The sequence below is a fragment of the Achromobacter sp. GQ309 genome (assembly GCF_059759315.1).
In genome coordinates this window covers 170,321-227,991 of sequence record NZ_JCAXDP010000004.1, presented here as the reverse complement: position 1 = coordinate 227,991, position 57,671 = coordinate 170,321, and the positions used below count along the sequence as shown (strand labels likewise).

The window sequence follows — 57,671 nt, the reverse complement described above, 5'->3', positions numbered from 1 at the left end:
CGGCGGCGGATGGTGGCTGATCTATCGCTATGGCCGTCCCCTGGTCAGCGTCAAGAAGGCGGTGTCAGACCCCACGCAAGCCATGCCCCCGGCGACAACGATGGCGCACGCCATCCTGCAGATCATCACGGTGGGCCTGGGCTCGCCGCTGGGACGCGAGGTGGCGCCGCGCGAAGTCGGCGCGCTGGCGGGCGGCCGGCTGGCCGCGCTGCTGCGGCTTGCCCCCGCGCAGCACCGGATCGTCATCGCCTGTGGCGCTGGCGCGGGGTTGGCCGCCGTCTACAACGTGCCGCTCGGCGCAGCGCTCTTCGTGCTGGAAGTCCTGCTGGGCTCGTTCGCCTGGCCCGCTGTCGTCGCGGCGCTCATTGCCTGCTGCATTGGCGCGGTGGTGGCCTGGGCGGGATTGGGCAACGACATCCAGTACGCCGTACCCGCCATGCAGATCAACGCCAGCCTCGTGGTTTGGGCGATCGCCGCCGGGCCGCTGTTCGGATGCGCGGCCCACGGCTGGCAGCGGCTGACCGCCGCGGCGCGCGCCCAGGCCGCCCGGGGCTGGCGATTGCCCGTGGCCTGCCTGGTCAACTTCACGATGATCGGCCTGCTTGCCATCTATCTTCCCGCGCTGCTGGGCAACGGCAAGGGGCCGGCGCAACTGAGTTTCGACAATGAACTGACCATCGCCCTGGCCGCCACGCTGGCCGTGATGAAGGTGGTTGTGGTCGCCTGCACGCTGCGCGCGGGCGCGGAGGGCGGCCTGCTCACCCCCGCCATCGCCGTCGGCGCATCAATGGCCGTCGTGCTGGGCGGCCTATGGAGCCTGGCCTGGCCCGATTCGCCGCCCGGCGCATTTGCCGTCGTGGGCGCCGCCGCCTTTCTGGCCTCGTCGATGCGCATGCCGCTCACCGCGGTGGTGCTGATCCTGGAATTCACCCGGGTCGACCAGGCCTTTCTTGTCCCCATCATCGTGGCCGTGGCCGGCTCGGTCCTGACCAGCCGCTACCTCGCCGCCCGAGGCGCGCGGCTTGCCGACGCCCCCGCCGCCGCGCGCACCGCTTCCTGAAATCCGGAGATCCGCATGTCCCAAGGCAAACCCACTGGCATCCACCGCTACGACGCCCCGGCGGGCGGCTGGGGCGCGTTGAAGGCGACCGCGCAGGCGGTGGCCAACCAGATGCGCATTGCCGAAGCGCCCGTGCTGCTCTTGCGCACCAACAAGCCCGACGGGTTCGACTGCCCCGGCTGCGCCTGGCCCGACAAGGCGCATACGTCCACGTTCCAGTTCTGCGAAAACGGCGCAAAGGCCGTCACATGGGAAGCCACCCGCAAGCGTGTGACGCCCGAGTTCTTTGCCGCGCACACGGTGACCGAACTGCTGACCTGGACCGATCACGACCTGGAGAACGCAGGCCGCCTGACTCATCCGCTGGCCTACGACGCCGCCAGCGACACTTACCAGCCCATCCAATGGGACGCCGCCTTTGCACGCATCGGCCAGACGCTGGCCAGCCTGCCGGACCCGGACATGGCCGAGTTCTATACGTCAGGCCGCGCATCCAACGAGGCCGCGTTTCTCTTCAGCCTGTACGCCCGCGAATTCGGCACCAACAATTTCCCCGACTGCTCCAACATGTGCCACGAGGCCACCAGCGTCGGGCTGCCCAAGGCCATCGGCATCGGCAAGGGCACGGTGTCGCTGGACGACTTCGACAAGTGCGACCTCATCATCTCGATGGGGCACAACCCCGGCACCAACCATCCGCGCATGATGGGCACCCTGCATGAATGCGCGCGCCGCGGCGTGCCCATCATCGTGTTCAACCCGCTGCGCGAGCGTTCGCTGGAGCGCTTTGCCGATCCGCAGGACCCGATCGAGATGGGCACCTTCGGCTCCACGGCCATCGCCTCCACGTACTACCAGGTCAAGGTCGGCGGCGACGCCGCCGCGCTCAAGGGCATCATGAAGGCGCTGATGGACGCGGACCGCGACGGGCGCAACACGCTCGACCACGAATTCATTTCGAGGCACACGAACGGCTACGAGGCCTTCGCGCAGGACCTGGACGCCACGAGCTGGACCGACATCGAACAGGCCAGCGGACTGCGCCGGCGCGACCTGGAGCTGGTGGCCGAGGCCTATGCGCGTTCCAACGCCACCATCGTCACGTACGGCATGGGCATCACGCAGCACGAAAAAGGCACGAGCAACGTGCAGCAGATCGCCGCGCTGCTCTTGATGCGCGGCAACTTCGGCAAGCCGGGCGCAGGCATCTGTCCCCTGCGCGGGCACTCCAACGTGCAGGGCAACCGCACGGTGGGCATCACCGAGAAGATCGACAACACCATGTTCGACCACGTCGAGCAGACCTTCGGCTTCCGGCCTCCCAACCGCACCGGCCATGATGCGGTCGAAGCCATGAAGGCGATGGCCGCGGGCCGCGCCAAGGCGCTGATCTGCCTGGGCGGCAACTTTGCGATTGCGCTGCCCGATACCGAGGCCTGCGAGCGCGGCATGCGGCAACTGGATCTGGCGGTGCATCTGAACACCAAGCTGAACCGCTCGCACCTGTTGATCGGCAAGGCGTCGATCATCCTGCCGGTGCTGGGCCGCACGGAGAGCGACGTGCAGGCCGGCGGCGCGCAATCGGTCACGGTCGAGGATTCGATGTCGATGGTGCATGCCTCGCGCGGCAAGCTGGTTCCCGCCTCGCCGCACCTGCGTTCGGAACCGGCCATCATCGCCGGCATGGCGCAGGCGACGCTGCCGAACAGCCGCGTCAACTGGGCGCACCTGATCGAGGACTACGACCGCATCCGCGACCTGATCGAGAAGATCTATCCGGATTTCCGCGACTACAACGCACGAATCCGAATTCCCGGCGGCTTCCGGCTGCCGCTGCCGCCCACCGAGCGCATCTGGAAGACGGCGTCGGGCAAGGCGGAATTCATTCCGTTCGCGGGCTTGCGCGAAGATCCGGATATCGTCGAAGGCAACATCCTGCGGCTCACCACGCTGCGCAGCCACGACCAGTACAACACGACGATCTACGGCATGGACGACCGCTATCGCGGTGTGTTCGGCCGGCGCGACGTGCTGTTCATGAATGCCGCCGACCTGGCGCGCTACGGCATTGCGCACGGCGACGAGGTCGAGATCGTTACCAGCCTGCCCGGCCAGACGCACCGGCGGCTGCGGCTGACGGCCATCCAGCATGACATCGCGGCGGGCTCGGTCGGCGCGTACTACCCGGAAGCCAATAACCTGTGCCCGCTGGATTACCAGGACGCGGCAAGCGGCACGCCCAGCTACAAGTCGATTCCGGTGCGGGTCCAGAAAGCGGCCTGAACGCCGCCGCATGCCCCCGGCCGCCGCCCCTCATCCCTCTGGATGAGCGCAAGCGGGGCCGGATGATGCGTAAGCACCATTGCAAATTCAAGGATTAATACTTTCGGCTACTAGCAAGGCGGATGAGGTCCGCATATATATCCCTGCAATGGGCGCCGCATCATCGTCGTCATGTCGTCTTGCCAAGAACACCCGCGCCCGTTCCCAGGAGACCATCGATGGCACGATGTCCTTTTGCGACGTGGCGGCCCATATCGGGTTCGTGCGGGCCTCATCTTGGCGGCCCCTTCAAGATCGTCCATCACACCACCGAGGGCAGCACCGCGCAGGGTGCGATGGACGCGTTCCAACGCAACCGCTCCGACCCCCACTTCACGGTCGACGCCACCACCATCTTCCAGCATGTCGACACCGCCGAAGGCGCCCGAGCGCTGCGCAACGATGCGGGCGGCGTGCAGACCAACCGCGATTCGGCGGTGCAGATCGAACTGGTGGGATTCGCGCATCTGCCCAAGGACAGCCGCGCGCTGACCAATGTGGCGCGCCTGTGCCGCTGGATCGAGGAACAGCACGGCATCCCGCGCAAGTGGCCGTCTGGCCGCCCGCTGCCAGCCAAGAACGGCAAGGATCCCGGCGGCCACAACCGCGACCCCGCCATCTGGGATTCGGCCAGCGGGCATTTCGGCCACTGCCACGTCCCCGAGAACTCGCACTGGGACCCCGCTTATTCCGCGGCGGAAGCGGACTTCATCCTGGCCGCCACGTTTTCCGAGGACGGCGCGCTGGTGTCGCCCGCCCCGCCGCCGCGTCCGGCCGCGCGCCGTGCATCCAAAAGCGCCGCGCCCACCTCAACCATGCCGGACCACGGCGTCAACGCGGTTGGTATCCACGGCTACCTGAACGATCTGGCGGTGCAGACGCTGGAGCCGCCCGGCATGCCCGTCGCGCGGCGGCGCGCGCCCGCCAAGCGTTCTGGCGCCGTCCTGCGTGCCGGCGCCGCGGGCAAGACCGCACGGCAGGCGCCGCAGGCCAGCATCAACGCCGGCAGCGTGCTGTCGTTTGCGGCGGGTCTGCAGGAGCAGGAACGCGGCGACGTGTTGTATTCGCTGCAGCTGGCGCAACGCGCGGCCAGCGCCGCGCATGACAGATTCACCCAGTCGCAGGCCTGGTATCAGACCTACGTGGAAGTGCTGGAGAACCTGGGGTGGACCAGCGGACAGATGAGTTTCACCCATCACGAGGAAGACGAGCGCGAGTTCCGCATGGACCAGGTGGCCGTCGACCTGCTGCTGGCCGTCGCGCGGCGCGATCAGCTGGCGGTGCTGGACCAGGCCGTGACCGCGTTGGGCCAGCTGGCCGAAGACGACGACACCGTGAAGCTCTTCGACTTTCACGCGTCGTCGCAGTCGGGCGGCAACTTCCAGCTGGGCGCGGTGCAGCGCGATCGCGGCGGCGGGCTGTCGATGGCGCTGGGCGCCTACTACTTTCGCGCCGTGGACAGCCGCAAGCGTTTCCTGTTTGCGCAGTGGGACGCGCGCCAGGTGAACTTCTGGGCCTGCGCGCAGCGCCTGACGCTGAACGCCGCCCTGTATGAACAGCTGCGCGACGACGTAGAGGCCAAGCTGGCCGCCGACGCGCCGCGCTACATCGCCAGCTTGAAGCTGGCGTCCTAGCCGGCCGCCGGCATTGGGAGAACGACATGGCGACCCGAAAGGCGGCAGCGCGCACGGCGGCCAAGCCCGCGGCAAAGAAAAAGCCCAAACGCGTGACGCAAGCGTCCGCCCCGGCGCCGGAAGATCCGCCCGCGAAGGCCCGCAAGCGCCGCAAACAGGATGACGCCCCGGCCGCGCGGCTATTTGAGCGGTCCGCCAAGCCCGATGCCTTCGACGCGCGCGACATCCTGTTCCGGCCCAACATTTCTGTCACGCCCAAGGCAGAGATGATTCCCGTGATGGGACTGACGGTGAAGCACCAGGGCGAAACGTCGGCCTGCACCGGCTTTGCGCTGTCCACGGTGGTCGAATACTTGCTGCGCAAGTCCGAGCGCGACTCGCGCCCCGCCATTTCGCCCTACATGCTGTATTCCATGGCCCGGCGCTATGACGAGTTTCCGGGATCGGTCGACGACAGCGGCTCCAGCCTGCGCGGCGCGTTGAAGGGCTGGTTCCGGCATGGCGCCTGCGCGCAGGGCTTGTTCCCCACCATCGACATGCCGCCTGCGGCCAAGCGCCCCGAAGACGACTGGTGGCTGGACGCGGTCAAGCGGCCGCTGGGCGCTTACTACCGGATCGACACGCGCAGCATCGTGGAAATGCACGCCGCGCTGAACGAGGTCGGCATCCTGTACGCCAGCGCGGGCTGCCACGACGGCTGGGACGACGGCCACGGCGTCACGCCGCACGACGACGAGCCCACGCCCGTCACGCGGCCGTTCTGGGTCATTCCGGCCACCGGGCAGGACATGGCGATGCAGGGCCACGCCTTCGTCATCGTCGGCTACACGCAGGACGGCTTTCTGATCCAGAACTCGTGGGGCGAGGAATGGGGCACGCACGGCATGGCCGTGCTGACCTATGACGACTGGCTGCGCAACGCAATGGACTGCTGGGTCGTGCAGCTGGGCGTGGTCACACACGAGCACGAGCGGATCGCCAACAGCATCAGCCTGCGCACGGAAGGTCAGAAGGTGACGCTGGCGGCGGGCAAGGTGCTGCGCGACCGCGAGCTCACGCCCTTCATCGTCAATGTCGGCAACAACGGCAAGCTCAGCAATAGCGGGGCCTTTCGCACCACACAGGACGACCTGCGCGCCATCGTGGATGTGCACATGGCCGCCGCGCGCGAACGCTGGAATCTGAAGGACAAGCCGATGGATGTCTGCGTCTACGCGCACGGCGGCCTGGTCGGCGAGAACGACGCGGCCGAGGCCGCCGCCGAATGGATTCCGCTGCTGTATGACAACCAGATCTTCCCCGTCTTCCTGATGTGGGAAACGGACTTCATCAGCACCGTGAAGAACATCATCCGCGACGCGGCGAGCAATGTGCCGCGCACCACAGGCGGCATCGGCGAGCGGCTGGAACGCTGGTGGAACCAGCGGCTTGAGCGTTGGCTGGCGCGCCCCGGCACGGTGATCTGGGGCGAAATGAAGCAGAACGCCGAAGCCATGAGCGAGCCGGCCATCAACGGCGGCGAAGAGGCCGCGATGATCCTGCTGTACAAGCATTTCAAGACGCACGTCGCGCGAGGCCGCGTGCGGCTGCATATCGTGGGCCATTCGGCGGGCGCCATCGTCGCCAGCCACTTCGTCAAGCGCCTGACCGCGGACGGCGGGGAACTGGAATCGCTGAGCCTGATGGCGCCCGCCGTCACGATGAAGACCTTCCAGGACCTGGTCGTGCCGCACCTGGGCAGCCGCGTGAAGCGCTATCAGCAATTCCATCTGTCGGATCGCGCCGAAGAGGATGACCCGACCTGCGGGCCGTACCGGCGCTCGCTGCTGTACCTGGTCAGCGAATCGTTCGAAGGCGGCACCACCACGCCGCTGCTGGGCATGGAACGCTACTTTCGCGAGGCCGCCATTCCGTGCGATGCGGTCCACGTCTCGCCGGCCGGCAGCCCGTCCGCCACCGCCCGCGTGGCGCCGGTGGCGTCCAGCACGCACGGCGGATTCGACAACGACAAGGGCACGCAACAGCAGGTCATCGCGTTCATCAAGCGGTGACGGCGGGTGAAGAGGTCTTGTCATGACAGAGATGGAACCCTATCGCGACGCCCCGGCGCTTCCCCGGGACGCGGCGCTGCGCGAGTTTTCCCTGTTTGGCGAGCCCGCGGAGGTTGCGCGCGTGCTGTCCCAGGTCGGCGTGCCTTGCCTCGTGCTGGCCGCCACCGGCGAGATCGTGGCGGCCAGCAGCGTCCTGCCGCTGGCGCGCGATGCGCTCGTCGGCCGCCACGTCAGCCAGGTCTACGGCCTTGCCAAACCGCTGCGCATGGGCGACGGCGCCGTCGACGTCGTGTATCGGCGCCCCGGCGGCGCGCGCGTGCCCGCGCAGCTCATCCCCCTGTGCACGCTGGACAGCGGCGAACTCATCGTGCTGGTCAATGACGGCTCGCCGTTCCGCGACGCCGAAGCCCACCGGTTCGAGCGCACGCCCTACGCGGTGTTCCGGCTGGACATTCAGGGCGTGATCCGCTTTGCCAACCCCGAGGCGGCGCGCACGCTGGCCCTGCCGCGCGACGCGCTGTGCGGCACCCGGCTGGCGGCGCATTTCCGGCCGTCCGACGGCGGACCGGTGCAGCGCGCCATCCTGCGCTGCATCGAGGACACGGAAGGCGATGCCATGGTCGCCGTGACCATCGCCATTCCCGTCCCGGACGACGCCGACCGGCAGTTCGAGCTGGTCATGACGCCCGATCCCGCGCCGAACGGCCAGCTGCTGGGTGTGATCGCCGTGATCCAGTCGCGCACGCTGGAATCCGCCCGCGACGAGATCCGGCGCATCGCCCTGGACCCGGCGATTGGCGGCTGGCGCGTCAAGCTGGACCGCATCCTGGAGCAGATTCGGCGTCTTATCCCGTTCGAACACGCGGTGTTCGGCATCTATGGCAACGACGTGTCGCTGTTTCGCGCGATTGCCGTGCGCCCGGAAGGCGTGGAGCTGTGGCCCGCGCGCTGGATGGACCTGCCGCCCACGATACGTGCGTTCCTGGATTCCGGCCGAACGTGGGTCGACGAGATCGGCGTGTTCGTCCGGGAGAACATGCCCGAGCCCGGCAACGAGGTCGTGCGCTGCTACCAGGACCTGGGCATCGAGGCCTCGGTCACACTGCCCGTGACCCGCGCGGACGGCTACAGCTCGGCGCTCAGCCTGTGCTCGCGGCAGCCGGGCGCGTATGGCGAGCGGCATCTGGAAATGCTGCGCACCCTGGACCTTGAACCCGTGCTGATGCGCTTTGAAAAGGAACGTGACGACGAGCGCGCCGAGTTCGCGGATTCCCTGCGGCGCAAGGTGATGGCCGCCGCCTCGCTGCGCCAGGCGGCCGACGAGATCATCGTCCAGCTCGCACAGCATTTCTCGTGGGACCACGTGGCGCTGTACCGCGTCAACCGCCAGGAGAACCGGTTCGAAGTCGTCACGCAGCACAGCCTGGCGCCCGCTTATGCGCTGCCGCCCGGTTATCAGCAACCCACCGACAAGGGCATGCTGGGCGCGACGCTGGCGCAGGGGTGCCTGCTGGCGGTGGACGACATCGGCAACCCCAACTACGCGCAGCACGGCTATGGCGGCCCGAAGCGGCCGCTGCGCTCGGCCATGACCGTGCCCATCCATCTGAACGGCCGGATACGGTGGCTGCTGGACGTGGAGTCTTCGGTGTCGCATGCGTTCAAGGGCCCGGATATCGACGACCTGATGCAGATCATCGCGTCGCTGGAAGAAGGCCTGGCCCAGCATCTGCTCAGCCAGACCAAGCAAAGCCTCATGGCGGAAACCGAGCAGGCGGTGGTGTTTGTGGGACGCGAGGGCGCCGTCATCGAGATGAACCGCGTGGCGACCGACATGCTGGGCGCGGAACCGCGGCGCGGACGCAGCCAGACCGAATCGCCGTCGATCACCGATTACGCCATCGCGGGCGACGAAGCGACGCTGGGCGTATTGACCTCCACCTTTACCGTCAAGCGCGAGCGTATCGAGCTGCTGGACAGCACCGGCCAGCCGCGTTCCGTGCTGGCCACGCGGACCGACCTGGATCCCAGTCTGGACATGTCGATCTGGTTCTTCACCGACATTGCGGATCTGGGCTGGGCGCGCGACCTGCGTTATCTGCGCGAGACCGTGGCCGAAGTGGCCCGGCAGACACGCACCTCGTTGTCGCTGGCGTGCAGCCTGACCTCGCAGACCGTGCTGCTGCACGACGACGCCCGCCAGGGCACGCCGGCGGACGTCGTTGCAGCGCAGGCGCAGGATCTGAGCCAACGCATCGTGGCCGAGATCGGCAAGGCCGACATTACGTTCGAGCGGCTCGCCGGCGCCAGCGAATCGCGGCGGCGCACGCGCGCCATGCATGGCGACGTGGAACTGGGCGCGCGCCTGCAGGAGGTGGTGACCGCCTTGCCCGCGCGCGATCAGCGCCGGATCGCGCTTACGAACCACTCGCCCTCGCGCGACGGTCCGACCGTGTCGGGCGATGCGCAGGCGCTGTCCGCGGCCTTCCGGTCGATGATCGATTACCTGCTGCGCTGCCGCAACGCGGACGACGCCCGCGTCACGATCGACCTGGACACCGGGCCGGACGGCTGCGAGATCCGCTTTGGCTTGAGCGAGGAGCAGGTGTGGGAGTCCGACCCGCCGGTGCACGCCGTGCCCGACGACGCGCTGCTCAACGCCGAACGCGCGGCGCACGACGGGGCCAGCATCGCCATCACCCAGATCCAGGAAACGGTGATCGACCACGGCGGCGCGCTTGTCACCGACCCGCCGCTATCGGATGCGCCGCCGCAGGCCTATGAATCCGTCACGCCGCCGTGGCGCGCGTTCACGCTGATCCTGCCGCTGCGCGCCGGCTAGGCCATCGGGATCATGGAATCGCCATCATGGAACAAGACGCCGCCGGACCGAATTTCATTCTGCTGGCCAGCATGAACGACGAGCACGAGGACGACTGGGCCAACAACCTTGCCCAGTTGCATCGCCTTGTGCAGCAGTACCCCGCGATTGCGCCGTTCGTCGGCGCGGAGCTGCGCCGCCGCACGTCGCTGGAAAGCGCCAAGACGCAGCTCGAATCATGGGACATGTCCACGCCCCGCATCGAACCCCGGCTCGTCATCATCGACGCCCGGCTCGGCTCCACGGCCAGCAAACGCGGCAAGCCCGGCGCGGCAGCCGTGGAACTGCTGGAATGGATCGCCGCGCGCTCGTCGGTCCCGCTGCTGGTGCTGGCGATCGATCCGCCCGAACTGGTGCAGCGCTATGTGCTGGAACGTCCCCAGGTCTTCATGTGGACCAACGATGCGAAGGCCAACGTCAACAGCGGCGCGGAAGTCGCCACCGTGCTCACCTGCCTGACGCCGCTTGCGCCCAAGCGCCGGCGGCGGCTGATCATTCGCGTGGGCGAGCATTCGATCACCTACCGCATCCAGATGGGACGCCACGAGTATTCGTCGCAGGACATGCCGTATAAGGAGCGCGACCGCATCTCCGCGCTGGTGGGCCGTATCGAGACCTTCAGTCCCTATCTGGGCGAGACCAAGGCGCCGCAATGGCTGAAAGACCTGAGCGGCGTGGGCGAGGATGTCTTCAGCGCCATGGTGACCCACAGCCTGGGCGCGCCGGTCGCCAAGCTGATTCAGCGGGCGCGCGACGAGGAAGTGTCGCCGGGCGCGGGGGCCTTCGCGGGTCTGGACCTGCGCTTTGAATTCAACCTGGCCAGCCAGGAGGTGTCGCGCCTGTTCAACCTGCCCTTCGAGATGGGCCGCGAGTTCGGCGCCGACAGCGGGCGTTACCTGTGTTTGGAACTGCCGATGGCGCGGCGCCTGCATCTGGACGGCACGGCGCCCGCGCCGCGCTGGGAGCCGGACGCGCGCACGCCCGGCCAGCCGGTGCGGATGCTGTTCATGGACGCCAGTTCGGTGTTTGGCACCGTCACCTTCCGGCGCGAGGACGGCGGGCCCGCGCTGCCGGCGATGGAGTTCGGGCCGCTGCAATCCGTGGCCAAGGAGCGCGAGCACCTTGCGGAACTGGCCGCGCGCGCGCCGGGGCACCTGATCATCGACCACGTGCGTGCCGCCGATGAAGCGGGGCTCGTGGGTGCGGACCTGCAGCGCCGCATCGAAGAGCGTCTGCGGACGGGCAACTACGACATCTTCCACTTTGCCGGCCATTCGGTATCCGAAGGCGAAAGCACGATGCTGGTGCTGCCCGGCGAGGACGGCGAGGCCTGGCAATTGTCGATCCGGCTGATCGGGCAGTGGATGGAGGCGGGCAAGTGCAAGCTGCTGGTGCTGTCTTCGTGCAGCGGCGCGTCGGTGCGCACCGCGCTGGAGGTCATGCGCGCGGGCGCGGCCGGCGTGCTGGCCTTTCGCTGGCAGGTCGAGGAAGAATCCTGCGCCCGCTACATCCAGCGCTTTTACGACGTGTACCTGGATGCGACGCAGCCCAAGGACCTGGCGGAGGCCTACCGCTATGCGTGCAAGGCCGCGCAGGGCGACGCGGGCGACCTGCCGACGTGGGCATCGGCAATGGCCATCGTGCGCGACTGAGCGGGCGGCGGTCCCCCGGCACAAGGAGCTGACATGGACGGAATATTCGGCATGCTGCGCGGCATCGGCGGCAAGGCGGCTGGCGGCGACGGGGCGGGCGCGCTGCTGCCGACCGTGCCTGCGGGACGCAACTTCTACGCGGAGATCGAGCCCCCCGGCGGCACGCCCGCGCTGACCGCGGGCATGGACGGCGCCGCCTTCGTGCCCGGCCAGTGCTACTTCAGCGTCCGGCTGGTCGAAATGCGCCTGTGCGACGCGGGCAACTATCTCAGCCAGTTCCTGCCGCTGTGCACGTTCTTCTTGCGCTACGGCGCGGACGGCACGCGGCGCGAGATTCCCTACATCGTCGGCTACGACCTCATCCAGCAGGCGCTGGGCGCGGCGGCGCCCGATGCCGGGGCGCGCCGTGTCGCCTTTCGGGATGTCTATGTTGCGCGCAACGTCCCGTACGCCAGCGATGGACTGGAGATGTACGCGGCGCTGTGCCGTTTCGCCGACAGCAGCCTGTCGCGCGGCATCCTGGATTTCGTGTCCACCGCGGTCACGATGCTGGGCGGCCCGGTCGGCGGGGCGATCGTCAAGACAGGCGAAAGCCTGCTCACGCCGCTCGCCAAACTGTTCGGCACCGACGGCGTCAGCGTGCGTTTTGGCGTCTACGATGGCGACGCGTTGCGGCGCAGCGGCTACCGCGTCCTGGCGGGCGCGGATTCGCAGGACAAGCTGTCGGGGCTGCAACTCGTCGATGGCGTGCTGCACCGCCAGAGCGGCGCAGGCAAACCGGAGCCAGTCAACGACGTCGACTACCTGGTCCTGGCCTTTGAGCAGCGCGCGACGCTGGGCGCGGACATGTTCGCCGCGGCCACCACGCTGCCGTTCCATCATCTGTGGAAGGACGTCTCCAAGGCGCTGATCGGCAACGACGCCACGGCCGCCAGCGCCGCGTACCAGTCCCTGTTGATCGCGGTGGCGGAATCGCCGCTGCTCATCGACGCGGACCGCTTCGCGCTGCTGACGGCCTATGCCGCGCAGCGCGGCGCGTGGGAAGCCGCCAGCGAGCGATCCGGCCTGCGTACCCGCAGCGGCGGCAAAAGCCTGGCCACCGCGATGACGGACCGCGTCAACGCGCGGGGCAAGGCCGATCCGGTGGCGGAGCTGCTGAAGGCGGCCAAAAAGCACATCACGCCGCCGCCCGTCCCAACAGAAGAAACCGGACCCAAGGTGCTGGACGACGACGCTGTCGCGCAGACGGTGTCGAACCTGACGAAAACACTCGGCGAAAAAAGTGGCGCGCAGACGCCCGGCGCCCTGTCGCGCGCCACCCGGGAGCTGCTGTCCATCATGCTGAGCGATCCGGCCTAGCGCAACGCCAGAATCAGCGCAGTTCCAGCGTCGCCCCGATCACGCGCATCGTCGGCATGAGCTGGCGCCAGGCATCCTTGGGCATCGTGGCTGGCCGCGTGAGCTGCGCGGCCGCCGGGTTGTCCAGCAGGTTGCCCTTGCAGGCGAACACGATGCTGTTGGTCATGTCGTCGTCGACCACTTCGAACATCGACGAGCCGAACGCGTCGCGCACGCGATCCAGGTATTCGTGATGCATGGGGTGGTTGACGTGGAAGTTGATCACCAGGATGCCGTCGTCGCGCAGGGCGCGATGGCAGTCGGCGTAGAAGGCGGCGGAACACAGGGCATCCGGAATGCCGCCGGCCACGAATCCGTCCAGCAGGATTACATCGGCGGCGTCCGTCAGCCCGGCAAGATGCTGCGCCGCATCGGCCTGGATGACCTGAAAGCGCGCGCTGTCCGGCGGCACCATGAAGGCGTCGCGCAGCGCGATGACGGCGGGATCGATTTCCACTACCGTGACGCGCGCCCCCGTCAGATAACGGTGGCAGAACTTGGGCAGCGATCCGCCGCCCAGGCCCACCATCAGGATGTCCGCCGGCTCCGGCTTGAACAGCACGAAGCCCATCATCATCCGCGTGTATTCGATTTCGAGCGCATCGGGATTCAGCAGCGACATGCTGCTCTGGATCTCCTGCTGCGTGAAATGCAGGGTGCGCCGGGTGCCGGCATTCTGGATGAAGGGCCGGTGGGGTGCAGCCGGCCCGTCGGAAACGGTCGAATCGGCGGGAACGGGTACGTCGGACATGGGCGCAGGGTGCAAAGCGAAAGATTCGCAGAAGATACCACTGCCACGCCCCCGCGGCCCGCGCCGCGGGATCGGCGTGTCAAACAGGCCGGCGCTCCGAGACGTGCCGCCGCCTCAGACCAGCACCACCGGACAGGGCGAGTGCGCCAGGATCCGCCCGCTGACCGAGCCGCGGATGGCGTTGATCAGCGGGCTGTGATGATGCGATCCGATCACGATCGCCCCGGCATCGATCTGCTTTGCATACTCGACAATCTTCTCCGGCGTGAAGCCGACAAGCTCGTGGCATTCGTGGCCGACGTTGGCGGCGGTCAGGATGCCGACCACCGATTGCATCGCCTTGCCGCTTTCCTCGTGGTGCCAGGCGTCGATGTCCGCCTTGCCGATGAAGGACTTCACGTCACCGGCCACATCGGGCTCGCAGTGCACCACGTGCACGACGAAATCGCGGTTCAGCAAGGGACTTTCCACCAGAAATCGGGCCGCCGCATCGCTGTGCAGCGAGCCGTCGGTGGCAAGAATGATCGTGTTCATGGCAGACCTCCGGTTCATGACTTCCTGGCTTCGTTGCGCGCGGGCTTGCGCGCGCCCCTTCCGGGCATCACCCAGCTTGCGCCCACCGACGCCAGCAGGATCACGCCCACTGCCCCAAGCGACCAGTGCACCGGCACGTGGACCCATTGTTCGGCAAGCATCTTGCCGCCAATGATGACCAGCACCGACGCAAGGCCATACTTGAGATAGTGAAACCGCGCCACCATGTCCGCCAGCAGGAAATACAGCGCCCGCAGGCCCATGATGGCAAAAATGTTGGATGTGAAGACGATGAACGGATCGGTCGTCACGGCAAAGATGGCGGGGATGCTGTCCACGGCAAACACCACGTCGGTCGCTTCGATGACGATCAGCACGACGAACATCGGCGTCGCATACCGCAATCCGTCGATGCGCACGAAGAACGACTGCCCGTGATAGTCCTTGGTGATGCGCATGGTGGACCGCAGAAAGCGCACCAGCGGATTGCGGGCGATGTCCGGCTGTCGGCCGGCGGTGAACAGCATCTTCAAGCCCGTGAAGATCAGAAAGGCGCCCAGCACATAGAACAGCCACACGAACTGGGACAGCAGCCACACGCCGGCCAGGATCATGCTGACGCGCATGATGATGGCGCCCAGCACGCCGTACAGCAGCACGCGCCGCTGCAGTTCCAGCGGCACGGCGAAGTACGTGAAGATCAGCGAGAACACGAACATGTTGTCCACGGACAGGGACAGTTCGATGAGGTAGCCGGTGTAGAACTCCAGCGCCTTCTGATGCGCGACCGCCCGGCCCAGGGTGGCGTCCAGATACCACCACATCAGGCCCCCGAACAGCGTGGCAAGCGTCATCCACGCGCCCACCCAGCAGAGCGCCTCGCGCGAGGATACGCGGTGGGCACGGCGCCCGCCGAACGCATAGAGGTCCAGCGCAAGCACGATCAGCACGAATCCCACGAACCCCGCCCACATCGGCAGCGTGGCAAAGGTTTCGACCCGGTTCATGAGAGGCGCCTCCTTCCATCGCGCCGCGTGCGCCACGCAATGGGAAAACAGGTACTGCAATCGCACGAGGCCAGTCTAGTGCGGGGCGATTCCTCCAACAATCCGCATTATGATGACCCGATAGTCAGATTTTTTGGATTGATCAGCCATGGTCACTCTCAACTACAAGCATCTGCGCTATTTCTGGACGGTCGCGAAGGCGGGCAGCATCGCCCGCGCGGCACAGCAGCTTCAGCGCACGCCGCAATCGATCAGCGGTCAGATCCAGGAGCTGGAATCCACACTCGGCACGGAACTGTTCCGGCGCGCGGGGCGCGGTCTGGAACTGACCGATGTCGGCCGCCATGCGCTGCTGTATGCGGATCGCATTTTCACGATGGGCGACGAACTGCTGGACGACCTGCGCGAGCGTCCGGCGCGGCGTGCGCTGGAATTCAAGGTGGGGGTGGCCGAGGGCATGCCGAAGGCGATGGTGTACCGGATGATCGAGCCGGCATTGCATCTGGACCAGGACGTGCGGCTGATCTGCCGTGAGGGGCGGTTGCCGTTTCTACTGGCGGATCTGGCGGTGCATCGCTTCGATATGGTGATCGCGGATCGGCCGATGCCGAACAATCTGAATGTGCGGGGGTTCAGCCATCTGCTGGGGGAATGCGGGCTGACGTTCTTTGGATCGCCGCCATTGCTGGACAGTCTGACGGGGACGTTTCCGGCGCTGCTGGACCAGGCGCCGTTCCTCTTGCCGGGCGAAGACGCCGCGATCCGGCCGCGGCTGTTGCAATGGTTCGATGAGCATGACATCCGGCCGCGCATCGTGGGTGAATTCGACGATAGTGCGCTGATGAATTCTTTCGGGCAGACGGGAACGGGGCTGTTTGTGGCGCCGACGGCGACGGCGGCCTATCTATGCAAGCAGTATCGGGTGCGTGTGATCGGGCACGCGGCGGACGTGAAGGAGCAGTTCTACGCGATCACGACCGACCAGCGGTTGGAGCATCCGGCGGTGGTGGCGTTGAGCCGTGCGGCGCGGGAGGATATTTTTGGGGCGGTGACGTAACGGCGGCGCGCGAAGGCTGGCGCACCGCTGTGTGCGCCTGATTACAGGAACGACTTCGCGTGTTTGAGGACCTGATCGCAGGCCTTGCGGGTGAGTTCCTCTTTCAGTCCGCCGCCGCTCAGGTCGACTGATTTGCCGTCGCTGCCGTTTAGGAGGCCTTGCAGGCCGGCAAGGTATCCGGAATCCGATTTGGCTTTCTGCGTTGAGCCGCCGCCGATCTTGCCCATCAGTTTGTCTTTCAGGGCTTGCGCGTCGCCGCCGGCGAGGTAGTTGTTCTTCATGCAGAACTCGAGCACGCCGGCTGCGTTGCCGGCTGAGGCGGGGGTGAGCGAAGAGAGCGGCAGGCTGTTGCCTAGGCCTTGCAGGATGCCGCCTTGGGTTGACCCGCCCTGAGTTGAGCTGCCTTGGCTCTCCATCTGTCCCTTTACGGCATCGAGCCACTGGGCGCTGGCGGCGCCTGCGTAGCACTGCGCCGCGATGAGGGCTGCGGCGACGGCTAGGTGGCGGAAAGGGATCTTCATGACTTGCTCCTGGTGCGGTGGTGAGTGCGGCCATCGTAGCGGCGCGCTGGCGCGGATCGGCGTGCGGGCGGCGGGTGTAATGCGACAAATGTTGTGCTTGCGCCCACCGTACGCCGTGAGGCCGTAGCAATTGCATTCTTAACGTCACGGCTTTGATACCGGTGTGATGGGTGAGGATGTTGAAGGTCGGGTGCGCGACGGGCGTGTGGGGGCTTCGCGGTTGGTGATCTTGCTGCCACGTGGATCTTCGTAGGTCGCCCGACGCCGCGGTCACCGGGGAGGCGATCGCCCACGATTGCGGTCCGGAGCCTTCGCTCCGGACTCCCCCGTCGTCATCTTCGTCCGCCTTCGGCTCCCTTCAGATTCCCTCGGGCGCATCGACGGCGCTCGCCTCCCCGGTGACCACGACGCCGTGCTACGAGGGTCTTTGGTTTGCGCGCTACAAGACCTGTGGTCGGGGTAGGAGATCTGCGGGGCCGCCGGGTTGCTGCCGCCCGGGCGGCGGCAACCCGGCATCGGGTTCGTGGGGCGTCGTGGCAGTGTGCGCTGCGCGCTGGCGGGGTGGTGCGCTTTCGAGTGTTGTGCTTCGGTGTGCTGTTGGCCGTCGGCGCGGATGTCTTCAGTCCGCTGATGAGGTTCAGTGCAGGCTGCGATGAAGCGGTGGCCTGCGCCTACGCTACTATTTCGCACTGTCCCCGGGAGGCGGCTGGCGTAGCGCCGCCGCATTCTTGACGTGTCCCGTGCCATCTACTTCGTGAGAATCCTTGATGTCTTCCGTCGAACCCCAAGATGTCTTCGTCCCCGCCGCCGGCGGCCAGCTTTTCGTGCGGCGCTGGACGCCCGCTGCGTCCGGTACGTCTGCCGACAACGGCGTGCCGATCGTGCTGATGCACGATTCGCTCGGATGCGTGGAGTTGTGGCGCGACTTTCCTGAGCGGTTGGCGGGCGCAACGGGCCGCGAGGTCATTGCCTACGACCGGCTGGGGTTCGGCCGGTCCGATCCGTACAAGGGCACACTGGGCGTGGACTTTGTGGCGCACGAGGCTATCGAGGGATTCCGCGCCGTGCGCGAGGCGCTTGAACTGGAAGAGTTCGCGGCGTTCGGGCACAGCGTGGGCGGGGGGATGGCGATTGCCAGCGCTGCGGCTTATCCGCAGTCTTGCCGCGCGCTGATTACCGAGTCGGCGCAGGTTTATGCCGAGGAACGCACATTGGAAGGGATCCGCCAGGCGCGGGAGTCTTTCGCGCAGCCGGGACAGCTGGACCGCCTGAAGAAGTATCACGGCGAGAAGGCGGCCTGGGTGCTGAGCGCGTGGATCGACACGTGGCTGTCGCCGGACTTCGCGGACTGGACGCTGGATCCGCAGTTGGCGCAGGTGAAGTGTCCGGCGCTGGCGCTGCATGGCGACAACGATGAATACGGGTCCACGGTGCACGCCGAGCGCATTGCGCAATTGGCGGGCGCGCGGCCGGTTATCTTCGAGAACTGCGGCCATGTGCCGCACCGGGAGATGCCCGAGCAGGTGCTTGCGACGGTGTCGGACTGGCTGCCGCGCGCCGGCTGAGCGGCGCGTGGTGTCGCGGTGTGATGCGGTGTGACGCGTTTCTGCGCTAGAGGCACGTGACGCGGAGCACGGCGTCGGCAAACGCCTTGGGCGCCTCTTGCGGCAGGTTGTGGCCGATGCCGGTGCCGACGTCGATGTGCTGGTATTTGCCGATGAACTGGCCGGCGTAGGCAGCGGGTGGCGGATGCGGGGCGCCGTTGGCGTCGCCTTCCATGGTGATGGACGGAATGCCGATCTTGGGCAGTTGCGCGAGGCGCGTCTCGAGCGCGTCGTACTGCGCTTCGCCCTGCGCCAGCCCCAGCCGCCAGCGGTAGTTGTGCACGACGATCTCGACGTGGTCGGGGTTGTTGAAGGCGCGTGCGGATCGCGCAAACGTTGCGTCGTCAAAGCGCCATTGGGGCGAGGCCAGTTGCCAGATCAGCTTGTTGAAGCTGTCGACGTTGGCGGCGTAGCCGGCGGCGCCGCGTTCGGTGGCGAAGTAGAACTGGTACCACCATTGCAGCTCGGCCTGCGGCGGCAGCGGCTTGCGGTTGCCTTCCTGGCTGCCGATGAGGTAGCCGCTGACTGACACCAGCGCTTCGCAGCGCTCGGGCCACAGCGCGGCCATGATGCAGGCGGTGCGCGCGCCCCAGTCGAAGCCGGCGACGACGGCTTTGCGGATCTTCAGGGCGTCCATCAGCGCAATCATGTCGACGGCGACGACGGCCTGTTCGCCGTTGCGCGGGGTGTCGGGCGACACGATCCGGGTGGTGCCGTAGCCGCGCAGATGGGGCACGATGACGCGGTAACCGGCGGCGGTCAGGCGCGGCACGACGTCGATGAAGCTGTGGATGTCATAGGGCCAGCCGTGCAGCAGGATGGCGACGGGGCCGTCGGCGGGGCCGGCGTCCACGTAGCCCACGTCGAGCGTGCCGGCGCGGATCTGGCGGATGTTGTTGAACGTGGGGATGAGGCCTTGCGGGGCCTGCGCCACGGACTTGGCGATCGCGTTGCCGCCGAGCGCGAGGCCCAGCAGGCTGGCGCCCGCCAGCGAAGAAGTGGTACCCAGCAGGCGGCGCCGCTGGACGTTTACCGGTTCCGACATGGTGATGCTCCAGAAAGTCGTGTTGAAGGGGACATGACTGCTGGACGTCACTGTGGCGCAGGCCGCCGGACGTTGGGTGTCGGCATGTACGCGCCGCGCGGGCGGATACACAAGGACATAAAAAGCTGAAGGACGGGCCCTGGAAGGGCTGGAGGCGGCCGGGCGGCACCTTTACTATCACTGCTAGCCGGCACACCCGCCTGCCGGGGATGAATCCGCATGAGCACTCGATCCGCCGCAACGATGTCCTCCCCCCGCTCGCGCCGCGTGCTGCCGTGGACGGTGGTGATCCTGGTGGCGCTGGGCCTGGCGCTCTATGGGCCGATTCCGCAGCTCGAGCACTATCACGACTTTGCGGACAAGCGCTCGTGGCTGGGCATTCCCAACGCGGGCGATGTGCTGTCCAACCTGGGCTTTGCGGTGGTCGGGTGGTATGGCCTGGCGCTGGTGCTGCACTCGCGCCGGCACCCTGCGCTGGATGCGATCCGGCCTGGCTACACGGTGTTTTTCCTTGCGCTCTTGCTGACCGCGTTCGGGTCCGGCTGGTATCACCTGGTGCCGGACAACGCGCGCCTGATCTGGGACCGCCTGCCCATTGCGCTGCTGTGCGCCGGCATCCTGTCCGCCGTGTGGCGCGAAACCGTGGGCGACGGCCGCTGGGTCGATGTGCTGTGGACCACGCTGGCGGTGGGCAGCGTGGCGTGGTGGTGGTACACCGATCACACGTCGACGGGCGATCTGCGTCCTTACCTCTTTGTGCAGTTCATGCCGCTGGTGCTGGTGCCGCTGCTGCAATGGCGCAACGGCACACCCATGCGGGAACGGCTGTATTTTGGCGCGGCGATCGGGTTCTACGTGCTGGCCAAGGCTGCCGAGCTGCTCGATCATCAGATTTTTGATGTCTTCGCGTTCCTCAGCGGCCACACCCTCAAGCATTTGTTTTCGATGGTGGCGGGGCTGATGGTGACGCTGAACTTCGCGCATCGCAAGCGCGAGGCGGATGGAACCGTCCGCCCATACCCGCCGGCCTGAACCGTTAGCGCTTGCGCGGCGGCACCACCATGAAGCCTGCCTCGAACTGCCTGACCGCTTTCTGATCGCCCTGGATCGTCCACATGGAAGGGGTCATGCCGGTGTTGTCGGCCAGCACCGCGCGGGGCTGCTGCACTTGCGGCGTGATCGAAACCGCCGGCTGATACGCCGCCATAATCCGGCTGACGTAGTTGCGGGTCTCTTCAAAATTCGGAATCCGGTTGCCGGCGCGCTGCACGGCGCCTTCGCCTGCGTTGTAGGCGGCCAGCGCCAGTTCCAGATTGCCGTCGTAGCGGTCGAGCAGGGCGCGCAGATAGCGGCTGCCGGCATCGACGTTCAGGTCCAGCTTGCGCAGGTTGGCCTGCAGCGCTTCGTCCGTGCCGGGCACGCCATATTGGCTGCCGGTCGCGGGCATCAGCTGCATCAGGCCGACGGCGCCTTTGGGCGACACCGCAAGCGTATTGAAGCCCGACTCCGTCTGCGCCACGGCATGCAGCAGGGCGTAATCCAGCCCGTGCCGCTGCGCGGCCTGTTCCAGCGCCTTGCGGACTTCCGGACTGGGTTCGGCCGCGCGGCGTGCGCCGCGGCTGCCCGCGGACATGTCGCGGAACAGCAGCCGGTAGCTGTCGTCCAGCGCGGTGGGCGCGAAGTGCGCCATGCCTTGCGCGTCAAACGACACGTAGACATCGGCGGCAAGACTTGCGGTGGCGGACAGCGACAACAAGGCCGCGCCCAAACAGCGGCGGCTTCGCAACAGAAATGCGGTCATGGCAGCAGGCATCAGCCACGGCGCGCTTCAGCCGCCAGGGCATCGGATCAACAGAACGAAGCGAATTCTACAAGAATAACAATCATTCTTATTTACAATAAGATTAAATCTTGTTAACTTTTAGCCCGTTGCTGTTGCGATATGAATCGTGATCCCATAAGCGCCTGGCTCGAAGGCGCAAGCCTCACGGCTTACCGGGATGAATTTCTGATGCGTGCGGCATGAGAAGTTCGGCGACAAACGCTGGCGGAATGAAGGCACACGCGAGCGAGGAAATTCATGCGGATACTGTTAATCGAGGACGACAGCAAAGTGAGCTATTGGCTGGCCAGCAAGTTCCAGGCTAGCGGCCACCAATGCGTGCCCGTCGACTCGGGCGAACAGGCGCTGATCGCCCTGGACCGCCAGGTGTTCGACATTGCCGTCCTGGACCGCATGCTGCCGGGCATCGACGGCATCGAAGTGCTGCGCCGCCTGCAAGGCCGTCCGCACCCGCCCGTCATCATCCTGTCAGCCGTCGACCAGGCCTCGGATCGCGTCGAGGGGCTGCGCGCCGGCGCGCAGGACCACATCGGCAAGCCCTTCGACTTTCTTGAACTGATGGTGCGCATGGAGCTGCTGGTGCAGCGGCACGACGCCACGCCGCCCAACACCGCGCGTCTGTGCGTGCAGGATCTGCAGATCGACCTGCTGCGCCGCAAGGTCACGCGGTCCGGCCGCGACATCAGCCTGACGGACAAGGAATTCCTGCTGCTGCGCACGCTGGCCGAACACGCCGGGCAGACCGTGCCGCGCGGCATGCTGCTGGAGAAGGTGTGGGGTCTGCAGTTCGATCCGCAGACCAACCTGATCGACGTGCACGTGTCCAAGCTGCGCTCGAAGATCGACAAGGATTTCGCGCAGCCGTTGCTCAAGACCGTGCGGGCCATGGGATACGTGCTGAGCTGATCCGATGAATACCGTGCCGTTCGATTTTCCTGAGACCTTGCGGGCGCTCAGGCAGGGACCGCTGTCCCGCCTGTTCGGTTCGTGGCGATCGTTCTGGCGCGACGGCCGCGTGCCCGAGAGCGCGTCGGAGCCGCCGCCCACGCGCACCACCAGCCATTTCCGCTACACGGCGTGCTTCGCGTTCATCTTCCTGCTGGTCACGCTGGGTTCCATCGCCTGGGGCCAGAACCTGCTTGAGCACGTCATGGTGCGGCATGTGAAGGACATGGTCGCCGCCGAAATCCGCGCGCACCAGACGCTCAGCAGCCGCGACAGCGCGGTGGACCTGGCGCGCGCGCTTCGCCAGCGCGAAGCCGCCGTGCCGCGCCGCGAGCGCGCGATCTCGGTTCAGGCGGCCGATGGCAGCCTGCTCTACGGCGCCGGCGAACTGCTGTCGCCGCTGATGTGCCGCGGCGGGCAGCAACCCTGCCGCGGCTGGCTGCGGGCGTCGCTGACGACGGGCGAAGGCTCCAGCGAATGGCTGGGCCATGCGTCGCTGCTGCCCGACGGCGGCCGCTACGTCATCGCGTACGACATCCTGCCGATGCTCAACCGCATCTATCCCGTGCCGCTGGTCGTTGGGCTGAGCGTCTTCACCGCGCTGCTGCTCAGCCTGGGCGCGGGCCTGCTATTCAGCATCGGCGCCGCCAACCGCGTCACGCGCATCCGGCAGACCATGGCGCGGTTTGCACGCGGCGACCAGAACGCGCGCGTGTCGCTGCAAGGCAGCCAGGACGAATTCGACGAACTGGGACACGACGTGAACCAGGCGCTGGAACGTATCGACTTCCTGATGGAAGAGGTTCGCAATGCCACCAATCACATCGCGCACGAGCTGCGCACGCCGCTCACGCGCCTGCAACAGCGGCTGAGCAACGCCGCCGAGTCGATGCGCAACAACCCCGCCGCGGAAGCGGAGATGGCGTTGGCCGAAGAAGAGGTGCGGCGCATCCTGTACCTGTTCCGCACCGTCATGCGCATCAGCGAGGTCGAGACGGGACGCTGCCGCCACGAACCCGCCGAGCTGGACATCCATGCCCTGCTGGCCGATCTGCACGACTATTACGACGTGCTGGCCGAGCAACGCGGTCTGGTCCTGCGGACCCGCATCGAGGACGATCTGCCGCTGCTGGGCGACCGCGCGCTGCTGTTCCAGGCGCTGGTGAACCTGGCCGACAACGCCATCAAGTACGCGCCGTCCGGCACCGTCGTCACGCTACTGGCGCGGCGGCGCGGCGCCTGGATCGAACTGGGCGCCGCCGACGAAGGCCCCGGCATCGACGCCGACCAGCGCGGCCAGGCCGTGCAGCGTTTCCGCCGGCTGACGCGCGACCGGACGATCTCCGGACATGGCCTGGGCCTCGCGCTAGTGCACGCGGTGGCCGCGCTGCACGGGGGATCACTGGTGCTTGCCGACAACGATCTGGATGCGCGCGATGGGGACGCACGCGTCACCGCGCGCGGCCTGCTTGCCGTGCTGCGCCTGCCCTGTAAAAGCGCGGCTGGCAGGAGTTCCTGAACGAGTCTTAATGATTCGCAGGTTGATCGCTAGCTGCAAATGAATCCTAATATCGTCTGCGCAATGACGGCTGTCAAAGCCTTCGTTTTTTTCCTTCACGACGATTCTTTTTTGGACTTTTCCGTGACCTCCCGCATCCAACAATTCCTTCGTGACGAAAGCGGTGTGACCGCAATTGAATACGGCATCCTCGCCGCTGCCATGGCCGCCGCCGTGGGCGTGATCTTCGGCTCCGACGGCGCGTTCATCAGCGCGCTGCGCGACAAGTTCGGCGCCATCGCCAGCGACATCACCGAAGCCGGCACCGACGCCCGCTCGGGCGGCTGATCGCCGGACGTTTCGTGGCGTACTCCCTGCCCAGCATCATCCTCCTGCCCGCTCTGGCGTGGGTGGTGGTGTCCGACCTGCTCTATCGCCGCATCAGCAACCGCCTGGTGCTGGCGTTGCTGCTGGCATGGGTCGCGTATGCCGGATGGACGCTGGCGCAGGGCAACCCCGCGCTGCGCGCGTCGCTGACGACCGGCATCCTGGCCGGCGCGGGCGTGCTGGTGGCGGGGTATTGCCTCTTTGCCATGCGCTGGATGGGCGCCGGTGACGCCAAGCTGATGGCCGTACTGTGCCTGTGGCTGGGCGAGCACACCTTCGTCTTCCTCATCGTGACGGCACTGGCCGGCGGCGCGATGGCCTTGGCGCTGCCGCTGCTGCGCGCGTTGGAGCGTGCACTGGCGCTGTTCCTGATGCGGATCAACGTCTGGCTGTCCGGCCTTGTCATTCCCACGCCGCACGCCCTGCGCGACGAGCCCATGCAAGGCATTCCATACGGGCTTGCGATTGCCTGCGGCGCGGTCTTCGTGCTCTGGAGCGCCAGCTAGCTTTCATCCAGGCACGACCATGCGCCGACGGCGCGCCATCAGGGGTCATTGCGCACCTCTGATGCAATTGAAAAGACAAATCACTCCTATTTGCTATGAAGACCCGATCATTGATCCTGCTTGCCTCGGCGATCGCGCTGGCCGCGGGAGCGGCCCTGGTGGGCCGCGCGCTCATGCGGCCGCCGCCTCCCGTGACCATCGTCAAGCAGGTCGAGGCGCCGCGCGCGCCGGTGCGCATGGTGCTGTCGGCGGCCGGACCGCTCGCGCCCGGCGACTTCGTCGCGGGCCGCACGCTGGCGTGGCGCGAACTGCCGGCCGGCGAGATCCGGGCTGAACACTACACCGCCGACACCGACGAAGAACGCCGCAAGGTCGAGCGCACCGTCGCCGGCTCCACCCCGCGCCGCGCCCTGCAGGACGGCCAGCCGCTGACGCGCGACGGGCTGGTGTTCAGCGGCGATCATGGCTTTGTCGCCTCGGTGCTCAAGCCCGACATGCGGGCCGTGTCGATCCCGGCCAGCGCGGTCACCAGCAACTCCGGCCTGGTGTCGGCGGGCGACCGGGTCGACGTGATCCTGCATCTGGAACGCGACACGAGCCAACCGCCCCTTCCCGGCCAGCCCGATACCTCGTTCACCACGCTGGCGTCGCAGACCATCGTGCGCAACGTGCGTGTGCTGGCGCTGAACGGCAACCCCGCCGGCATCGCGCCCGCCAGCAATGCGCCCACCGACACGGCCGACAAGGACAAGAAAGCCGCGCCGCCTCGCAATTACTACGAAAGCCTGACGCTGGAAGTCACGCCCCACGACTCCGAGCGTCTTGCGCTCGCCCGCGAAGTCGGGCTGTTGCAGCTGGCGCTGCGCAGCGCGCAGGCCGACACGGTCGAACAGCCGCATGACGCCATCAGCGCGGTGACGCGGATCAACGACGCGACGGACATCTTCAACAAGCCGCCGCGCCAGCCGGTCGTGGTGCAGATGTTCAAGGGCGAACAGCAGAAAGCGCAGACCTTCGACAAGGCGGCGCCGCAAGACGCATCCGCCCCGCAACCCGCCGCCCCGTAACCCATGCGCTCCCAACGCCTGCCCGCGGCGACGCCCGCGCATCCCATTGCCCTCAACTCCGTTCACGCCATGATTCCCAAGCAGCCCCGCCGCGGCGCGGCCCTCCTGTTGCCCGGCCTGTGCCTGGCCGCGCCACTTTGCCTGACCGGCGCCGGCGTCCTGGCGGCCCCCGCCGCCGCGCCCAGCGAGCGCCCCGCGGTCGACGTCAAGAACACCCCGACGGCGTTGCCCGCCAGTCTGAAGAAGATCGCGCCGACCGGCGAGATCACGCTGCATGTGCGCGAAGGCCAGTTGCTGAAACTGAAGTCCGACGCAGCCAAGGTGCTGGTCGCCGACCCGCGCGTGGCCAGCTTCCAGGTGCCGTCCCCCAACAACATCTTCGTCTTCGCCCAATCCGTCGGCACCACGACGCTGTACGCGCTGGATGCGCAGGACAACGTCATCGCCGCGATCCGCGTCGTGGCCGAACACGACCTGTCCACGCTGCGCACACAGATCCTGCGTTCGGTGCCGGGCGCGGACATCGAGCTGGAACCGTCGCTGAACAACCGCATCATCGTGCGCGGCAACGTGCGCACGCCGATCGAGGCGCGCCAGATCGTCGATCAGGTGCAGGCCTATCTGGACGGCACGTCCGCCGGCGCCCAAGGCGGCGGCGGGGCGCGCGGCGCGGGCAGCACGCGCGATGGCGTCATCAACCAGCTCAAGGTGGAGCTGTCGTCGCAGATCAACATCCAGGTGCGCGTCGTGGAAGTGTCGCGCACGCTGTCGCACGAGCTGGGCTTTGACTGGGCCGCCACGCTCAACTCCGGCAGCGGCGCGTGGGGCATCATGACCGGCAGCGCCGCCCGCGGCTTCGCGCCCGTTACGGACACCATCAATCCGTCGCTGTTCGATTCGGTCACCGGCAAGAACTTCTCCAGCCTGATTCCCGGCCGCACGACCTCGACCTTCGCGGCCGGCGGCATGACCACGCGCGGCCGCTTCACCATGGGCGGCCTCATCTCGGCGCTGTCGGCCGAAGGCTTCGCGTCGGTGCTGGCCGAACCCAACCTGACCGCGATGTCCGGCGAAAGCGCCGCCTTTGCCGCGGGCGGCGAAGTGCCGATCGTCATCATCACCAACAACAACGTGCAGATCGACTTCAAGTCGTACGGCGTGATCCTGCGCATGACGCCGACGCTGCTGTCGGCCAATCGCATCAGCCTGCACATCGCGCCCGAAGTCAGCGAGCTGACGGAAGACGGCGCCGTGACGTTGCAAGGCATCTCGATCCCCGCGCTGAAAGTGCGCCGCGCCGACACCACCGTGGAACTGGCCAGCGGCCAGAGCTTTGCGCTGGCCGGCATGCTGCGCTCGACGCAGGCGCAGACCGTCTCCGGCGTGCCGGGCCTGAGCAGCATCCCGCTGCTGGGCCGGCTGTTTGAACACGAGGTGTCCGCCAAGGACGAGACCGAGCTGGTCATCCTGGTCACCGCCAACGTGGTCGACCCCGTGGCGGCCGGCGAACTGCAGGTGCCCGGCCAGGGCCTGGCCGGCATCGACGACCTGCTGCCGCCGCAAGCCCCCATCGGCTACCTGTACTGAACGCGGACGAGAGACACGCCATGCACCACGACAAGACCGCCTCCCCGACTGGCCGCGCGCTGCGCCGCCTGCTTCCCGCCGCGCCGCTGCTGGCGGCCCTGCTGCTCACCGGCTGCGGCACGCAGTTGAACGACATGCGCGCCAAGCGCTTCGGCGCAGGCCAGGCCGCCAAGACGCCCACCGTGGCCCCGCGCGCCGTGGCGCTGGCGCTGCAGGCCGCGCCGGACGGCAACGGCCTGACGGCCGACTCGCTGAACGCCGCCAATGAGCTGCTGACGCGCCAAGGCCGCATCGACGCCCAGGTGCTGACGCTGACGCCGTTCAACGCGCGCGGCGAAGCGCTGGCGCAACGCCTGGCGCAGGCGCTGGCCCGTAGCGGCGCGCGCGCCCCGCGCGTCGAGTCCATGCCCCGCGACACGCAACGCCTGGCGGAGGCGGCACAGGCGGGCTGGGACCTGGAACTGCAATCCGAAGCGCTGACCGTGCAGGCCACGCGCTGCACCGTCGCCAATCCCGACGACTGGACGATCCATCCCTACTACGGCGTCGGCACGCTGGGCTGCGCGAATCGCGCCAACCTGGCGCGCATGGTCAGCGACCCGCGCGACCTGTCCCGGCCGCGCGCGCTGGAAGGCGCGGACGGCAAGGCGGCCGCTGGCGCCGTCGACCGCTACCAGACCGGCGAGATCCGCGACCTGATCGACATCGACTTCGACAACTGACGGCCATGAGCAACACGACACCGACCCGCAACGGCGCGCCCACTCCTGGCCCCGCCGTCTTTGCCGCCCAGGCCGACCTGGCCGTCATTGGCGAGCAACTTGTCCGCCTGCAACGTCCCGCCTGCGCGCTGCAAGCGGGCGGCCCCGCCGCCGCAGCCGCCTGGTGCGCCGCGAATCCGCTACCCGCCGTGCTGCTGGCCGACATCACCGGCGAGCCGCATCCGATCGCCGCGCTGCTGGAACTGGCGGCCCTGACCGGCCCCGCGTGCCGCATCGTCGCACTGGGCGACAAGCAGGACGTGGACCTGTACCGCCAGCTGCTGCAGGCCGGTATCTTCGACTACCTCATCAAGCCGCCGCGCCTGGACGTGCTGGCCGACACGCTGGCGCGCGCCGACGACGACGCGCCGCTGGGCCAGGGCGGCGCCGCGCGCGCCGGCCGTTCCGCGGCCATCGTGGGCGCAGCGGGCGGCCTGGGCGTCAGCACGCTGACCGCATCGCTGGGCCTGTGGCTGGCGCATTCGCGGCAGACGCCGACCGTGATGGTCGACTTCGACCGGCGCAAGGGCGACCTGCCGCTGCTGCTTGGCCTGGAAGCCGACGCGGGGCTTGCCAGCCTGCTGTCCGCGCCCGACATCGATCCGCGCCTACTGCAACGCACGCTGCTTGCCGCCGGCCAGGTGCCCGCGCCGCAGCAGGCGCAGCCTGCCGCGCGCCTGCAACTGCTGGCGCAGCGTCCCGGTCCTGAAACGCCTTTCGACCCCGAGCGCGCGCTCGAGATCGGCGGCGCGCTGTGCCAGTGGTTCTCGCTGTCGCTGTGGGACCTGCCGTCGCACCGGCCCGGCGGCGCGGACGAGGTGCTTGCGCATGCCGACATCCGGGTCGTGCTGACCGAGCTGACCGTACAAGGCGCGCGCAACACGCATCGCCTGCTGGCCGAGCTGGGCGAGGGCAGCGCCAATCAGCGTCTGGTCCTGGTGGCCAGCGACGCGCGCCAGACGCAGGCCGCCGCACTGAGCGCGGCACAGTTCGAGGAATTCGTCGGCCGGCGCATCGACCAGCATCTGCCCTACGCCGGCCAGGCGCTGGCCGCCAGCCTCCTGAAAGGCCCGCTGTCGCCGCAAGCCGCGCCCGCCTATGCCCAGGCCGTCGCGCAGCTTGGCGCGCGCATTCTCGGTCTGCCATCGGCCGCGCCCGCCTCCGAGCAGGGCACGCTGCATCGGCTGCGTTCCTGGCTGAACCGCTCGGCCCCGGCCGGCCGCGCGGCACGCGCCTGATTCCCGCAAGACACGACAGACCGACATCATGCTGCCCCGCCGAAAGCCCGCGCCTTCCTCCTTCCCTTCAGCGGCTGCCGCCGCGCAGGCCATTGCCACGCCCGCCGCTGCCGCCCCGGCCGTCCCGTCGCCGGCCGTCGCGCAGCCTGCACCCATGCCCAGCGCGCCCGTTGCACCCGCCCCCCGGGCACCGCAGCCCGCCCCGCGCCCCGCCGCCGCCGCGCCCAACGCCGAAAGCACCGCGCAGCGCCGCGTGATCCGCAACGAGCTCTTCGAGCTGATCGACCCGCTCAAGGCGGCGGCCATGCCGCGCGACCGGCTTCAGGCGCAGATTGACGCGCTGATCCGCCGCATCTGCGACGAGCAGCGCCTGCAGCTGTCCGGCCAGGAAGAGGAACTGATCGCGCGGCAGATGCTGGACGAGATGGTCGGCGTGGGCCCCATCGAACCGCTGCTCGCCGACGACACGGTCAACGACATCCTGGTGAACGGCGCCAACCAGATCTTCGTCGAACGCTTTGGCAAGCTGGAGCTGTCGTCCATCACCTTCATCGACGAAGAGCACGTCTTCAACACCGCGCAGCGCATCGCCGCCCGCGTGGGCCGCCGCATCGACGAAGCCAACCCGATGGTCGACGCCCGCCTGCCCGACGGCAGCCGCGTCAACGTCATCACGCATCCGCTGGCGCTGGACGGCACCACGATCTCGATCCGCAAGTTCATGCGGCGCGACCTGTCGCTGGAATCGCTGGCGACGCGCGGCGCGATGTCGATGGACATGGCCGTGCTGCTGCGCCGCGCAATGGAAGCGCGGCTGAACATCGTCGTGTCGGGCGGCACCGGCGCCGGCAAGACGACGCTGCTCAATGCGCTGTCGCAGAACATCAGCCCGCTCGAACGCATCATCACCATCGAGGACGCCGCCGAACTGCAGCTTCAGCAGGAACACGTTATCCGCCTGGAGACCCGCCCCGAAAGCGCCGAAGGCGGCGGGCGCGTCGACCAGCGCGACCTCATGAAGAACGCGCTGCGCATGCGCCCGGACCGCATCATCCTGGGCGAAGTGCGCGGCGGCGAGTGCTTCGACATGCTCCAAGCCATGAACACCGGCCACGACGGGTCGCTGTGCACCGTCCACGCCAACACGCCGCGCGATGCGCTGATGCGTCTGGAAAACATGGTGATGATGGCAAACATGCAACTGCCGCTGGCCGCGATTCGACGCCAGATCGCCAGCGCCGTCGACCTCATCGTGCAGATCGAACGCATGCGCGATGGCGCCCGGCGCGTCGTATCCATCATGGAAATCTGCGGCATGGAAGAAGAAGTGATCCAGACGCAGGAGCTGCACGTCTTCCGCTCGCGTGCCGGCTCGACGGCAACGCAGGTGCTGGGCGAACACACCGGCAGCGGCCTGCGCCCGAACTTCTACACCGAGAAGTCGCACCTGTTCGACCAGGATCTCGCCTGACGGCGGCAAGGCAGCCCGGACATGCTCGACCTCTTCACCCTGCTCATTTTCCTTCTGGTGTTCATCGGCTTTTTCGCGGTGCGCGCCAACAGCCGGCGCCAGCGCCGCGAAGACGCGATGGCCGCCCGCCTGGCGGCGCTGCGCCTGCAGATGCAGCGCGAGAGCGGCCTGGCGGCCGCCGTGCTGCAATCGCCCGACTCCATCGCGCTGCCGGGCCAGGACGACCTCTTTCCGCGCTGGCCGTGGCTGGGGCAGCGCGTGGCGCGCCTGCGCGACGGGCTGCGCGCGCTGGGCTGGCTGCCCAAGCTGCGTGAGCGCATCCTCATTTCGGCCGCCGTCGCATTGGTTGGCGCGCTGGCGCTGGTGCGCATGACCGGCGCGCCGTTCCTCCTGGCGCTGCTGGCCGCGCCGCTGCTGTGGGCCGCGCTGTGCACGATGCTTTATCAACAGGCCATGGCCAAGCACCTGGCCGCGCTGGCGCGCAGCCTGCCCGAAGCGATCGACGGCATCACCCGCATCTGCCGCTCGGGCGTGCCGCTGCAAAGCGCGTTCGGCATCGCCGCCGATCACCTGCACGGCCCCCTGGCGCCCGAGCTGCGCGAGATCGAGAACTGGCTCAAGCTCGGCGTGCCGCTCAAGCAGGCCATGCAATCGTCGGCCGAGCGCGTGCCGCTGCCGGAGTACCGCTTCTTTGCCGTCATTCTCATCATCAGCCAGGAGTCGGGCGGCCGGCTCGGCGACACGCTGGAACGCCTGTCCGCCACGCTGCGCGCGCGCGCCGAACTGGGCATGAAGGTGCAGGCCAAGACGTCCGAGGCGCGCGCCTCGGCCAAGATCGTCGCCCTGCTGGTGCCGGGCGTGCTGCTCTACATGTACCTGAATTCCCCGGACGACTTCCGCTTCATGTTCAACGACGCGGCGGGCGTCAAGGTGATGATCTACGCCGCCGCCAGCGTTGGGCTGGGCCTGTTCGTCACCCATCTGATGGTCAAGCGGATCCGCTGACCCTGCCCCGCGACTAGCTGCCATGCCCCTCTTTTCCGATCCCCTGGCGCCCCTGCTGCTCCTGGCCTTCATCGCCGGCATCGTGCTGGCCGTCTGGCTGCTGCGCGCCGAGTCGCGCCGCAATCCCCTGCACGAGCGGCTGGGCCGCCGCGGAAGAGGCGCCGGCGAAAGCACGGCCTCGATTGCGCTGGACTCCAGCTCGCCGCTGCCTCCCGTCGCCCAAGGCATCGCCGCCTTCGGCATGAAACTGGCCGGCACCGAGCAGGACCGCCTGGCCACCGAACGCCTGCTGGCGCAGGCCGGCTGGCGGCGCCCCGAGGCCAGCGGCCTCTTCATGGCCGCCAAGTACGGCAGCGGCGTCGTGCTGTGCGCGCTGGCCTTGTGGCTGCTGACCAGCCCGCAAACGCGCTTCGGCCTGACCGGCCTGGCCGTGGGCCTGATCTCGCTGTTCGTCGGCACCACCTTGCCCGAACTGCTGGTCAAGCTGCGCGCCGGCCGGCGTCACGAAGCCCTGGCCCGCAGCATGCCCGACGCGCTGGACCTCATGGTGATCTGCGCCGAGGCCGGCCTGCCGTTTCCGCGCATCCTGAAGGTGGTGTCGCGGGAACTGGCCTTCAGCGCGCCCGCCATGGCCGACGAACTGGCCTTCACCAGCGCCGAACTGCAACTGCTGCCCGACCGCGCCGCCGCGCTGCGCCACCTGGCCGACCGGACGCGCGTGCCGACCATCGAAAGCATGGTGGGGTCGCTGGTGCAGGCCGAACGCTACGGCACGCCGCTCGCGCAGGCGCTGCGCACGATTGCCGAGGAGAGCCGCAGCCGCCTGATCCTTGAACTGGAAGAGAAGGCCGGCAAGCTGCCCGCGCAGCTCAGCGTGCCCCTCATGACCCTCATCCTGCCGCCGGTGGTCGCCATCGTCGCCACGCCCGCGCTTATGCGCGTTATCCGGACCCTGATGCAATGACCGCAACCCTTCCGATGTTCCCGCTGCCCACCCTGCGCCTGACCCGCGCCGCCGGCGTCGTGCTGATGGCCGCGATGCTGAGCGCGTGCAGCACATTCAGCAAGTCCGATTCCGCCACCGCGCCCAGCAGCCGCAACCTGTTGACCCAGTCCAGCGGCAACACGGCCTCGCCGCGCCCGCTCGCCAGCAACGGCGACGCGGCGGCCGAAGGCCTGAAGCTTGCGCGTCTGCTGCGTGACCAGGGCCGCTACGAAGGCGCGGCCGGCGTCTACGCCCAGCTTGAACAGCGCGGCAGCCTGAAGCCGCTGGAGCTGCTGGAATACGCCAGCGTGGCCGCGCCCACCCAATCGCCGCGCGACAACCTGGCCCTGTTCGGCCGCGCCCGCCGCGCCCTGAACGAAGCGGGTACGACGCTCACGCCCGCCGCGACAGTCACGCTGTGCAACGGCCTGGGCCGCGCCCGCATGGCGATGGGCCAGCGCGACGCCGCCCTTCAGGACTTCGATTGCACACTCGCGGCCGACGCCAACAACGTCGCCGCATTGAACGCCAAGGGCGTGCTGCTGGACGCCAGCGGCGACCACGCGCAGGCCCGCAAGCTGCTGGCGCAGGCGTGGGAACTGGATCCCTCGGACTTCCGTGTCCTGAACAACCTGGCGCTGTCGCACCTGGCCAGCGGCGATGCGCAGGAAGCCATCCGCCTGTTGTCGCAGGCCGACGCGGTCCAGCTGCCGACACTCAAGCTGAACCTGGCCTTCGCGCAGGTGCTGCAGGGCGACGACGCCGCGGCGCGCAAGACGCTCGAAGGCATCATGGCGCCCGCGCTCGTGCCGCAGGCGCTGGCCGACTTCGCGCAGCGCCGCCAGCGCATCCGCGACGGCGCCGCCGTGGGCAGCGAACTGATGGCCGCCAGCCGCCACGTGCTGCTGCTGCGCGAAACGGAGGCAAACGGCAATGGCTGATCACGCCTGCGGCGCGCGCCGGTTCCTGCGCAGCCAACGCGGCTCGCTGTCCGTCGAAGCCGCGTACGTCCTGCCCGTCGTCATCGCCGCGGCGATGATGTTCATGGAGCTGGCCAACATCGGACTGACCATCAACATGGGCGCCAGCGCGCTGGAACGCGCCGTGCAGCAGTTCCGCCAGGACGGCGCGGCGGGCATGCAGGACGGCGGCGCCATCGAGTCGCTGGTGCGCTCGCGCATGGTGGCGGCCTCGCACAACTACCTGGACGACGAGAACATCGCCACCGTCGAAGTCGAGCGCTTTGCTTCGCTGGACGCGATGGGCGGCGGCGGTGGCGAGGACGAGACCCAGGCGGCGGCCTTGACCAACGTGCCCGCGTGGCGCATCGAGGTCGACGTGCGCAAGGACTTCATCACGCCTCTGCCGCGTCTCCTGGGCGTGGACAGCGGCGCCTTCCGCTATCGCTATCAGCAGGTGCTGGCCTACCTGCCGCAACGCAACCAGGAATCCCAGCCGTGACCGTCGCCCCGCGTCCACCCCGCGACGCCGCGACGCCGCGCCGGCGCCAGCGCGGCGCGCTGGCCGTGGAAGCGGCGCTTGCGCTGCCCATCCTGCTGGGCGTCGGCATGATCGGCGCCGACATGCAGCGCATCCACAGCGAACGCATCCGCGTGGAGAACGCCGCGGGCGCCATGGCGCTGAACATCGCGGCGCAACCTTCCCTGACCGCCGCCGGCGTCGACATGCTGGCGCAGCTTGCCATGCAGGGCCACGAAGAGATGCAGCAGCTCATCATCCTGAACGTGCTCGAGTCCGGCCGCATCGCCTGGGCGCTGCAGCGCGGCGGCGCAGGCGACCTGTGCGACGCGCCGGCCTCCGGCGGTCAATACACCGGCGTCCTGCCGCAAGACCGCCCCGACACTGGCGAAAGCAACGTGGACAACAGCACCCTGTCGATGATCGTGGTGAAGGCCTGCCGCGACACCGCCGACATCTCCATCTGGGCCGGCATGCCGCTGCCCGACCTGCTGCAAACGGCCGCCGTGTTCCGCGCCACCTCCCGAACCATCACGCTGGATGAAACGCTGCGCGCGGAAAGCGTCGCTTCCGGCCTGGCCTACGCCCAACCATGAAGCAACGTCCCGACCGCGTCCTCTCGCTGGCCCGCCAACGCGGCGCGTCCGCCGTATTCCTGCTGCTGTTGATCGGCGCCGTCGCCGCCCTGGCCGCCTATGCCTCGGACGGCACGCGCATGACCGCCGACGCCGCACAGCTCAAGCGCGCCACCGACGCAGCGGCGCTCGCGTCCGCCGCGGCCTACGCCAAGTCCCGCGACGCCGACATCCAGGACATCGCCGAACGCTACGTGGCGGTGAACCTGGGCATGGATCGCGCACAACTGGGCCGCGCGTTGTCCGTCCGGGCCGAGACCATCACGAAGAACGACATGCCCGGCACCCGCGTCACGGCGACGTTCGAAGCCTCGAGCATCCTCTCGCAGACGCCAGACCAGGCCGTCACCGTCGCGTCGGCCGCCGTCTCGCGCCAGCGCTCGCTGGAAGTGGCGCTCGCGCTGCCCAACTCGCTGGGAGAAGACGCCAACAATCTGGCCGCGCTGCGCCGGCTGGGCAAGTCGTTCGCCTCGCGCCTGCTGGAAGACGCCGACAGCGCCTGGCTCGCGTTGGTGCCCTACAGCCAGGCGGTCAGCGTCTACGATCCGGCGCAGTCCAACCGCATCCGCCTGTGGAGCAAGCCGGGCGCGCTCAACCCCGTCGAACTCACCTCGCTGTTCCGCTCCGGTTACGCGGGCCTGGCCGATCGCCGCATTCCCGACCGGCGCGCCAACCTGCTGTGCATGTACCGCGGCCTGAACCGCGGCGACAACTATTTCTGGACCGAACCGCCCGCCGGGCAGTTCGGCGTGTACTACCGCCACGACCTGCCCGAGAACGGCAGCCCCGGCGCCCCGCCCATCCGCTGGATCGGCCCCAATCCGTTCTTCGGCCAGGCCAACGGCGTGAACGACACGCGCTGGATGGTCGCCGACCGCGGCTGCCCCCACGCGGCGCTGCTGCCACTGACCAACGACCTGGGCAAGATCGGCGAACGGCTCGACGAAATGAGCACGCGCTTCAACACCAACCATGCCATCGCCATGGGCTGGGCCGCCATGGCGCTGGCGCCGGCCTTTCGGGGCGGGTCCGGCTGGGGCCTGGAGGACGATCTGCCCCGCGACTTCGACGACGGCACGGGCGATCGCGTCAAGGCCATCGTGTTCCTGGCCAACTCCACGGGCCAGCGCTGGTTCGACACCGATTCCTACAACGCCTACGTCGGCCAGAAGATCGATGGCGACTCGGACAACGGCGGCGGCGACGACAACGTCGTGACCGAACGCTTCGCCCGCCTGTGCAGCAGCTTTCGCGCCCGCGACCTGAAGTTCTACCTGATCGTCACGGGCAATGACGAAGAGACGGACGAAGACGGCCAGATCCGCAGCGCGTCAGACTTCCGGCGCATCGCGGGCCCCGGGCTGGCCGTCTGCGCGGAAAAGGGATCGGACCAGATCTACCTGTCCGGCAAGGACTTCGTGGTCTCCGAAGGCCGCATCCAGAGCCGGCTCGACGACATCGTCGACGAACTGCGCCAGCTCGCGGCGCTGACCACGCTCGTCGAATAAGCCAAACCCCGCATCACCACATTTGTTCCAGGACTTCCATGACTTCCCGCCGAATCCCCACGCTCCGCCGCCAGGCATTGGCCCTGGAACCCCGCTTCCTGCTTGATGCCGCCGCCGTGACGACGGCGGTGGACGTGGCCGCGCAGGCCGTGCCGCCGACCGAGACGGCGCCCGGCGTGGACGCGACGCCGACCGAAGCGACCGTTGTCGTCACCGACAGCAGCGACACCTTTGCGCCGGTCGATCTGTTCAGCGGCGTCGACGTGCACGCGCAGACGAGCGGCACGGACGAATTGACGCAACTGGTCGTCACGGTGGACCGCAGCGGCGCGAACCAGGCGCTGGTGATCGACGGCAAGACCATTGCGCTCGAAGGCGGCAGCGGCACGACGCGCGCCGATGACGACGGCTACGTCTATACCGTCGCCGTGAACGGCAACACCACCACCATCACCCTGCAACTGGATGCGTTCAATCCGGCGCCTGCCAGCGTCGCGGCATTGATCGACAGCATGTCGTACCAGATCCTGGACAAGTCGGTGGACGGCGGCAAGGTGTCGGTCTCGCTCAAGAGCCTATCCGACGCGGGCGGCCAGACGACCGACCTGTCCGCCATCACGGCGACGATCGACATCGACAGCCGCATCAACGTGGCGCCCGAGGTGAAAGGCGACCTGCTGCAGGAAGCGGATCACTTTGGCGCCGGCAGCCTGGCCGGCGCCACCGAGGTCGCCTATTCGGCCGACGGCAGGTTCGTCTACGCGGCGGGCAGCAACAACACGCTGTCCATCTTCGCCGTAGACGCGGCCTCGGGCCTGCTCAGCAAGACGCAGGACCTGACGTTGGCCGACCTGGGCACGGTCAATCATCTGGTGGTCAGCGGCGACGGCAAGTCGGTCTACACGATCTCCAGCAACGGCAACCTGATCCAGTTCAGTGTCGATGCGACCGGCACGTTGAGCCATGCGGCCACGCGATCGGTGGGCGGCGGGTCCACCGGCGGATTGGCGATCTCGGAAGACGGCACGCAGCTCTACGTGGACGCGTCGAACAACTTTGGCCGCGAGGCGCACGTCTACAGCCGCGACACCGAAACCGGCGCGCTCACGCAGATCCAGCGTCTGGACGCCGTGCGCAACGCCAGTCTTGCCACGGCCGGCGGCTACGTCACCGTCATTCACAGCGGCGCGGGTATCAACGCCAATCACACGCTCAAGATCTATCAACGTGACGCGGATGGCGTGCTGAATCTTGTCGACAGCCTCCTGCTGGACAAGACCGGCCAGGACGCCGTCGACTACGCAATCAGCATGTCCGCCGACGGCAAGCTGCTGTTCGTGGGCGAACCGGGCGCCAGCAACATCTCGGTCTTCCGGCTTGGCGCCGACAATCTGCTGACGCGCGCGGGCACGGTCGCCAGCGACAACATCGGCAGCCTGACGCTGAACGCGGACGGCACGCTGCTGTATGCCGCCACCACCGCCGGCACCGTCAGTGTCTACGCCGTGTCCGGCGACGGCGGCTTGACGCTGCTGGGCAGCGCCGCAGGCAAGACCAATGGCGCAGACATCTCGCTGTCCAAGGACGGCATGTCGCTGGTGGTGGCGGGCAACGGCCTGACCCGCTACACGACACTGCAATCGCTGACGCTGGGCCAGGACACCGTTCTCGGCGACCGCGTCAGCCTGTCCGACCGCAATTACGATCTGCTGGACGGCGGCGCCGGCAACTACAACGGCGCCAGCGTGTCCATCAAGGCGTCCCTGCCGGGCGGCGCGTTCGGGTTTGAGGGCGGCAACGGGCTGTCGATGACCAACGGCGTCATCTTGCGCGGCGGCGTCCAGATCGCCACGTACACCGTCGATGGCGACACCCTGACGCTGCGCTTCACCGGCGACGCCACGACCGCCGTGGCGAACCAGGTGCTGCAACAGGTGAGCTACGGCAATTCGGCCGTCGCGGCCGGCACGTTCATCACGCTGACCGTGCAGGCCAACGACGGCGCGTTGAACAGCGAAGCCCTCTCCATCAGCTTCCGCGGCAATACGGGACCGCAGATCGATGCCGGGGTTGCCAACGGCTACACGCCGGAGACCGTCACCACGGAGAAGGACTACCAGCTCGTCCTGCCGGAGAACCTCTTCAACGACGCGGACGGCGACCGGTTGACCTGGCGCGTTAGCGGGTTGCCCGCCGGCATCAGCTTCGACCCCGAGACCCGCACCCTGTCCGGCACCGCACTTGTCGCCGGCGCTTATCCCATCCGCATCACCGTCACCGATGCGTACGGCGCCAGCGTGACGCTCGATCTGAACCTGGATGTCGTTCAGACCCCCAATCGCGAGCCCGTCGTCAGCAGCAGCGCACCGGCGTCGTTCGGGCAGGTCACCGCGGGAGAGGGCGGCTTTACCGCCACTCTGCGCGCGGACATGTTCACCGATCCGGACAGCCGTTACGGCGACACCCTCACCTGGAGCATCGTCGAAGCGCTGCCGGCAGGCCTCGTGTTCAACGCGGCCACGCGCACGCTGAGCGGCACGCCCACCACGCAGGGCGATTACGTCCTGACCGTACGCGTGACGGACAAGGCAGGCCTGACCGCGGACCACAAGATGACGCTGCGCGTCGTCTCGGCCGCCGAAGCCGCCAACAGCGCGCCCGCGTTCGACATCGACGGCAGCGATCTGAGCTACACCTCGGATGGCCGGATCAACGGCTACGACCAGTACGTCTACAGCGTTCAGGTGTCGGACGACGGCTACACCGTCATCGTGCTGGGCAACGGGACGAACAACCATCAGGTTTCCCCCGCGGGCAACAGCACGCTCAGCGTCTTCACGCGCAATCCGAACACCGGTGAACTGACGCTGGTGCAGCGCTTTGTGCAGGGCGCCGTGAACGACGGCAACGATGCCAACGGCATCGAGATCCAGGGCCTGCTCAGCGCGGCGTCGGCCGTGTACTCGGCCGACGGCAAACACGTGTACCTCGTCGGCCAGAAGGCCGAGGGCGGCAACTATTTCCTGACCGGCTTCAACGTCAACGCTGACGGCACGCTCACGGCCAGCGGCCACAGCGCCGAGCTTGGCAGCACGCAGGTCAAGCAGCTTGTCGCGTCACAGGACGGCCACCTGTACGGCATCGCCGGCAACACCCTGTACGCCTACGGCATCGGCGCCAACGGCGAACTGACGGCCTCCGGCACGTACGAGAACCAACCCTTCAACACCGCGTCTGCCATCGAGGCCGACGCGCAGGGCCGCGTGTTCGTCGCTGGCGCCAATACCCTGACCATCTACGCCGCCAATCCCGACGGCAGCCTCACGCAACTCGTGACGCATACGGGTGACGTCGGCAACTTCGCGCGCAGCATCGCGGTGTCGGGGGACACCATCTACGTGTCGGCGGGAAGCAATGGCATCCTGACGCTGCGCTTCGACCCGATCGCGAAGACGGTCACGAAGGTTTCGTCCGTGGGCGCCCAGATGTGGGGTCTTGAACTGTCGGCGGACGGCAAGACCCTCTATGCCGGCGGCCTGACCGGCGCCCTGAACGTTTACCGCATCGGCGCTGACGGCGCGCCCACCCTGGTCAAGACCATCGCCCATGAGGGCGCCTCGGGCAACTATCGCGCCTTCCGCTTTGGCATTTCCCCGGACGGATCGTCGATGTATGTCGGCGGCTTCTACAACGCCGCCGGGCTGGGGCACATCGACATAGAGAAGGCGCTCACGGGCGCCTATGCGGAAGGCCAGACGGTCAAACCGGCGGCCGGGCTGACGTTCGGGGACGCGGACTACGACGCGCTGGCCTCGGGCGCGGGCGACTACAACGGCGCCACCATCACAATCGGGCGCGAAGGCGCTGCGAACACCAACGACCACTTCGGCTTTGACGGCGCGAACGGGCTCACGCTGGCCGGCACCGAGATCCGCTTGAACGGCGCCAAGATCGCCGACTTCACCAGCGCCGGAGGCATCCTCACCATCGCCTTCACCGGCCAGGTCAGCACCGCCACCGCCAACGCCGTGCTGCAGCAGGTGACCTACACGCACGACAGCAAGGACCCCGGCGCTACCATCCGCCTGAAGGTGCAGGTGCGCGACCAGTACGCGAGCGGTGTCGACAGCGTCGCGCTGGCGCTGACGGTCGCGCAGGTAAACGACGCGCCGGTTGTTGTCTCTACGCCGGCCGACGTCAAATACAGCCCCGGTGAATCCGCCGTCGGCCTGTTCGACGGCACCACGATCTCGACCGTCGAGAATGGCCAAACGATCGCCGGCCTGACCCTCACCGTATCGCCCGTGGCCAACGGCGCCAGCGAAACGCTGACCGTGGACGGCGCCGCCATCGCGCTGGTCGCGGGCAACGGGACGACCACCTCCGGCCACGCCTACACCGTCACCATAGACAACGGCGTGGCCACCATCACGATCACGCCGGCCGCCGGCATGACGGGCGATCAGGCGGCGGCGCTGGTGGACGGCATTGCCTATGCGAACCATGCCGCCGCCCCGACGACGGGCGAGCGCAGCATTGCGCTGACCGCCGTGCGCGACAGCGGCGGCACCGACAACGGCGGCAAGGACACCGCCGAACCGGACGTCGTCGCCAAAGTGAACGTGCAGTTCGAAGCACCGGTGCTGACCACGCCCATCGATTCGGTAGGCTTGAATGAACTGATCAGCCAGCTTGCCGACGGCGCGCCGTCCACTGCGCTGGAAGGCGTGCTCGATGTTTTCGAGGTGGACGGCAAGTTCTACCTGCTGCGCACCACCACCGAGTGGAACATGGACGCGCAGGCCGACCTGGAGGTCAACACGCTGTACGTGCTTGAGCGCGGCGCGGACGGCACTCTGCGCATCGCGCAGGCCATCGGCAACGGTGAAGTCGGCGCGCTGGCAGGCGCCGCGGATCTGCGCGTGTCGGCCGACAGCAAATCGCTTTACGTCGTCGCCAACCAGGGTGTCGTACTCTTCAGCCGCGATGCGGCGACGGGAATGCTTACCGCGCAGGGCACCTTTGGTGCCGACATCGTCACGGAATACGGCATGATCCGCGACGTGCTCGCCACTGGCGGCCTCGTCTACGCGACGGCGGGCGACAACCTGCTGGTCTTCCAGCAGGACGGCGCCGCGCTCGCGCTGATCCATACCTATACCGACGCGGGCGACACCGGCCTGCAACTGGACGGCGCCAATGCGTTGACGCTGTCGGCCGACGGCCGCTTCCTTTTCGTGGGCACGTCCGGCGGCAGCACGCTGGCGAGCGTCTTCTCGCTGGACCCCAGCGGCGTCCCGGCGTTCGTCATGGCCGCTCAGGGCAAGGACCCCGCCGCGGCGGACCAGTTCTACTTCACGCAGACGCTGACGGTTTCGCCGGATGGCAAAACGCTTTACGTGGTCGACTTCGACGACAACCAGCATCGCCTGCATACGCTTGCTGTGGACGCAGATGGCCGGCTCACGGCGCTGGCCACGACGCTGCCGGCCGGAGACGTCAAGCAGATCGTCGTGTCGCCAGACGGCTCCGCCGTGTTCGTGATCGCCAGCGACCGGATCGGCGTGTACAGCCGCGGCGCGGACGGTGTGCCCGTGCGCGTCGGCGAGATCTCGGGCTATGGCGACCCGTTTGGCGACGGCGTGAGCTTCGGCGAGATCCGCAGCGCAACGATTAGCGAAGACGGCACGAAGCTCTATCTGACGGGCCAATTCTCGTTCGACGACGGCGTGCTGGTGCTGGACCTGAAGCCCGCCGCCGCGCACTACACGGAAGGGACAGCGCCTGTGGCCATCCTGCCGTCGGCCACGCTGTCCGATCCGCAGCTCGATGCACTGAACAACGGACAGGGCGATTACAAGGGCGCCAGCATCTCGGTTGAACGCGCCGACGGCGCGCACGCCGACGACCGCTTCGGCTTTATCGACGGCGACAACCTGCGCCTTGACACCGCCAGTGGCCAGATTCTGTTGAACGACGTCGCCATCGCGACCTTCTCGCAGACCAACGGCGTGCTGACGCTGACGTTCACGGGCGCCATCAGTAAGGCCGATGCGCAGAACGTGCTGCGCCGCATCGCCTACAGCAATGCCAGCAACGATCCCACCCGTGACGGCGCGACCATCGTGCTGCGCACCACGCTGCACGATGGCGACGGCCATCAGGATGAACTCCAGACCGAGATCGAGCTGGAAGGCGTCAACAATGCGCCGATCATCGACACCACGCCGCGCAACCCCACGTTCCCGGCCGAAGGCGAACCGGTCAAGCTCTTCGAGGGCACTACGGTCGACACCGTGGAATCCGGCCAGAACGTGGCCCGCGTCATCGTCACCATCAGCCCCGCCAACGCACAGGACATCCTGGGCGTGGACGGCAGCAAGATCCGTCTGGACAAGGACTCCAACGGCCCGCAGACCACGGCCTCCGGCCTGCAGTACATGGTGACCATCGCCGACGGCGTCACCACCGTGACCCTTTACCTGAACTCGTCGGGCGAACGCGCCGCGCAGGTCATCGACAGCCTCGCCTACTCCAACGCCGCCAGCCCGCTGAGCGGCACGCGCACGATCAGCCTGACCGTTCAAGAGTGGTCCAGCGACAATGGCTCGACGGATGCGGACGAGGCGGCGACCGTCACGCTGACCGGCCCGGCTGCCCCCAACACGCCGCCCGCGGTGACCGGCGGCAACGACGTGTCCTACACCGAGCGCGCCGATCCCATCCTGATCGCGCCCGATGGCGTGGTCGCCGATGCGCAGATGGACGCCTTCAACGGCGGCGCGGGCAACTACGACGGCGCTGTCTTGACGATCACGCTGGGCGCGGGCAAGAGCGCCACAGACGCACTGGGCTTTGAGCCCGGCAACGGCCTGACGCTGGAAAACGGCGTCCTGAAAAAGGACGGCGTGGCGATCGGCGCGGTGTCGCAGGCCGACGGCGTGCTGACGATCCGCTTCAGCGACGAGGCCGGTTCCATTCCCACCAAGGCTGACGTGCAGAACACGCTGCGCCAGATCACCTACGCTAACAGCAGCCACGCGCCCGTAGACAGCGTGGCCATCAGCGTGACGCTGACCGACCAGCGCGGCCTCGCGTCGACGGCAATGGACTTCTCCATCAACATCACGGCCATCAACGATGCGCCGGTCGTCGATGCCGATCCGGTGCTGTCGCTGGGCGACCTGACGCACGTGCAGGATCTGACGACGATTCCCGGCCTGGAAAAGCCCACCGCCAGCGTCGTGTCCGCCGATGGCGCGCGCGTCTACGTGGCCGACGGCAAGGGCGCCATCGCGGTGTTCAGCCGCGACGGCGACACCGGCTCGCTGACTTACGTGCGCACGTTCGCCGGCGTCGGCAATCTTGCGGGCATCAAGGAGTTGGTGAGCTCGGCCGACGGCAAGAGCCTGTACGCCCTGCGCGCGGACGGCAACGCCATTGGCGTGTTCGGCGTGAGCGCCGACGGCACGCTGACCCACCAGGCCACCATCACCAGCAATTACGAGCTGGATGGCGGCAGCCTGAACGACATGAAGGGCATTGCGTTGTCCGAAGACGGCAAAAACCTGTATCTGATCAACAGCTACGGGATCGCCTACTTCAACCGCGACGCGCAGAGCGGCGCGCTCACATATATCGGCGCCATCAGCGGCGATATGAACGCGGAGCCGTTCCTGTGGCAGCCCACCGACATCGCGGTGCGCGGCGACCTGCTCTTCGTGGTGACCAACACCAGCTCGAGTTCGACGCTTATCGTCTATCGCCGCGACGGCAGCGGCGCCTTGTCGGTCCTGACGCACATCCAGGGCGGCGGCACGGACGCGGCCGGCCAGACCGTCTCGTTCTCCAACCTGCAGCACATCGCCGTCAGCGCCGACGGCAGCACGATCTTCGTGTCCAACAGCCGCACGTCCTCGTTCAACGGCTGGACCGGCGGGTATGAAGTGCACGAGAACCCCCAGGCCATCGATGCCTTCCGCCTGAACGCGGCGACCGGCGCGCTGACGCATCTGGGCACGCTCACCGGCAGCCAGACGGTGGAGAGCATCGCACTGTCCGCGGATGGCAAGGCGCTGTTCGTGACCCTGGCCGACGGCACGCTCAACTACTACGCCACGGCAACGCTCAATCTGATCAGCTCGCAGAGCGGGCTGGCCGGGGCCGGTCAGATTGCGGTGTCGGCCGATGGCGGCGTGATCGTGGTGGGCAACGAACTGGACGTCCTGAACGCCCCGCCGGCCCCGCAGCCCGTCTACATCATCGACGGCGACGGCGTGCCGGTCGCGCCGACGCTTGCGCTCTCGGACGCCGAACTGGATGCGGCGAACAACTATCAAGGCGCCAGCGTCACCTTCAGCGGACAAGCCGGCGACCGCTTCGGCTTCCTGGCCGGCGACGGCTACACGCTCGCCGGGGACGTCATCTCGTTCAACGGCCAGACCATCGCCACGCTGACGCAGACTGGCGACAACGCGACGCTGCGTTTCACCGGGCCCGTCGACCGCGCGCAGGCCAATGCGCTGCTGCACCGTGTGACCTACGCCAGCACCGACGACACGCCTGGCACGCGCAGCGTCACCATCACGCTCAACGACGGCGACATCGCCAGCGCGGGCTATGACGTGGACGTGACCGTCCGCCTGCCCAATCAGGCGCCGGTCGCGGGCGCCGACCCGTACACGCCCGAGACCGCGCTGGCCGGACGCGATTACACAGTGACCCTGCCGGAAACGCTTTTCAGTGATCCGGAAGGCGGCAAGCTGACGTGGAGCGTCAGCGGCCTGCCTGCGGGGCTGACCTTCGATCCGGCCACCCGCACGATCTCCGGCGTGCTTGCCGCGACGGGGCAATACACGGTCGTCGTCACCGTGACGGATCCGGAAGGCGCATTCGTGTCGCGTGACGTGATCTTCGAAGCCGTCGAGCCGCCGAACACCGCGCCCGTCGACAGCGGGATCGCACTGACACCGGGTGTCGTCCAGGTGGGCGAGCCCTACGCATACACGTTCCCCGCCGGGCTCTTCACCGACGCCGACGGCGATGCGCTCACGTGGCGGATTGACGGCCTGCCGGAAGGACTGACCTTCGATCCGGCGACCCTGACCATCCGAGGGACTGCGACAGCCGAAGGCAGCGTTGCCGTGGTCGTGAGCGCCACCGACACGTCGGGCGCCAGCGTCTCGCGCATCATCACGCTGACGGTCGCCACCGCGCAGACCGAGCCGAACCCGGGGACGAATCCTGGCACGGATCCTGGGTCCAATCCCGGCACGGATCCGGGCACGCAGCCCGACCCCAACGCCAACCCGAATCCCGGCAACCCCGCCGACGTGCCGCCGCCGGATCTGAGCACGTGGCAGCGCGACCCGGTGTTTGCCTCCGACACGACTGCCGACGACACGCGGGACGACGCGTTCCGCTCGCTGCGCCAGGCGCTCGGCGGTATTCCCGCACCATCGGTCGATGCGTTCAGCGTTCCCATCCGCGACGGCCTGTCGACGCCGCCGCAATGGACATCGACGGCGCTGCTCGACGAACTGCTGGCAGATTCGCTGGAACGCCGTGACGCCGACGCGGCACGCCCGTTCACGCTGGATGCGGACGGCGGCGTCCGTTCGCCGCTCGTGGTCCTGGCCAGCCCCGACGCACCCGGGCTCTCGTTCTCCAGCGCCGCGATTACGGGCCTCTGGCGCGCCGACGTGGCGGGCAACCGGCAGACCTACGCCTTGCCGCGCGGCCTGATCCGCAGCAGCGGTCCCATCGCCTCGCTGGCGTTGCGCATGGCAGACGGCTCCGATCTGCCGCCGGGCGTGCGGCTCGATGCGGCGCGCGGCCTCATCGTGGCGCCGGGACTTGCCGACGCCCAGACGCTATCGCTGCAACTCGTGGTGCGCGCGGCCAGCGGTGAATCCCGCGCCATTCCGGTCACCATCTCCGCCGAGCGCGTGGGCGCGTGGCACGGCGCCGATGCCGTTGCCACACGTGACGACACCCTCGCCGCCGACAAGCCCGCGCTGACCCAGCAGCTTCGCCACAGCGCCGCGCACGACGTGTTGGATGCGGCGCGGCAGTTTCTCGCTTCCCTGGACGACGGCGCCGCGGGCGGCGCCTCCGACACGGCCGCCGGCGCCCGGCAGGCCATCACCATCAATGCAGCAAGCTGATTCCAGACATGACTCCTACCTTTGATTCCGCCACGCCCATGACACATCGCGCCCGCCGCTTCGCCCTGACCGTGCTCGCCACGGCCGTTCTCGCCGGTTGCGCCGTCACGCCGCCCGAGAAGCTGAGCACGCAGGACCTGCTGCAACTCGACCAGGCCGACCGCGGCGCCATGTTCGCGCAGCAGGAACCGGTGACGGGCCCGATCACGCTGGACGAGGCCATCGCCCGCGCCGTCAAATACAACCTGCAGCAGCGCCTGGCCCTGATGGAGCGTGCGCTGGAAGACGACCTGACCGACGTGCAAAAGCAGGGCATGCTGCCCAAGCTGACCGCCCGCGCCGGCATGCGCGCCCGCAACAATGATTACGGTTCGTCCAGCGAGTCGCTGGCCACCGGCACGCAATCGCTGGTGCCGTCCACCAGCCAGGAACGCGACACGCACACGACCGACCTGCAACTGACGTGGAACGTGCTGGACTTCGGCCTGAGCTACTTCGGCGCCAAGGCGCAAGGCAACAAAGCGCTGGCGGCCGAAGAGCGCCGCCGCCGCGTCGTGGCCGACATCATCCGGCAGACGCGCACGGCGTACTGGAACGCCGTGACCGCGGAACGCCTGAAGGACCGCGTGTCCTCGACGCTAGCCGAAGCGCGCCAGACGCTGGAATACGCGCGCCAGACCGAGCAGAAGCGTCTGGTCGCGCCCATCCTGGCGCTGCGCTACCAGCGCGATCTGCTGAACATGGTGCGCCAGACCGAGGCGCTGGACAACGAACTGGCGCAGGCCAAGGCGCGCCTCGCCACGCTGATGAACCTGCCGCCCAGCGCGGACTTCCAGCTGGCCACGCCGGACGCCGCCACCATGGCGCCGCCCGTGCTCGCCTACGAACTGCAGGACCTCGAAGCCCTGGCAATGGTCCGCCGCCCGGAGCTGCGCGAAGAAAGCTACCTCGCGCGCAACGCCGTGCTGGAAACGCGCATGTCGCTGCTGCGCCTCTTGCCCAACGCGTCGCTCTTTGGCGGCCTGAACTACGACAGCAACAAGTACCTGGTCAACAACAGCTGGGCGGACGCCGGCATGCAGGTGAGCTGGAACCTGCTCAGCGTGCTGTCGTGGTCGTCGATCACCCGCGCCGGCGAGTCGCGTGAACAGGTGGCCGAACTGCGCCGCCAGGCCTTGCGCATGACCGTGCTGAGCCAGGTCCATATCGCCTGGCTGGAACGCCAACGCGCGGAAACCGCCTTCCGCCGCGCCAATGAACTGAGCCGTTTGCAGGACGCGATTCAGGTGCAGACCGAGAACGCCGCGCGCAGCAGCGCCGAGACGCATCTGGAAGTGGTGCGCGCAAAGGTCGAGACCCTGCTCGCCACGCGTGCCCGCGACCTGAGCTATGCCGAACTCGTCAACGCGCAGAACACGATCTACCAGGCCGCCGGGATCGATCCCCTGCCCGAACGCATCTCCGATGAAAGCCTGGCCAGCCTGGCGCGCGACATCGCCGAAACCAACCAGCAGATCGAACGCGGCCACGTCGACATTCCGCGCCTGGCCGTGGCGCCGCAGGCCATCGACACGAACGGACAGGCCATCGCGACACCCGTGATCGACCCCGTTGCGTCCGTGACCGAACCCGCCGCGCCGCCCGCACTGCGCACCGTCTCCGGCAATCTGTGGAGCAGCGTCGGTTCCGTCGCCAGCGCCGGCAGCGCGGACAACCCATCGGTGAAAGCACGCTGACATGCCGATTTTGCAAGCCTCCGTATTGCGGCACGGCGCGCGCCTGCTGCTGGCAGCGGGCGTTGCCGCGTCCGCGGCCGTCCATGCCCAGACGCCGCCGCTCGTCCCCATGACCGCCCCGGCCGCCGCCGACACGGCCCGCGCCCAACTCGTGGCCGCGCGGCGCGCGGTGATTTCCAGCAGCCTGTCCGGCAAGATCGAAACCCTGCCGTTTCGGGAAGGCGACCGCTTCAAGAAGGGCGACGTGCTTGTCGCCTATGACTGCGCCCTGAACCGCGCCCGGCTGGAACGCGCCGTACTGGCCGAATCGGCCGCGCGCAAGAAGCAGGCGGTGGCCGAGCAGCTGGAGGCGCTGCGCTCCATCAGCCGATCCGACGTCGAACAGGCGCGCGCGGCGGTCGCCGTCGCCCGTGCCGAAAGCAATGCCGAAAGGGTACTCGTGGATCGCTGCGTCATTGCCGCCCCGTTCGCGGGCCGGGTCGGCGAAACCTATGCGCGCGCATCGGAAAGCGTGGCCGAAGGCGAGAAGCTCGTCAGCATCTACGACGACTCCGCCTTCGAACTGGAAGCGATCGTGCCTTCGCGCTGGCTGGCGTGGCTCAAGCCCGGTTCGCCGCTGCGCGTCACCGTCGACGAGACGGGGCGCACGTACGAGGCCTCGGTCTCGCACATCGCGGGCGCCGTGGACCCGGTCAGCCAGTCGGTCAAGATCATTGGCCGCCTCGCCGACGCGCAGAACACGGCCGCCGAACTGCTGCCCGGCATGAGCGGCAGCGTGCGCGTGGATGTTCCCGCCTCGGGAACGCCGTGAAAGACAACGCATCGCGAGAAGACCTGCTGGCCGCGCTGCTTCAGCTGGAAAAGCGCGCGCGGGCCTGCGTGGACACGCAGGCGCTGGCATTCCTGATGGTCAACGACACGCACGCGCTGGCGGCGTATCGTCAGGCGGCGCTGTGGCTGCCGGGCGCCGGTGGCGACGGCGTCATCTCCGCACTGTCAGGCCTGGCGGTGCCGGACCCGAACGCCCCCTTTACCGTATGGCTGGCCAGCCTGCTGGCAAGCCGCGCGCGCGAGGGCGCAAGCGGCCCCTTTGCCGCGACGCCCGACGAGCACGCGATGTGGGCGGAGCATCTGCCGCGCCACGGCCTGCTGCTGCGCCTGCCTATGGGCGACGCGACGGCAAGCGATGGTCTGCTTGCCCTGTGGCGCGATACGCCGTGGACGGGCGCGGAGATTGCCGTGCTGGGTCTGCTGGCGGACGCCTACGCGCACGCCTGGCGCGCGTTGGCGCCCACGCAGCGCACGGGCCGCGCGGCCGGCTGGTGGGGCCGCCTGCGCCATGGCGAACGCCGCACGCGCTGGTGGCTGGCGCTGGGCGCGGCCGTCATCGCGCTGATGTTCGTGCCGGTTCGCCAATCCGTGCTTGCGCCGGCCGAGGTCGTCGCGCGCGCGCCCATGGCCGTGCGCGCGCCACTGCAGGGCGTCGTCGACCAGATCGCCGTCACGCCCAACCAGACCGTCGAGAAAGGACAACTGCTGGCCGCGCTGGATGTGCGCGACCTGGAAGGTCGGCTGGAAAGCGCACGCCAGGCGCTGGCCGTGGCCGACGCCGAGCTGCGGCAGAACCAGCAGCAGGCGCTGGTCGATGACCGCAGCAAGGCCACGTTGGCGCTGGCGCAAGGCAAGCGCGCGCAGGCCGCGAGCGATGTGGACTTCTATGCCAAGGCGGTGGCGCGCACGCAGCTACGCGCCGAGCGCGACGGCATCGTGCTGTTCGACGACCCCGCCGACTGGATCGGCAAGCCCGTGGCACTGGGCGAACGCATCATGATGGTGGCCGACCCGGCGGACGTCGAGCTGGAAATCCACTTGCCCGTGGGCGACGCGATTGCGCTGCCGGCCGAAGCGCCGATCCGGCTCTTCCTGAACACCGCCCCCGCCGATCCCTTGCCCGCCACGCTGCTGCGGGTGGGATACCGCGCCGCGCCCACTGCCGAAGGCGCCATGGCCTATCGCGTGCGCGCACGCCTCACCGACGACGCGCTCGCCACGCAGCCGCGCGTCGGCCTGAAAGGCACCGCCAAGCTGTACGGCGAATCCACGCCGCTCTACGGCTACCTGCTGCGCAAACCCCTGGCGACGCTGCGCGTATGGCTGGGACTGTAAGCGGCGCGCTGCCCGCGCTGCGCGAAGAGCTGCTGCTGCATCGCGCGCCCCCCAACCACGACGGTTCGCCCGCCTGGACGCTGGAGGACCCCGGCCGCGGCCTGTTCTTTCAGATCGGCTGGGCGGAAGCGGAGATGCTGGCGCGCTGGCGGCTGGGCAGCGCCGACGCGATTGCGGGTGCGGCGGCCAGTGAAACCACGTTGAAGCTCAGCGCGGACGACGTCGAGGACTTTGCAAAGTTCCTGCAGCACAACAGCCTCGTGCAACTGCGCGGCCCGGACGCGATTGCCCGCTACGCCAAGGAGGCCGATGCGCGCCGCAACAGCCACTGGTTGAAAAGCCTGATCCACCAGTACCTGTTCTTCCGCATTCCGCTGGTCCGGCCCGACGCGTTCCTGACCCGCACGCTGCCCGCCGTGCGGCGCCTGTTTCTGTCGCGCGCCTTCCTGCGGTTGACGGTGGCCGCCGGCGTACTCGGCCTGTTTCTTGCGGCGCGCCAGTGGGATCAGTTTCTCCACACGTTCCTGCACTTCTTCACCCTGGAAGGCGCACTGGCGGCCGCCGTCACGCTGGGCGCGGCCAAGGTGCTGCACGAACTCGGTCACGCCTACGCGGCCAAGCATCACGGCTGCCGCGTCGCCACCATGGGCGTGGCGTTCATGGTGATGTGGCCGGTGCTGTACACCGACAGTTCGGGCGCCTGGCGGCTGTCCAGCCGCCGCAAACGCATGTCGATCGGGGCCGCCGGCATGCTGGCCGAAACGGCGCTGGCCGCGTGGGCGACGCTGGCGTGGAGCTTCCTGCCCGACGGTGTGCTGCGCAGCGCCGCGTTCACGCTGGCAACGACCACCTGGCTGCTGACGCTGGCCGTCAACCTCAATCCGCTGATGCGCTTTGACGGGTATTTTTTGCTGACCGACGCGCTGAACGTGCCCAACCTGCAGAATCGTTCCTTCGCGCTGGCCCGATGGAAGCTGCGCGAATGGCTGTTCGGACTTGGCGACGAGCGCCCCGAAGTCTTCGCGCCCTGGCGCGAACGCACGCTCATCACCTACGCCTTCTGCGTCTGGATCTACCGCTTCTTTCTGTTCCTGGGCATCGCCCTGCTGGTGTATCACATGGCTTTCAAAATGCTGGGCATCGTGCTGTTCGCCATCGAGATCGTGGCGTTCGTGCTCAAGCCCATCTACACCGAACTGCGCGCGTGGCGCGACCGTCTGACCAGCCGTCCCGGCGGCGGTTGGAACCGGCGCAGCCGCATCACCGCCGGCGTCGCGCTCGTCGGCGTGCTTGCCGCCGTGGTGCCGTGGCGCACGCGCATCGAGGCCCCCGCGCTGATGCACGCCGCGCAGCAGGCCCGCATCGTCGCGCCCGCAGGCGCCCGCATTCAGCGCATCGACGTGCACGCCGGACAAACGGTCAGCGCCGGCGCGACGCTCTTCGTGCTGGACGCGCCCGACATGACCCACGAGATCGACTCGCTGACGCGCCGCATCCAGGTGCTGCAATGGCAGCAGTCGTTCCAGGCGATGACCCGCGACACCGCCGCCGCCGTGCCCGTTGCCGCCGGCGAACTGCAGGCGGCGCGCGAACGCCTCGACGTGCTGTCGCGCCAACGCCAGCAGCTCACCATCCGCGCGCCGTTCGACGGCATCGTCGCGGAACTGGCCGAGCCCCTCGCAGCGGGAGAGTGGATTGCCGAAGGCGAATGGCTGGCGTCGCTGGCCGACCCGTCAAAGGCGGTCGTGCAAGCCTATGCGTCCGAAGACGATCTGCACCGGCTGCGAGCGGGCGGCCACGCGCGCTTTCTGTCCGAAGATCCCGGCGAGCCCGCCGTCGCGCTGGTTGTGTCCGACATCGCAGCCACTGCGACGCGACGCCTGGCCGCCGCGCCCGAACTCAGCTCTACGCACGGCGGCGCCGTGCCCGCGACGCAGGCGCCGCGCGGCGAAGCGCGCCCCGATCCCGAATCGCAGGGCCTAGTGCCGGAACGCGCGGTGTATCGCGTGATTCTGCGCCCGGCGGATACGTCGAACGCCGCCATGCCGCGCCTGCAGGCCATGCGCGGCACGGCCATCATCGAAGGCGACGCCGAAAGCCTGCTGTTGCGCACGTGGCGCCGCGTCGCCGCGCTGCTGGTGCGCGAAACCGGCTTTTGAGGGACATGCTTCGACCGCCGAATTTCCAACGCCATCCTTTACACGCAACCGTGTACGGCATCGCTCGCACGGACACGTTTCTTAAGCATCTTTAACGTGTCATTCGGCAAGTCGTACGAAATAATAAGACTCATCATCATCCATCATCGATGGATCGCCTTCACCCATCACCCACACCGACGATGACCACCGAAACCCTCGAACGTCCCTCGCTGTCGCAGCGCCTGAAACACGAAACCGCGGCGCAGCACGAACGCATGCACCAGCTCATGGAGCGCGGCGCGCCGTTCGCAAGCCGCGATGCGTATGCCCGCTTCGTCGCCGCGCAATATCTATTCCAGCGCGACGTCGAATTCCTGTTCCAGGACGACGCCGTCAAGCAGGCGGTGCCTGACCTGGAAGCACGCGGCCGCGAAGACGCCTCGCTCGCCGACCTGCGCGATCTGGGCGCCGCCGCCCCCGAGGACGGCATTGCCAGCATTGGCGTGACCATGCCCGAAGCGCTGGGCTGGCTGTACGTGTCCGAAGGCTCCACGCTGGGCGCCGCCTTCCTCTTCAAGCAGGCGCAATCCGACCTGGGCCTGTCCGCCGACTTCGGTGCGCGCAACCTTGCCGCCTACCCGGATGGCCGCGCCACCGTGTGGCGCCGCTTCGTCGCCTCGCTGGACAGCGATACGCTCGACCCCGCGACGCACGACGCCGTCATCGCCGGCGCCAACGCGGCCTATGACCGCTTCGGCGCATTGCTCGAACGGCACTTCGAACTCGGCGCATGACGCCACGCAAACCGTGGGTGCGGGCGCTGTATCTGGCGCTCGCTATCGTCAGCATCGCAGTGGCCGTCGCCGGGGTCTTCATCCCCGGCCTGCCCAGCACCGAATTCGTCCTGCTGGCCTCCTGGGCCGCCGCACGCAGCTCGCCCCGCCTGCACCGCTGGCTGCATGAGCATCGCTGGTTCGGCCCGATGCTGCACAACTGGCACAACGGCCGCATGGTCACGCGCCGCGCCAAGGTCATGGCCACGGTGTCGATGACGGTCTGTATGGTCGTGATGACGCAGACCATCCCCCATCCGTGGGTCGTCTGGCCGCTGTGCCTGACGATGGTGGCGGTGCTGGTGTGGATATGGCAAAGGCCCGAGCCGCCGGGCGAACAAGCCCGCGCATCGGCTACCGTCCCTGCGTGCCAGCAGGCGCAACGGTCGTAACTCGAAAGCAAAAAAGGTAGGCCACGCACCGTCACGGTGGCCTACCAAGGCCGACATCGTTGCAGCCTGCGCATCGCAGGCCGCGCATTGCAGCCCTTTCGTTGCAGCCCAATTACTTCGGCATCAGCACGGTGTCGATGACGTGGATGACGCCGTTATCCGCCACCACGTCCGTCTTCACGACCTTGGCGTTATCCACCATGACCGTCCCGCCATTGACCGTCACCGTCAGCGGGCTGCCTTGAACGGTCTTCACCTGGCCTGCCTTCACGTCCTTGGCCACGACCTTGCCCGGCACGACGTGATAGGTCAGGACCTTGGTCAGCGCCGCCTTGTCCTTCAACAGCGCGTCGAGCTCGTCCTTCGGCACCTTGGCGAAAGCCTCATCGGTCGGCGCAAACACGGTGAACGGACCCGGTCCCTTCAGCGTGTCCACCAATCCGGCGGCCTGCACGGCGGTCACCAGGGTGTTGAACGACCCCGCGGATTTGGCGGTGTCGACGATGTCGGCGGCCTGCGCCGTGCCCAGCGCCAGGGTGAGCGAAATACCTGCCAGAAGACGTTTCATGATTGACTCCTTGTCCCGTGAACATCCGCGAAAAGCGGGGTTTGCGCAAAGCGGCGTTGAGATCGAAAGTGAACCGCTTGAGGAGAAAATTTACGCGTCAGACGGCTTCTCGTCCATGTTTTGAACCGCTATTATTCAAACTTATCGGTTCAATATCGGGTCAACTGAAACCATGGAATCCAAGCAACCGGATGACGGCCGCATCACCTACCGCAGCGGCGTGGCGGCGCGGCTGGCGGGACTGTCGCCCGAAACCCTGCGCGTCTGGGAACGCCGCTACAACCTGTCGGGCGCGGAACGCTCGGCGCGTGGCCAGCGGCTCTATTCCGCCGAGCAGGTCCGCCGGCTCAGCCTGCTCAAGCAGCTGGTCGATCAAGGTCACGCCATCGGCGTGCTTGCACCCATGTCCGTGGATCAGTTGCAGGAACTGGCGGGCACCGCCGCGCACCAGCCCAAGGCGCACGGACCGTTGAGGCTGGGCGTGGTCGGCGCCAACCTGGCGCGGCGCATTGCCGGCAGCGGACGCGACGGACTGGACGTGATCGTCCAACATAGCTGGCCCCACCTTGAACAGGTCGCGCTCACGCCGCAGGACACCGGCGTCGAGGTACTGGTGATCGAACAGTCCGAACTGCACGAGAGCGCCTTGCCGCTGATCGTGGCCGCTGCGCAAGCATGCGGCCAAGCGGCCGTCGTGGTGCTGTACCGGTTCTGCGCCAGCGCGACCATCCGCGCGTTGCGCGCGCACGGCTGCCTGGCCGCCCGCGTTCCCGCCGACACCGGCGAGCTGCTGCAGTTGTGCCGGTCCGCGCTGGCGGGCGAGCGGCTGCCGACCGCGCCACAGCATCCGACGCTGGAGCTGCGCTTTGACGAACATGCGCTCCTGACCATCATGGCGTCCGGTAGCGGCCTTGCCTGCGAATGCCCGAAGCACCTGGCCGACCTGTTGCTGATGGTGGGCAGCTTTGAACGCTACAGCGTCCAGTGCGCGTCCCGCAACGAAGACGACGCGCAACTGCACAGCGAACTCGGACGCGCAGCCGGGCAGGCACGCGCCATCCTGGAAGTTGCGATGGAACGCCTGGCCAGAGCCGAAGGGCTGCCGTTGCCCGCCGGAATGCCGAAGACGGAAACCCAAAAGAAAACGCGCTGAGGGCAGGGCCGTACGACCCTGCCCTCAGCGCGTGGCGCGTGCAAAGGAACGAGCCCGGATTCAAGCCCGTTGCCGTTCAGGCATCGGCATTGAACCGGCCGCGCTCCCTGCGCCTTAGAAGCGCGTCATCAGCTTGAACATGCCCGACTGCTGGCGGTTGCCGCCGCCAAACTGCGCGTCGTACGCCACGCCAGCCGTCGTGTTGCGCGTGATCGCCACTTCTGCGCCCAGGCCCAGCACGGCCGCGTTCTGCGCAATGGGAACGCCCGACACCGTGAAGGTGCTGCCGCCCTCGAAAGCCAGCTTCTGCGTGGGTTTGACATCGCCCATCGCATGGCGCCAGCCCACCGTTGCCGTCAGGCGGCCCGGCGCGTCATCCGTGCCGATCAGCATGGCGCCGCGCAAGCCCAGCGTGGTGCTCGTCACATCGTCCTTGCTGCCCTCGCCGCGCAGGGCCGCGCTGCCGCCCGTTTCCTGGAAATCGCGCGTGCGGACCTGGTTCCATGCCACGCCGGCAAAGGGTTCGATGGCGTAGGCGTCGCCCAGCGGCAGCTTGTAGCCCAGTTCCGTGAACACCTGCGTCGACGACGCGTTATACGACGACTCGAGGCGCTGGTTCAGGCTGCCGGCCGCAATATTGCGCTTGGAATCGATCTCGTGCCAGGTGTAGGCCGCGCCCACCATGAAGCGCACATGTCCGGGACCGGCTTCGAAATTCTTGCCGCCGAAGACCGTGGCCGTGTAGCTGTCCACGCTCATGCGCGACGACACGTCGGAGATCGAGTTGTGGCTGCCGGTGTACCCGACCGCGCCGCCCAGACGCCAACCGCCGCCCACGTCGCCGTCGCCGCCGACAAAGAGACCGCCCGCGGACTGATGCACGGTGGATGCATTGCCGTCGCCACGGAAGGTGCTCCAGTTGCCGAAGGCCTGCGCCCAGATCGGCGATGCGCCGCTTTGCGGCAAGGCGTCGGATGACGACGCGCCCAGCTGCGCCGTCGGCCGGCCCGCGCGCATCGGCGCGTCGAGGTTGCCGCGCAGATGCGACAGCGGCAGGGTGGTCACCGCGTCGCCCTGGGCCTGCAGCACGCTGCCGGTGCTGGCGTACGCTTCGCCGGACAGTTGCTTCAGGGCCGCGCGCGCTTGCGCCGGAGACATGGCCAGCACGGCCGCCGTCACCTGGCTTGCACCCGTCGTCTTGCCTGCGCCATTGCCGCTGGCGATCAGCGACGAGTCGGCGCTGGGCGTGACGGGCGTGGTGACGACCGGGGCGGATTCATTGCCGTTGCCGGTGCCTGTCGCCGCCGAGCCACTGCCCGTCGTTGCGGAACCGTTGCCCGTCGATGCCGAGCCGTTGCCCGTCGACGCCGAGCCGTTGCCCGCCGATGCGGAACCGTTGCCCGTCGACGCCGAGCCATCGCCCGTCGATGCGGATCCGTTGCCCGTCGATGCGGAGCCATTGCCCGCCGATGCGGATCCGTTGCCCGCCGATGCAGAGCCGTCGCCCGCCGACGCCGAGCCATTGCCCGTCGATGCGGAACCATTGCCCGCCGAGGCCGACCCATTGCCGCTCGCAGGCGGCGCTTCCTGATCCAGCGCACCGCCCACGTTCGTTTCGTTCTCCGAACCGCCCACGCTGCCGATCGGCACGTCGTTACGCGAGAGCGTCATGAAAGCATTCTTCGCGTCATAGCTGAGCGACGGCGTCAGGAACGCGTAGTTGCTCGACACGCCCGTGAACCGGCCTTGAATGCCGCCGTCCGCGGTCAGGATGTTGTACGTCGTGCGCGGCGCGTAGTTGCCATTGGGCCCCACATGCGCGACCGTGCCGTCCAGCGTTGCCACGCCGGTCACATGGATGCGGTCGCTCAGCGTGCTGGTCGGATCGGCGTGGACGCGATAGATCGTGTCCTGGCCGAAGTTGAGATTGCCGTTGACCGTCAGCGTGCCCATCGGCGTGCCGTCGTTACCCGGCGAAATCACAGCCGTGGGGTACAGCGTCGTGCTGCCGACCTGGCCGACACCTGCCAGCACCACTTCGCGGCCGATGTCCATCGGGCCGTTCAGCTTGCCGTTGATCTCCA

At 68.0% G+C, this 57,671-nt stretch carries 42 protein-coding genes (2 of these 42 running past the window's edge); 34 read left to right on the top strand and 8 right to left on the bottom strand.

All coding sequences use genetic code 11. The features are described 5' to 3' along the window. From AC6CIE_RS14335 to AC6CIE_RS14305, 7 genes are all read left to right on the top strand, one after another. On the top strand, positions 1-1,060 hold the 3' portion of the coding sequence (locus AC6CIE_RS14335) for a chloride channel protein (protein WP_498092582.1). The gene continues 245 nt to the left of window position 1, outside the view; only the last 1,060 of its 1,305 coding nucleotides appear in the window; its start codon lies off the left edge, out of view; its stop codon occupies positions 1,058-1,060. A gap of 15 nt (positions 1,061-1,075) precedes the next feature. Beyond that, positions 1,076-3,343 carry an FdhF/YdeP family oxidoreductase gene (locus AC6CIE_RS14330; RefSeq protein ID WP_498092580.1) on the top strand — a complete coding sequence of 756 codons (2,268 nt, stop codon included), beginning with the start codon at positions 1,076-1,078 and terminating at the stop codon, positions 3,341-3,343. 218 nt (positions 3,344-3,561) lie between these two features. Beyond that, a complete protein-coding gene (locus AC6CIE_RS14325) occupies positions 3,562-5,016 on the top strand; it encodes a peptidoglycan recognition protein family protein (RefSeq protein ID WP_498092578.1) in 1,455 nt (484 codons plus the stop codon). 26 nt (positions 5,017-5,042) lie between these two features. Beyond that, on the top strand, positions 5,043-7,067 hold the full coding sequence (locus tag AC6CIE_RS14320; RefSeq protein ID WP_498092576.1) for a C1 family peptidase: 2,025 nt from the start codon (positions 5,043-5,045) through the stop codon (positions 7,065-7,067). Between the two features lie 22 nt (positions 7,068-7,089). Beyond that, on the top strand, positions 7,090-9,909 hold the full coding sequence (locus AC6CIE_RS14315) for a PAS domain-containing protein (RefSeq protein ID WP_498092574.1): 2,820 nt from the start codon (positions 7,090-7,092) through the stop codon (positions 9,907-9,909). Between the two features lie 26 nt (positions 9,910-9,935). Beyond that, positions 9,936-11,600 carry a CHAT domain-containing protein gene (locus AC6CIE_RS14310; RefSeq protein WP_498092572.1) on the top strand — a complete coding sequence of 555 codons (1,665 nt, stop codon included), beginning with the start codon at positions 9,936-9,938 and terminating at the stop codon, positions 11,598-11,600. A gap of 33 nt (positions 11,601-11,633) precedes the next feature. Then, positions 11,634-12,959, top strand: coding sequence for a hypothetical protein (locus AC6CIE_RS14305; protein ID WP_498092570.1), 1,326 nt, complete (start codon positions 11,634-11,636; stop codon positions 12,957-12,959). Positions 12,960-12,972: 13 nt separating this feature from the next. On the opposite strand, the gene AC6CIE_RS14300 is transcribed toward AC6CIE_RS14305, so the two are convergent. The 3 genes from AC6CIE_RS14300 to AC6CIE_RS14290 form a co-directional block, all read right to left on the bottom strand. Continuing rightward, a complete protein-coding gene (locus tag AC6CIE_RS14300; protein ID WP_498092568.1) occupies positions 12,973-13,749 on the bottom strand; it encodes a fused MFS/spermidine synthase in 777 nt (258 codons plus the stop codon). A 114-nt stretch (positions 13,750-13,863) separates the two neighbouring features. Then, complete coding sequence (locus AC6CIE_RS14295) at positions 13,864-14,283, bottom strand: universal stress protein (RefSeq protein ID WP_498092566.1); 420 nt, start codon at positions 14,281-14,283, stop codon at positions 13,864-13,866. Between the two features lie 14 nt (positions 14,284-14,297). Further along, entirely contained in the window at positions 14,298-15,290 is a 993-nt protein-coding gene (locus AC6CIE_RS14290; protein ID WP_498092564.1) for a TerC family protein, read from the bottom strand. Between the two features lie 148 nt (positions 15,291-15,438). Here AC6CIE_RS14290 and nhaR point away from each other — a divergent pair, with 148 nt between their 5' ends. Beyond that, complete coding sequence (gene nhaR / locus AC6CIE_RS14285; protein ID WP_498092562.1) at positions 15,439-16,347, top strand: transcriptional activator NhaR; 909 nt, start codon at positions 15,439-15,441, stop codon at positions 16,345-16,347. Between the two features lie 41 nt (positions 16,348-16,388). Here nhaR and AC6CIE_RS14280 read toward each other — a convergent pair whose 3' ends face one another. After that, positions 16,389-16,868 (bottom strand): YjjA family protein, encoded by a 480-nt coding sequence (locus AC6CIE_RS14280; protein ID WP_481145339.1) that lies wholly within the window; start codon positions 16,866-16,868, stop codon positions 16,389-16,391. Positions 16,869-17,635: 767 nt separating this feature from the next. Here AC6CIE_RS14280 and AC6CIE_RS14275 point away from each other — a divergent pair. Then, positions 17,636-18,433 carry an alpha/beta fold hydrolase gene (locus AC6CIE_RS14275; protein ID WP_498092560.1) on the top strand — a complete coding sequence of 266 codons (798 nt, stop codon included), beginning with the start codon at positions 17,636-17,638 and terminating at the stop codon, positions 18,431-18,433. Positions 18,434-18,479: 46 nt separating this feature from the next. Here AC6CIE_RS14275 and AC6CIE_RS14270 read toward each other — a convergent pair whose 3' ends face one another. Then, positions 18,480-19,517 (bottom strand): alpha/beta fold hydrolase, encoded by a 1,038-nt coding sequence (locus AC6CIE_RS14270; protein ID WP_498092558.1) that lies wholly within the window; start codon positions 19,515-19,517, stop codon positions 18,480-18,482. Positions 19,518-19,736: 219 nt separating this feature from the next. Here AC6CIE_RS14270 and AC6CIE_RS14265 point away from each other — a divergent pair, with 219 nt between their 5' ends. Next, on the top strand, positions 19,737-20,549 hold the full coding sequence (locus AC6CIE_RS14265; RefSeq protein ID WP_498092556.1) for a hypothetical protein: 813 nt from the start codon (positions 19,737-19,739) through the stop codon (positions 20,547-20,549). 4 nt (positions 20,550-20,553) lie between these two features. On the opposite strand, the gene AC6CIE_RS14260 is transcribed toward AC6CIE_RS14265, so the two are convergent. Further along, positions 20,554-21,318, bottom strand: coding sequence for a lytic transglycosylase domain-containing protein (locus AC6CIE_RS14260; protein ID WP_498092554.1), 765 nt, complete (start codon positions 21,316-21,318; stop codon positions 20,554-20,556). A 279-nt stretch (positions 21,319-21,597) separates the two neighbouring features. Between AC6CIE_RS14260 and AC6CIE_RS14255 the strand changes: the two genes are divergently transcribed. The 22 genes from AC6CIE_RS14255 (at position 21,598) to AC6CIE_RS14150 (ending at position 53,866) form a co-directional block, all read left to right on the top strand. Further along, positions 21,598-22,266 (top strand): response regulator transcription factor, encoded by a 669-nt coding sequence (locus tag AC6CIE_RS14255; RefSeq protein ID WP_105237018.1) that lies wholly within the window; start codon positions 21,598-21,600, stop codon positions 22,264-22,266. A 4-nt stretch (positions 22,267-22,270) separates the two neighbouring features. Continuing rightward, positions 22,271-23,824, top strand: coding sequence for a sensor histidine kinase (locus tag AC6CIE_RS14250; protein ID WP_498092552.1), 1,554 nt, complete (start codon positions 22,271-22,273; stop codon positions 23,822-23,824). Between the two features lie 123 nt (positions 23,825-23,947). After that, positions 23,948-24,151, top strand: coding sequence for a Flp family type IVb pilin (locus tag AC6CIE_RS14245; RefSeq protein ID WP_105241336.1), 204 nt, complete (start codon positions 23,948-23,950; stop codon positions 24,149-24,151). A gap of 14 nt (positions 24,152-24,165) precedes the next feature. Next, positions 24,166-24,696, top strand: coding sequence for an A24 family peptidase (locus AC6CIE_RS14240; RefSeq protein WP_056565312.1), 531 nt, complete (start codon positions 24,166-24,168; stop codon positions 24,694-24,696). Between the two features lie 95 nt (positions 24,697-24,791). Next, on the top strand, positions 24,792-25,763 hold the full coding sequence (cpaB, locus tag AC6CIE_RS14235) for a Flp pilus assembly protein CpaB (RefSeq protein ID WP_498092550.1): 972 nt from the start codon (positions 24,792-24,794) through the stop codon (positions 25,761-25,763). Between the two features lie 3 nt (positions 25,764-25,766). Next, positions 25,767-27,350 (top strand): type II and III secretion system protein family protein, encoded by a 1,584-nt coding sequence (locus AC6CIE_RS14230; protein ID WP_217467854.1) that lies wholly within the window; start codon positions 25,767-25,769, stop codon positions 27,348-27,350. A 20-nt stretch (positions 27,351-27,370) separates the two neighbouring features. Further along, positions 27,371-28,072 (top strand): CpaD family pilus assembly lipoprotein, encoded by a 702-nt coding sequence (locus AC6CIE_RS14225; RefSeq protein ID WP_286938333.1) that lies wholly within the window; start codon positions 27,371-27,373, stop codon positions 28,070-28,072. Positions 28,073-28,077: 5 nt separating this feature from the next. Next, entirely contained in the window at positions 28,078-29,349 is a 1,272-nt protein-coding gene (locus AC6CIE_RS14220) for a CpaE/TadZ family protein (protein ID WP_498092548.1), read from the top strand. A gap of 28 nt (positions 29,350-29,377) precedes the next feature. Beyond that, the gene (locus AC6CIE_RS14215; RefSeq protein ID WP_452003793.1) at positions 29,378-30,820 is read left to right on the top strand and encodes a TadA family conjugal transfer-associated ATPase; all 1,443 of its coding nucleotides are present in this window, start codon (positions 29,378-29,380) and stop codon (positions 30,818-30,820) included. Positions 30,821-30,841: 21 nt separating this feature from the next. After that, positions 30,842-31,825 (top strand): type II secretion system F family protein, encoded by a 984-nt coding sequence (locus tag AC6CIE_RS14210; protein WP_498092546.1) that lies wholly within the window; start codon positions 30,842-30,844, stop codon positions 31,823-31,825. A 22-nt stretch (positions 31,826-31,847) separates the two neighbouring features. Beyond that, positions 31,848-32,789, top strand: coding sequence for a type II secretion system F family protein (locus tag AC6CIE_RS14205; protein WP_239216442.1), 942 nt, complete (start codon positions 31,848-31,850; stop codon positions 32,787-32,789). Further along, positions 32,786-33,751: a tetratricopeptide repeat protein gene (locus tag AC6CIE_RS14200; RefSeq protein WP_498092544.1), complete on the top strand. Its 966-nt coding sequence runs from the start codon at positions 32,786-32,788 to the stop codon at positions 33,749-33,751. Before AC6CIE_RS14205 ends, AC6CIE_RS14200 begins: the two co-directional genes overlap by 4 nt. Next, the gene (locus AC6CIE_RS14195; RefSeq protein WP_239216444.1) at positions 33,744-34,271 is read left to right on the top strand and encodes a TadE/TadG family type IV pilus assembly protein; all 528 of its coding nucleotides are present in this window, start codon (positions 33,744-33,746) and stop codon (positions 34,269-34,271) included. Before AC6CIE_RS14200 ends, AC6CIE_RS14195 begins: the two co-directional genes overlap by 8 nt. Then, positions 34,268-34,885 carry a hypothetical protein gene (locus tag AC6CIE_RS14190; RefSeq protein ID WP_498092542.1) on the top strand — a complete coding sequence of 206 codons (618 nt, stop codon included), beginning with the start codon at positions 34,268-34,270 and terminating at the stop codon, positions 34,883-34,885. Before AC6CIE_RS14195 ends, AC6CIE_RS14190 begins: the two co-directional genes overlap by 4 nt. Then, on the top strand, positions 34,882-36,432 hold the full coding sequence (locus AC6CIE_RS14185) for a hypothetical protein (protein ID WP_239216446.1): 1,551 nt from the start codon (positions 34,882-34,884) through the stop codon (positions 36,430-36,432). The genes AC6CIE_RS14190 and AC6CIE_RS14185 overlap by 4 nt, the downstream gene beginning before the upstream one ends. A 38-nt stretch (positions 36,433-36,470) precedes the next feature. Beyond that, a complete protein-coding gene (locus AC6CIE_RS14180; RefSeq protein ID WP_498092540.1) occupies positions 36,471-46,598 on the top strand; it encodes a putative Ig domain-containing protein in 10,128 nt (3,375 codons plus the stop codon). 8 nt (positions 46,599-46,606) lie between these two features. Next, a complete protein-coding gene (locus AC6CIE_RS14175) occupies positions 46,607-48,334 on the top strand; it encodes a TolC family protein (RefSeq protein ID WP_498092538.1) in 1,728 nt (575 codons plus the stop codon). Between the two features lies 1 nt (position 48,335). Then, positions 48,336-49,145 carry an efflux RND transporter periplasmic adaptor subunit gene (locus AC6CIE_RS14170; RefSeq protein WP_498092536.1) on the top strand — a complete coding sequence of 270 codons (810 nt, stop codon included), beginning with the start codon at positions 48,336-48,338 and terminating at the stop codon, positions 49,143-49,145. Then, complete coding sequence (locus AC6CIE_RS14165) at positions 49,142-50,500, top strand: efflux RND transporter periplasmic adaptor subunit (RefSeq protein ID WP_498092534.1); 1,359 nt, start codon at positions 49,142-49,144, stop codon at positions 50,498-50,500. The genes AC6CIE_RS14170 and AC6CIE_RS14165 overlap by 4 nt, the downstream gene beginning before the upstream one ends. Continuing rightward, positions 50,485-52,659 (top strand): efflux RND transporter periplasmic adaptor subunit, encoded by a 2,175-nt coding sequence (locus tag AC6CIE_RS14160; protein ID WP_498092532.1) that lies wholly within the window; start codon positions 50,485-50,487, stop codon positions 52,657-52,659. The genes AC6CIE_RS14165 and AC6CIE_RS14160 overlap by 16 nt, the downstream gene beginning before the upstream one ends. Before the next feature lie 182 nt (positions 52,660-52,841). After that, positions 52,842-53,435, top strand: coding sequence for a biliverdin-producing heme oxygenase (locus AC6CIE_RS14155; RefSeq protein WP_452003767.1), 594 nt, complete (start codon positions 52,842-52,844; stop codon positions 53,433-53,435). After that, entirely contained in the window at positions 53,432-53,866 is a 435-nt protein-coding gene (locus tag AC6CIE_RS14150; RefSeq protein WP_495602406.1) for a DUF454 family protein, read from the top strand. The genes AC6CIE_RS14155 and AC6CIE_RS14150 overlap by 4 nt, the downstream gene beginning before the upstream one ends. A gap of 112 nt (positions 53,867-53,978) precedes the next feature. On the opposite strand, the gene AC6CIE_RS14145 is transcribed toward AC6CIE_RS14150, so the two are convergent. Beyond that, positions 53,979-54,434, bottom strand: coding sequence for a fasciclin domain-containing protein (locus AC6CIE_RS14145; protein WP_498092530.1), 456 nt, complete (start codon positions 54,432-54,434; stop codon positions 53,979-53,981). Between AC6CIE_RS14145 and AC6CIE_RS14140 the strand changes: the two genes are divergently transcribed. Beyond that, positions 54,433-54,558, top strand: coding sequence for a hypothetical protein (locus AC6CIE_RS14140; protein WP_263597313.1), 126 nt, complete (start codon positions 54,433-54,435; stop codon positions 54,556-54,558). The genes AC6CIE_RS14145 and AC6CIE_RS14140 overlap by 2 nt on opposite strands. A gap of 48 nt (positions 54,559-54,606) precedes the next feature. Beyond that, on the top strand, positions 54,607-55,587 hold the full coding sequence (locus AC6CIE_RS14135; protein WP_498092528.1) for a MerR family transcriptional regulator: 981 nt from the start codon (positions 54,607-54,609) through the stop codon (positions 55,585-55,587). A gap of 114 nt (positions 55,588-55,701) precedes the next feature. Here the strand turns inward: AC6CIE_RS14135 and AC6CIE_RS14130 are convergent, their stop codons facing one another. Further along, positions 55,702-57,671, bottom strand: the 3' portion of a protein-coding gene (locus AC6CIE_RS14130) for an autotransporter outer membrane beta-barrel domain-containing protein (protein ID WP_498092526.1). 1,102 nt of this gene lie beyond the right edge of the window; only the last 1,970 of its 3,072 coding nucleotides appear in the window; its start codon lies off the right edge, out of view; the stop codon is at positions 55,702-55,704.

Bases quoted from the DNA above. Each gene is read 5' to 3' on its own strand.
- AC6CIE_RS14200 (WP_498092544.1), top strand. From the start codon at position 32,786: ATGACCGCAACCCTTCCGATGTTCCCGCTGCCCACCCTGCGCCTGACC.
- AC6CIE_RS14275 (WP_498092560.1), top strand. From the start codon at position 17,636: ATGTCTTCCGTCGAACCCCAAGATGTCTTCGTCCCCGCCGCCGGCGGC.
- AC6CIE_RS14315 (WP_498092574.1), top strand. From the start codon at position 7,090: ATGACAGAGATGGAACCCTATCGCGACGCCCCGGCGCTTCCCCGGGAC.
- AC6CIE_RS14185 (WP_239216446.1), top strand. From the start codon at position 34,882: ATGAAGCAACGTCCCGACCGCGTCCTCTCGCTGGCCCGCCAACGCGGC.
- AC6CIE_RS14205 (WP_239216442.1), top strand. From the start codon at position 31,848: ATGCCCCTCTTTTCCGATCCCCTGGCGCCCCTGCTGCTCCTGGCCTTC.
- AC6CIE_RS14265 (WP_498092556.1), top strand. From the start codon at position 19,737: ATGAGCACTCGATCCGCCGCAACGATGTCCTCCCCCCGCTCGCGCCGC.
- AC6CIE_RS14305 (WP_498092570.1), top strand. From the start codon at position 11,634: ATGGACGGAATATTCGGCATGCTGCGCGGCATCGGCGGCAAGGCGGCT.
- AC6CIE_RS14150 (WP_495602406.1), top strand. From the start codon at position 53,432: ATGACGCCACGCAAACCGTGGGTGCGGGCGCTGTATCTGGCGCTCGCT.
- AC6CIE_RS14230 (WP_217467854.1), top strand. From the start codon at position 25,767: ATGCGCTCCCAACGCCTGCCCGCGGCGACGCCCGCGCATCCCATTGCC.
- cpaB (WP_498092550.1), top strand. From the start codon at position 24,792: ATGAAGACCCGATCATTGATCCTGCTTGCCTCGGCGATCGCGCTGGCC.
- AC6CIE_RS14220 (WP_498092548.1), top strand. From the start codon at position 28,078: ATGAGCAACACGACACCGACCCGCAACGGCGCGCCCACTCCTGGCCCC.
- AC6CIE_RS14325 (WP_498092578.1), top strand. From the start codon at position 3,562: ATGGCACGATGTCCTTTTGCGACGTGGCGGCCCATATCGGGTTCGTGC.
- AC6CIE_RS14135 (WP_498092528.1), top strand. From the start codon at position 54,607: ATGGAATCCAAGCAACCGGATGACGGCCGCATCACCTACCGCAGCGGC.
- AC6CIE_RS14280 (WP_481145339.1), bottom strand. From the start codon at position 16,868: ATGAAGATCCCTTTCCGCCACCTAGCCGTCGCCGCAGCCCTCATCGCG.
- AC6CIE_RS14255 (WP_105237018.1), top strand. From the start codon at position 21,598: ATGCGGATACTGTTAATCGAGGACGACAGCAAAGTGAGCTATTGGCTG.
- AC6CIE_RS14290 (WP_498092564.1), bottom strand. From the start codon at position 15,290: ATGAACCGGGTCGAAACCTTTGCCACGCTGCCGATGTGGGCGGGGTTC.
- AC6CIE_RS14140 (WP_263597313.1), top strand. From the start codon at position 54,433: ATGATTGACTCCTTGTCCCGTGAACATCCGCGAAAAGCGGGGTTTGCG.
- AC6CIE_RS14320 (WP_498092576.1), top strand. From the start codon at position 5,043: ATGGCGACCCGAAAGGCGGCAGCGCGCACGGCGGCCAAGCCCGCGGCA.
- AC6CIE_RS14160 (WP_498092532.1), top strand. From the start codon at position 50,485: ATGGCTGGGACTGTAAGCGGCGCGCTGCCCGCGCTGCGCGAAGAGCTG.
- AC6CIE_RS14175 (WP_498092538.1), top strand. From the start codon at position 46,607: ATGACTCCTACCTTTGATTCCGCCACGCCCATGACACATCGCGCCCGC.
- AC6CIE_RS14170 (WP_498092536.1), top strand. From the start codon at position 48,336: ATGCCGATTTTGCAAGCCTCCGTATTGCGGCACGGCGCGCGCCTGCTG.
- AC6CIE_RS14180 (WP_498092540.1), top strand. From the start codon at position 36,471: ATGACTTCCCGCCGAATCCCCACGCTCCGCCGCCAGGCATTGGCCCTG.
- AC6CIE_RS14300 (WP_498092568.1), bottom strand. From the start codon at position 13,749: ATGTCCGACGTACCCGTTCCCGCCGATTCGACCGTTTCCGACGGGCCG.
- AC6CIE_RS14215 (WP_452003793.1), top strand. From the start codon at position 29,378: ATGCTGCCCCGCCGAAAGCCCGCGCCTTCCTCCTTCCCTTCAGCGGCT.
- nhaR (WP_498092562.1), top strand. From the start codon at position 15,439: ATGGTCACTCTCAACTACAAGCATCTGCGCTATTTCTGGACGGTCGCG.
- AC6CIE_RS14270 (WP_498092558.1), bottom strand. From the start codon at position 19,517: ATGTCGGAACCGGTAAACGTCCAGCGGCGCCGCCTGCTGGGTACCACT.
- AC6CIE_RS14225 (WP_286938333.1), top strand. From the start codon at position 27,371: ATGCACCACGACAAGACCGCCTCCCCGACTGGCCGCGCGCTGCGCCGC.
- AC6CIE_RS14260 (WP_498092554.1), bottom strand. From the start codon at position 21,318: ATGACCGCATTTCTGTTGCGAAGCCGCCGCTGTTTGGGCGCGGCCTTG.
- AC6CIE_RS14195 (WP_239216444.1), top strand. From the start codon at position 33,744: ATGGCTGATCACGCCTGCGGCGCGCGCCGGTTCCTGCGCAGCCAACGC.
- AC6CIE_RS14295 (WP_498092566.1), bottom strand. From the start codon at position 14,283: ATGAACACGATCATTCTTGCCACCGACGGCTCGCTGCACAGCGATGCG.
- AC6CIE_RS14145 (WP_498092530.1), bottom strand. From the start codon at position 54,434: ATGAAACGTCTTCTGGCAGGTATTTCGCTCACCCTGGCGCTGGGCACG.
- AC6CIE_RS14330 (WP_498092580.1), top strand. From the start codon at position 1,076: ATGTCCCAAGGCAAACCCACTGGCATCCACCGCTACGACGCCCCGGCG.
- AC6CIE_RS14310 (WP_498092572.1), top strand. From the start codon at position 9,936: ATGGAACAAGACGCCGCCGGACCGAATTTCATTCTGCTGGCCAGCATG.
- AC6CIE_RS14155 (WP_452003767.1), top strand. From the start codon at position 52,842: ATGACCACCGAAACCCTCGAACGTCCCTCGCTGTCGCAGCGCCTGAAA.
- AC6CIE_RS14210 (WP_498092546.1), top strand. From the start codon at position 30,842: ATGCTCGACCTCTTCACCCTGCTCATTTTCCTTCTGGTGTTCATCGGC.
- AC6CIE_RS14250 (WP_498092552.1), top strand. From the start codon at position 22,271: ATGAATACCGTGCCGTTCGATTTTCCTGAGACCTTGCGGGCGCTCAGG.